The sequence below is a fragment of the Corynebacterium wankanglinii genome, from assembly GCF_013601005.1.
Classification (GTDB): Bacteria; Actinomycetota; Actinomycetes; order Mycobacteriales; family Mycobacteriaceae; genus Corynebacterium; species Corynebacterium wankanglinii.
In genome coordinates this window covers 113,282-169,254 of the sequence record NZ_JABFED010000006.1, presented here as the reverse complement: position 1 = coordinate 169,254, position 55,973 = coordinate 113,282, and the positions used below count along the sequence as shown (strand labels likewise).

Annotated in this window: 54 protein-coding genes (2 of these 54 running past the window's edge); 22 read left to right on the top strand and 32 right to left on the bottom strand. The window is 66.9% G+C overall.

Annotated elements, in window-relative coordinates; all coding sequences use genetic code 11:
• Positions 1-1,445 carry the 3' portion of a TPM domain-containing protein gene (locus tag HMA55_RS11455; protein WP_181192723.1) on the top strand. The gene continues 601 nt to the left of window position 1, outside the view, so only the last 1,445 of its 2,046 coding nucleotides appear in the window; the start codon falls outside the window, past its left edge; its stop codon occupies positions 1,443-1,445.
• Between the two features lie 8 nt (positions 1,446-1,453).
• Here the strand turns inward: HMA55_RS11455 and HMA55_RS09105 are convergent, their stop codons facing one another.
• The 3 genes from HMA55_RS09105 to HMA55_RS09095 are packed head-to-tail and all read right to left on the bottom strand — an operon-like array spanning position 1,454 to position 3,812.
• Positions 1,454-1,924 (bottom strand): hypothetical protein, encoded by a 471-nt coding sequence (locus HMA55_RS09105; protein ID WP_181192722.1) that lies wholly within the window; start codon positions 1,922-1,924, stop codon positions 1,454-1,456.
• On the bottom strand, positions 1,921-2,427 hold the full coding sequence (locus HMA55_RS09100) for a hypothetical protein (RefSeq protein WP_181192721.1): 507 nt from the start codon (positions 2,425-2,427) through the stop codon (positions 1,921-1,923). The genes HMA55_RS09105 and HMA55_RS09100 overlap by 4 nt, the downstream gene beginning before the upstream one ends.
• Positions 2,428-2,429: 2 nt before the next feature.
• A complete protein-coding gene (locus tag HMA55_RS09095) occupies positions 2,430-3,812 on the bottom strand; it encodes a glycine--tRNA ligase (RefSeq protein WP_181192720.1) in 1,383 nt (460 codons plus the stop codon).
• A 175-nt stretch (positions 3,813-3,987) separates the two neighbouring features.
• On the opposite strand from HMA55_RS09095, the gene HMA55_RS09090 reads away from it, so the two are divergent.
• Together HMA55_RS09090 and HMA55_RS09085 are read left to right on the top strand one after the other, a co-directional pair.
• On the top strand, positions 3,988-4,473 hold the full coding sequence (locus tag HMA55_RS09090) for an ArsR/SmtB family transcription factor (RefSeq protein WP_181192719.1): 486 nt from the start codon (positions 3,988-3,990) through the stop codon (positions 4,471-4,473).
• A 15-nt stretch (positions 4,474-4,488) separates the two neighbouring features.
• On the top strand, positions 4,489-4,929 hold the full coding sequence (locus tag HMA55_RS09085; protein WP_181192718.1) for a Fur family transcriptional regulator: 441 nt from the start codon (positions 4,489-4,491) through the stop codon (positions 4,927-4,929).
• On the opposite strand, the gene HMA55_RS09080 is transcribed toward HMA55_RS09085, so the two are convergent.
• Genes HMA55_RS09080 through era form a run of 3 tightly spaced genes read right to left on the bottom strand, consistent with a single transcriptional unit; the run spans position 4,930 to position 7,371 of the window.
• Complete coding sequence (locus HMA55_RS09080; protein ID WP_181192717.1) at positions 4,930-5,655, bottom strand: isoprenyl transferase; 726 nt, start codon at positions 5,653-5,655, stop codon at positions 4,930-4,932.
• Positions 5,656-5,663: 8 nt separating this feature from the next.
• Positions 5,664-6,389, bottom strand: coding sequence for a DNA repair protein RecO (gene recO, locus HMA55_RS09075; protein ID WP_181192716.1), 726 nt, complete (start codon positions 6,387-6,389; stop codon positions 5,664-5,666).
• Entirely contained in the window at positions 6,379-7,371 is a 993-nt protein-coding gene (gene era / locus HMA55_RS09070; protein ID WP_181192715.1) for a GTPase Era, read from the bottom strand. Before era ends, recO begins: the two co-directional genes overlap by 11 nt.
• Positions 7,372-7,479: 108 nt before the next feature.
• On the opposite strand from era, the gene HMA55_RS09065 reads away from it, so the two are divergent.
• Positions 7,480-8,517 (top strand): HNH endonuclease signature motif containing protein, encoded by a 1,038-nt coding sequence (locus tag HMA55_RS09065; RefSeq protein ID WP_181192714.1) that lies wholly within the window; start codon positions 7,480-7,482, stop codon positions 8,515-8,517.
• A 68-nt stretch (positions 8,518-8,585) separates the two neighbouring features.
• On the opposite strand, the gene pdxY is transcribed toward HMA55_RS09065, so the two are convergent.
• The 11 genes from pdxY to HMA55_RS09010 all read right to left on the bottom strand — a co-directional run bounded on the left by pdxY (position 8,586) and on the right by HMA55_RS09010 (position 20,126).
• The gene (gene pdxY, locus HMA55_RS09060; protein ID WP_181192713.1) at positions 8,586-9,485 is read right to left on the bottom strand and encodes a pyridoxal kinase PdxY; all 900 of its coding nucleotides are present in this window, start codon (positions 9,483-9,485) and stop codon (positions 8,586-8,588) included.
• Positions 9,486-9,494: 9 nt separating this feature from the next.
• Complete coding sequence (locus tag HMA55_RS09055; protein WP_181192712.1) at positions 9,495-10,559, bottom strand: 2,3-butanediol dehydrogenase; 1,065 nt, start codon at positions 10,557-10,559, stop codon at positions 9,495-9,497.
• Positions 10,560-10,617: 58 nt separating this feature from the next.
• A complete protein-coding gene (locus tag HMA55_RS09050; protein WP_181192711.1) occupies positions 10,618-11,934 on the bottom strand; it encodes a hemolysin family protein in 1,317 nt (438 codons plus the stop codon).
• A complete protein-coding gene (gene ybeY / locus HMA55_RS09045) occupies positions 11,931-12,497 on the bottom strand; it encodes an rRNA maturation RNase YbeY (protein ID WP_181192710.1) in 567 nt (188 codons plus the stop codon). Before ybeY ends, HMA55_RS09050 begins: the two co-directional genes overlap by 4 nt.
• Positions 12,494-13,516 (bottom strand): PhoH family protein, encoded by a 1,023-nt coding sequence (locus tag HMA55_RS09040; RefSeq protein WP_181192709.1) that lies wholly within the window; start codon positions 13,514-13,516, stop codon positions 12,494-12,496. Before HMA55_RS09040 ends, ybeY begins: the two co-directional genes overlap by 4 nt.
• Before the next feature lie 11 nt (positions 13,517-13,527).
• Positions 13,528-14,238, bottom strand: coding sequence for a 16S rRNA (uracil(1498)-N(3))-methyltransferase (locus HMA55_RS09035; RefSeq protein WP_181192708.1), 711 nt, complete (start codon positions 14,236-14,238; stop codon positions 13,528-13,530).
• Complete coding sequence (gene dnaJ / locus HMA55_RS09030; RefSeq protein WP_181192707.1) at positions 14,235-15,368, bottom strand: molecular chaperone DnaJ; 1,134 nt, start codon at positions 15,366-15,368, stop codon at positions 14,235-14,237. The genes HMA55_RS09035 and dnaJ overlap by 4 nt, the downstream gene beginning before the upstream one ends.
• 10 nt (positions 15,369-15,378) lie before the next feature.
• Positions 15,379-16,392: a heat-inducible transcriptional repressor HrcA gene (hrcA, locus tag HMA55_RS09025; RefSeq protein ID WP_181192706.1), complete on the bottom strand. Its 1,014-nt coding sequence runs from the start codon at positions 16,390-16,392 to the stop codon at positions 15,379-15,381.
• 10 nt (positions 16,393-16,402) lie between these two features.
• Complete coding sequence (hemW, locus tag HMA55_RS09020) at positions 16,403-17,521, bottom strand: radical SAM family heme chaperone HemW (RefSeq protein ID WP_181192705.1); 1,119 nt, start codon at positions 17,519-17,521, stop codon at positions 16,403-16,405.
• 9 nt (positions 17,522-17,530) lie between these two features.
• Positions 17,531-18,199, bottom strand: a complete 669-nt coding sequence (locus HMA55_RS09015; RefSeq protein ID WP_181192704.1) for a hypothetical protein — start codon at positions 18,197-18,199, stop codon at positions 17,531-17,533.
• An 88-nt stretch (positions 18,200-18,287) separates the two neighbouring features.
• Positions 18,288-20,126 carry an AMP-dependent synthetase/ligase gene (locus tag HMA55_RS09010; RefSeq protein WP_181192703.1) on the bottom strand — a complete coding sequence of 613 codons (1,839 nt, stop codon included), beginning with the start codon at positions 20,124-20,126 and terminating at the stop codon, positions 18,288-18,290.
• 53 nt (positions 20,127-20,179) lie between these two features.
• On the opposite strand from HMA55_RS09010, the gene malQ reads away from it, so the two are divergent.
• Complete coding sequence (malQ, locus tag HMA55_RS09005) at positions 20,180-22,315, top strand: 4-alpha-glucanotransferase (protein ID WP_181192702.1); 2,136 nt, start codon at positions 20,180-20,182, stop codon at positions 22,313-22,315.
• Between the two features lie 72 nt (positions 22,316-22,387).
• Here the strand turns inward: malQ and HMA55_RS09000 are convergent, their stop codons facing one another.
• The 4 genes from HMA55_RS09000 to HMA55_RS08985 all read right to left on the bottom strand — a co-directional run bounded on the left by HMA55_RS09000 (position 22,388) and on the right by HMA55_RS08985 (position 25,979).
• Positions 22,388-22,528, bottom strand: coding sequence for a hypothetical protein (locus tag HMA55_RS09000; protein ID WP_034998295.1), 141 nt, complete (start codon positions 22,526-22,528; stop codon positions 22,388-22,390).
• A 25-nt stretch (positions 22,529-22,553) separates the two neighbouring features.
• The gene (locus HMA55_RS08995) at positions 22,554-22,703 is read right to left on the bottom strand and encodes a hypothetical protein (RefSeq protein ID WP_181192754.1); all 150 of its coding nucleotides are present in this window, start codon (positions 22,701-22,703) and stop codon (positions 22,554-22,556) included.
• Positions 22,700-23,929: a hypothetical protein gene (locus HMA55_RS08990; protein ID WP_181192701.1), complete on the bottom strand. Its 1,230-nt coding sequence runs from the start codon at positions 23,927-23,929 to the stop codon at positions 22,700-22,702. Before HMA55_RS08990 ends, HMA55_RS08995 begins: the two co-directional genes overlap by 4 nt.
• Before the next feature lie 73 nt (positions 23,930-24,002).
• Positions 24,003-25,979, bottom strand: a complete 1,977-nt coding sequence (locus HMA55_RS08985; RefSeq protein ID WP_181192700.1) for a M3 family metallopeptidase — start codon at positions 25,977-25,979, stop codon at positions 24,003-24,005.
• Between the two features lie 33 nt (positions 25,980-26,012).
• Between HMA55_RS08985 and HMA55_RS08980 the strand changes: the two genes are divergently transcribed.
• Positions 26,013-26,804 carry a carboxylesterase family protein gene (locus HMA55_RS08980; RefSeq protein ID WP_181192699.1) on the top strand — a complete coding sequence of 264 codons (792 nt, stop codon included), beginning with the start codon at positions 26,013-26,015 and terminating at the stop codon, positions 26,802-26,804.
• On the opposite strand, the gene HMA55_RS08975 is transcribed toward HMA55_RS08980, so the two are convergent.
• Positions 26,801-27,400 carry a hypothetical protein gene (locus HMA55_RS08975; protein WP_181192698.1) on the bottom strand — a complete coding sequence of 200 codons (600 nt, stop codon included), beginning with the start codon at positions 27,398-27,400 and terminating at the stop codon, positions 26,801-26,803. The genes HMA55_RS08980 and HMA55_RS08975 overlap by 4 nt on opposite strands.
• An 83-nt stretch (positions 27,401-27,483) precedes the next feature.
• Here HMA55_RS08975 and HMA55_RS08970 point away from each other — a divergent pair, with 83 nt between their 5' ends.
• A complete protein-coding gene (locus HMA55_RS08970; protein ID WP_181192697.1) occupies positions 27,484-29,355 on the top strand; it encodes an ABC transporter ATP-binding protein in 1,872 nt (623 codons plus the stop codon).
• Here HMA55_RS08970 and HMA55_RS08965 read toward each other — a convergent pair.
• Together HMA55_RS08965 and HMA55_RS08960 are read right to left on the bottom strand one after the other, a co-directional pair.
• A complete protein-coding gene (locus tag HMA55_RS08965; protein WP_235961893.1) occupies positions 29,352-29,771 on the bottom strand; it encodes a PIN domain-containing protein in 420 nt (139 codons plus the stop codon). The genes HMA55_RS08970 and HMA55_RS08965 overlap by 4 nt on opposite strands.
• Positions 29,740-29,994 (bottom strand): type II toxin-antitoxin system Phd/YefM family antitoxin, encoded by a 255-nt coding sequence (locus HMA55_RS08960; RefSeq protein WP_171192917.1) that lies wholly within the window; start codon positions 29,992-29,994, stop codon positions 29,740-29,742. The genes HMA55_RS08965 and HMA55_RS08960 overlap by 32 nt, the downstream gene beginning before the upstream one ends.
• 74 nt (positions 29,995-30,068) lie before the next feature.
• On the opposite strand from HMA55_RS08960, the gene HMA55_RS08955 reads away from it, so the two are divergent.
• From HMA55_RS08955 to HMA55_RS08915, 9 genes are all read left to right on the top strand, one after another.
• Complete coding sequence (locus HMA55_RS08955) at positions 30,069-31,190, top strand: MalY/PatB family protein (protein ID WP_181192696.1); 1,122 nt, start codon at positions 30,069-30,071, stop codon at positions 31,188-31,190.
• An 87-nt stretch (positions 31,191-31,277) separates the two neighbouring features.
• Positions 31,278-32,723 (top strand): branched-chain amino acid transport system II carrier protein, encoded by a 1,446-nt coding sequence (gene brnQ, locus HMA55_RS08950; RefSeq protein ID WP_181192695.1) that lies wholly within the window; start codon positions 31,278-31,280, stop codon positions 32,721-32,723.
• Between the two features lie 48 nt (positions 32,724-32,771).
• The gene (locus tag HMA55_RS08945; protein WP_181192694.1) at positions 32,772-33,755 is read left to right on the top strand and encodes an LLM class flavin-dependent oxidoreductase; all 984 of its coding nucleotides are present in this window, start codon (positions 32,772-32,774) and stop codon (positions 33,753-33,755) included.
• Between the two features lie 106 nt (positions 33,756-33,861).
• On the top strand, positions 33,862-34,641 hold the full coding sequence (locus HMA55_RS08940; RefSeq protein WP_181192693.1) for a GntR family transcriptional regulator: 780 nt from the start codon (positions 33,862-33,864) through the stop codon (positions 34,639-34,641).
• A 9-nt stretch (positions 34,642-34,650) separates the two neighbouring features.
• The gene (locus HMA55_RS08935) at positions 34,651-36,078 is read left to right on the top strand and encodes an ABC transporter substrate-binding protein (protein WP_181192692.1); all 1,428 of its coding nucleotides are present in this window, start codon (positions 34,651-34,653) and stop codon (positions 36,076-36,078) included.
• Positions 36,075-36,998: an ABC transporter permease gene (locus HMA55_RS08930; RefSeq protein ID WP_181192691.1), complete on the top strand. Its 924-nt coding sequence runs from the start codon at positions 36,075-36,077 to the stop codon at positions 36,996-36,998. The genes HMA55_RS08935 and HMA55_RS08930 overlap by 4 nt, the downstream gene beginning before the upstream one ends.
• On the top strand, positions 36,995-37,774 hold the full coding sequence (locus HMA55_RS08925; RefSeq protein WP_181192690.1) for an ABC transporter permease: 780 nt from the start codon (positions 36,995-36,997) through the stop codon (positions 37,772-37,774). Before HMA55_RS08930 ends, HMA55_RS08925 begins: the two co-directional genes overlap by 4 nt.
• Positions 37,761-39,092, top strand: a complete 1,332-nt coding sequence (locus HMA55_RS08920) for an ATP-binding cassette domain-containing protein (protein ID WP_181192689.1) — start codon at positions 37,761-37,763, stop codon at positions 39,090-39,092. Before HMA55_RS08925 ends, HMA55_RS08920 begins: the two co-directional genes overlap by 14 nt.
• A gap of 23 nt (positions 39,093-39,115) precedes the next feature.
• A complete protein-coding gene (locus HMA55_RS08915) occupies positions 39,116-40,012 on the top strand; it encodes a ribokinase (RefSeq protein WP_181192688.1) in 897 nt (298 codons plus the stop codon).
• 10 nt (positions 40,013-40,022) lie between these two features.
• Here HMA55_RS08915 and HMA55_RS08910 read toward each other — a convergent pair whose 3' ends face one another.
• The 5 genes from HMA55_RS08910 to HMA55_RS08890 all read right to left on the bottom strand — a co-directional run bounded on the left by HMA55_RS08910 (position 40,023) and on the right by HMA55_RS08890 (position 45,941).
• Entirely contained in the window at positions 40,023-41,204 is a 1,182-nt protein-coding gene (locus HMA55_RS08910; protein ID WP_235961892.1) for an alpha/beta fold hydrolase, read from the bottom strand.
• Positions 41,201-42,445 (bottom strand): iron uptake transporter deferrochelatase/peroxidase subunit, encoded by a 1,245-nt coding sequence (gene efeB / locus HMA55_RS08905; protein WP_181192687.1) that lies wholly within the window; start codon positions 42,443-42,445, stop codon positions 41,201-41,203. The genes HMA55_RS08910 and efeB overlap by 4 nt, the downstream gene beginning before the upstream one ends.
• The gene (locus tag HMA55_RS08900; protein WP_181192686.1) at positions 42,445-43,587 is read right to left on the bottom strand and encodes an EfeM/EfeO family lipoprotein; all 1,143 of its coding nucleotides are present in this window, start codon (positions 43,585-43,587) and stop codon (positions 42,445-42,447) included. Before HMA55_RS08900 ends, efeB begins: the two co-directional genes overlap by 1 nt.
• 9 nt (positions 43,588-43,596) lie before the next feature.
• A complete protein-coding gene (locus HMA55_RS08895) occupies positions 43,597-45,537 on the bottom strand; it encodes an alkaline phosphatase family protein (protein WP_181192685.1) in 1,941 nt (646 codons plus the stop codon).
• Positions 45,538-45,749: 212 nt separating this feature from the next.
• Positions 45,750-45,941, bottom strand: coding sequence for a hypothetical protein (locus HMA55_RS08890; protein WP_181192684.1), 192 nt, complete (start codon positions 45,939-45,941; stop codon positions 45,750-45,752).
• On the opposite strand from HMA55_RS08890, the gene HMA55_RS08885 reads away from it, so the two are divergent.
• Complete coding sequence (locus HMA55_RS08885) at positions 45,934-46,425, top strand: hypothetical protein (protein ID WP_181192683.1); 492 nt, start codon at positions 45,934-45,936, stop codon at positions 46,423-46,425. The genes HMA55_RS08890 and HMA55_RS08885 overlap by 8 nt on opposite strands.
• A gap of 3 nt (positions 46,426-46,428) precedes the next feature.
• Here the strand turns inward: HMA55_RS08885 and lepA are convergent, their stop codons facing one another.
• The gene (gene lepA, locus HMA55_RS08880) at positions 46,429-48,306 is read right to left on the bottom strand and encodes a translation elongation factor 4 (protein ID WP_181192682.1); all 1,878 of its coding nucleotides are present in this window, start codon (positions 48,304-48,306) and stop codon (positions 46,429-46,431) included.
• Between the two features lie 45 nt (positions 48,307-48,351).
• On the opposite strand from lepA, the gene HMA55_RS08875 reads away from it, so the two are divergent.
• From HMA55_RS08875 to HMA55_RS08860, 4 genes are all read left to right on the top strand, one after another.
• Positions 48,352-49,239, top strand: a complete 888-nt coding sequence (locus tag HMA55_RS08875; protein WP_181192681.1) for a CPBP family intramembrane glutamic endopeptidase — start codon at positions 48,352-48,354, stop codon at positions 49,237-49,239.
• A 33-nt stretch (positions 49,240-49,272) separates the two neighbouring features.
• A complete protein-coding gene (locus HMA55_RS08870; RefSeq protein WP_257802530.1) occupies positions 49,273-49,779 on the top strand; it encodes a type II toxin-antitoxin system PemK/MazF family toxin in 507 nt (168 codons plus the stop codon).
• Positions 49,780-49,968: 189 nt separating this feature from the next.
• The gene (gene rpsT / locus HMA55_RS08865; protein ID WP_038612735.1) at positions 49,969-50,232 is read left to right on the top strand and encodes a 30S ribosomal protein S20; all 264 of its coding nucleotides are present in this window, start codon (positions 49,969-49,971) and stop codon (positions 50,230-50,232) included.
• 87 nt (positions 50,233-50,319) lie between these two features.
• Positions 50,320-51,309, top strand: coding sequence for an alpha/beta hydrolase family esterase (locus HMA55_RS08860; RefSeq protein ID WP_181192680.1), 990 nt, complete (start codon positions 50,320-50,322; stop codon positions 51,307-51,309).
• On the opposite strand, the gene HMA55_RS08855 is transcribed toward HMA55_RS08860, so the two are convergent.
• Entirely contained in the window at positions 51,306-51,953 is a 648-nt protein-coding gene (locus tag HMA55_RS08855; protein ID WP_181192679.1) for a LysE family translocator, read from the bottom strand. The genes HMA55_RS08860 and HMA55_RS08855 overlap by 4 nt on opposite strands.
• Positions 51,950-52,885 carry a DNA polymerase III subunit delta gene (gene holA, locus HMA55_RS08850; protein ID WP_181192750.1) on the bottom strand — a complete coding sequence of 312 codons (936 nt, stop codon included), beginning with the start codon at positions 52,883-52,885 and terminating at the stop codon, positions 51,950-51,952. The genes HMA55_RS08855 and holA overlap by 4 nt, the downstream gene beginning before the upstream one ends.
• A gap of 191 nt (positions 52,886-53,076) precedes the next feature.
• On the opposite strand from holA, the gene HMA55_RS08845 reads away from it, so the two are divergent.
• Positions 53,077-55,973 carry the start of a Rib/alpha-like domain-containing protein gene (locus HMA55_RS08845; RefSeq protein WP_181192678.1) on the top strand. 6,325 nt of this gene lie beyond the right edge of the window, so the window shows 2,897 of its 9,222 coding nt (coding positions 1-2,897); its start codon is at positions 53,077-53,079; its stop codon lies off the right edge, out of view.

Genomic DNA, 55,973 nt, shown 5'->3' with positions numbered 1-55,973 from the left:
CTACGCGCAAGGGCACGAAGAGGCAGCAGGCCAAGCAGATCGAGTCCGCGAAGGCGCTGGACCCGGCGGACACCGATTCGCTGGGCCGATTGCCCACGCCGACCCTGGAGGAGCTCGCGCGCGACGCACTCGTCTCCGCCGACGACTCCATCACCCAGGGCAAGCAGGAGCTCGAGCTGGCCACCGCCGAGTTCGGCGCGGACCGCGTGCGCCCGTTCACCTCCGCGATGAACGAGGCCACCGCCACCCTGCAGCGCGCGTTTTCCACGCACCAGAAGCTTTACGACGCGATCCCGGAAACCGAACCCGAAAAACGCGCCATGCTGGTGGACATCGTCTCCTCTTCCGGCCGCGCGGAGCAGGCGCTGCGCGACAAAACCACCGAGTTCAACGAGATGCGCGGCGTGCTCATGCGCGCGCCCGAAGAAGTGGACAAGGTGCTCGCCCGCACGGTGGACATCCGCGCGCGCCTGGAACCCGCGCGCGGCACGCTGGAGCAGCTGCGCGGCGAGTACCCGGCGGAGATGCTCGAATCCATCGCGGACAACGTGGACATCGCCGCTGCGTCCCTCGACGAGGCGGAGAAGGCGCTCGGCGAGGCCCGCCAGGTCGCGCAGCAGCCCGCCGGGCGCCAGGGCGCGCTGCTGGACACCCTCGCCGCCGCCACCCGCGCGGTGAACGTCTCCGACACCAACCTTGCCGCCATCGAGCACGCCGAGGACAACATCCGCGCCGCACGCGCCAACCTACCGGCACTGGTGGCTGAAATCCGCGGCGAGCTGCGCGACATCGAGCAGGTCAAGGGCGCGCGTTCGCAGGGCGCGCCTATCGACGTCGCTTCGCTCGACGCCGTCTCCGCCAAAGCCCAGCGCGCGCTGGCAGAGATGGGCGACCGCGCCGACACCGATCCGCTGGCCCTCTACCAGGAGCTGACCAGCATGGACGCTGAGATCGACGCGGCCCTCGACCGCGCCAAAGGCATCGCCGGGGACCAGTCCCGCGCCCTGCAGCTTTTCGACCAGCAGATGCAGGTCGCCGGCGCACAGATCCAGCGCGCCGAGGACCTCATCCTCTCCCGCGGGCGCATCATCGGCTCCCGGGCCCGCACCCTGCTCGCGGAGGCGAAGCGCCAATACGCGCAGGCCCACCAGCTGCGTGTGCGCGACACCCGCGCGGCCATCGACGCCTCCCGCGCCGCAACCGACACCGCTCGTCGCGCCGAGTCGGCCGCAAACGACGACATGCGCCGCTACCAGGCGGCGCGCAACCGCCAGACCGCCGACTCCCTCGCCAGCGCGGTGCTGTGGGGGTCGGTGCTCTCCGGCGGTTTCGGCGGGGGTGGTTTCGGCGGCGGATTCGGTGGAGGCGGCTACGGCGGCGGGTTTGGTGGGGGCGGCGGAGGCTTCTCCGGCGGGCGCCCCTCCAACCGCGGCGGCACCTTCTAGCGGGTGGGCTAGTACCGGGTGCGTCGGGCGGGCGCATCCACGAAGGTCAGCGCCCACGTCATGAAGGCGAGGTCCACCAGCTGGATCTCGTCGAACCCGTCGGCGCGAAGAGTGGGCTCTGCCACGTTCACGCCGAGCTCGCCTGACGGGAACCCGCGGGTGACGGCGATGAGCTCGCCGGAGGCGTCGCGGATCTCACGCTTCGGGGTTATGGCGCCGGCGAGGAAATCAAAACCTGTGCGGTTGCAGGTGTAGCGCCGCCCGGCGCAACTGGCGACGTAGCGCGAGACGGTGAGCCCCGCCTTGCGCAGCTCGTACTCGCCGCCGGTGCCCACGTCGAAGGCACGGAACCGCACCGGGTTGTCGGCCGTGATCCGCAAGACGGTCGCACCTGTATCGCCGGTCACCCTGATCGTGTCGGGGGTGGATTGGGCGATGGACCTGTGGTCGTCGTAAAGCGTGGGGCCCCGCCAGATCACAACACTGCCACCACGACGGTGAACAGCGACAAGAACACCAGCGTTGCTATCAGCGCGGTGGAGGTGACCATCTTGCGGGCCTCCAACACCGCGCGCGACAGCCACGCAAGACCTGCGACGTGGGTGGGCGGCAGGTTCGTCTCGCCCTCGAACTCGAGGATGGCCTTGCGCACGCCGTTGTGGTCCTGCGTGAACTGGGCGACCTTCTCGCCGTCCGGGCCCTCGACCACCCAGTTCTTGGTGGTCTCCGGGATGAACGCGTACGGGGTGTCCTCCACGACCACGTCGATGCGCTTGGCGCGCTTCAAGCTGTCGCCGGTGCGCACGATCTCGCGCCCGCCGCAGGTGGCCACCGCGCCCGTTTCCGGGTGGGAGGTCAGCTCCCAGTGTTGGCCGCACACGATGGCGCGGTCGTGCTCGAATACGCCCAAGACGTCCGGGCCGTCCTCGGCCAGCAGCTTCGGCGCGTCCCGGTTCGTGCGGTCCCAGCTGACGTAGTGCACGGTTAGCAGCCGATCAGGCGGGCGGCCAGGTAGGACTCGAGCTCCGCCAGCGGCACACGCTCCTGCTCCATCGTGTCGCGCTCGCGCACGGTGACGGCCTGGTCCTCCAGGGTGTCAAAGTCGTAGGTGACGCAGAACGGGGTGCCCGTCTCGTCCTGGCGGCGGTAGCGGCGGCCGATGGCGCCGGAGGTGTCGTAATCCACGTTCCAGTGCTGGCGCAGCTTCGCGGCCAGCTCCTCGGCGGGGCCGGCGAGCTCCGGCTTCTTCGACAGCGGCAGCACCGCCACCTTTATCGGGGCCAGGCGGCGGTCCAGGCGCAGCACGACGCGGGTGTCGGTGCCGCCCTTGGCGTTGGGGGCCTCCTCCTCGTCGTACGCGTCGATGAGGAAGGCCATCATCGCGCGGCCCAGGCCTGCGGCCGGCTCGATGCAGTACGGGATCCAGCGCTCGCCCGATTCCTGGTCGAAGTAGCTCAAGTCCTCGCCGGAGGCCTCGGCGTGGGTGCGCAGGTCGTAGTCCGTGCGGTTGGCCACGCCCTCGAGCTCGCCCCACTTGGAGCCGGTGAAGCCGAACGCGTACTCGATGTCGACGGTGCGCTTGGAGTAGTGGGACAGCTTCTCCTGCGGGTGCTCGTACAGGCGCAGGTTGTCCGGGTTGATGCCCAGGTCGACGTACCAGTTGTAGCGGTTGTCAATCCAGTACTCGTGCCACTTCTCGTCCTCGCCGGGCTTGACAAAGAACTCCATCTCCATCTGCTCGAACTCGCGGGTGCGGAAGATGAAGTTGCCCGGGGTGATCTCGTTGCGGAAGCTCTTGCCGGTATTCGCGATGCCGAACGGCGGCTTCAGACGCGCCGACGTCATGACGTTTTTGAAGTTGACGAAGATGCCCTGCGCGGTCTCCGGGCGCAGGTAGTGCAGGCCTTCTTTGTCGTCGACGGGGCCCAGGTAGGTCTTCATCAACCCGGAAAACGCCTTCGGTTCGGTCCAGTTGCCCGGCTGGCCGGTCTCCGGGTCGTTGATGTCCGCCAAACCGTTTACCGGCGGGTGGCCGTGCTTTTCCTCGTACGCCTCGATGAGGTGGTCGGCGCGGTAGCGCTTGTGGGTGTGGAGGGACTCCACCAGCGGGTCCGTGAACACCTCGACGTGGCCGGAGGCCTCCCACACGCGCGTGGGCAAGATGACAGAGGTGTCCACACCCACCGTGTCCGGGCGGGACTGCACCATGTGCTTCCACCACTGGCGCTTGAGGTTTTCTTTCAGCTCGACGCCTAGCGGGCCGTAATCCCACGCGGAGCGGGTGCCGCCGTAAATCTCGCCCGCGGGGTATACCAGTCCGCGGCGTTTGCAGAGGTTAACGACGGTTTCGATCTTTGATGCGGGCATCAACATCTCCTGGTGGGAACGTGCGTGCAAATTACCGTGAACAGCATAGCCCGCTTCACAGAGCCTCCGGCCACCCACCCAGCTTGGACACAGGTCCCAACGCGTGAGGGCGTCTTGTATCCTGGACCAACGTCAATACAATTTTGCCCAATGGCCCTGACGAAAGGGGACGCCGATGAGCGACCGCTGGCGTCTGGCTGACCATACGGATCTCACCGAGGAGGAACTGGACCGCGCCGCCGCACTGGTGAAGGTACTGGATTCCCAAACCCGGCTGGAGATCCTCCTGCTACTCAACGAAGGTGAGAAGGTGGTGCACCAGCTGGTCACCGAGCTGGACAAGTCCCAGCCGCTGATCTCCCAGCACCTGCGCGTACTGCGCTCGGCCGGCCTAGTCACCTCCTCCCGCAAGGGCCGCGAAGTGCTCTACGCGCTGTCCCAACCGGACGTCATCGGCATCATCCACGATCTCGCCTCGCTGGAGACCATCAAGCAGGCGGAAGACGAGCTGGCCGCGCGCCGCGAACGCCGGCAGCGCACCGCCACTACAAGCCGCGAGGACGGCTCCGCCGGCGCGGCCATCATCGACCCGCCCGCCCCGGTGCGCCCGGAGCTCGACCCGGGGCTGCTGCCTACCACGCCGAAGCCGATCCGGGACTAGCTACACTTGGCGGCCATGACGCAACCGAACCGCCGGGCGCATCACGCGCGCCCCGTACCCAAGCTGGGCCCGCGCATGACGCGCCAGCGCGCCGCCGTCGTGGAGACGCTGCGTGGGCTGGACAAGTTCGCGTCTGCGAAAACCATTCATGAGCAGCTGCTAAACGACGGCGCTTCCGTCGGCCTCACCACCGTCTACCGCACCCTCCAGTCCCTCGCCGAGGTCGAAGCCGTGGACGTGCTGCACTCCCCCGACGGGGAAACGCTCTACCGCGACTGTCTGACCGGCCACCACCATCACCACCTCGTGTGCACCGAGTGCGGGCGCAGCGAGGAGATCGAGGGCGGACCCGTGGAGAAGTGGGCCGAAATTATCGCCGCGCGCTACGGCTACGAGCTCGCCGGCCACGACGCCGAAGTCTACGGCGTGTGCCGCGCCTGCCAGGCGAGACGCTAGCTACTTGGCAAACTTGTCCACCGCACCGCCGAAGCGGCGGTCACGCTTGGCGTACTCCAACACCGCGTCCCAGAGGTCTTCCTTGGTGAAATCCGGGAACAGCACGTCCTGATACACCATCTCCGCGTACGCCGACTGCCAGAGCAGGAAGTTCGACGTGCGCTGCTCGCCCGAGGGGCGCAGGAACAGGTCCACGTCAGGCATGTCCGGGCGGTACAGGTAGCGGGCGATGGTCTTTTCGTCGGCGGCGGTCACACCGTCGTCGAGAAGCTTTTGCACCGCGTCCGCGAGCTCCGCGCGCCCGCCGTAGTTCACGCACATGGCCAGGGTCAGGCCGGTGTTGTGCTTGGTCAGCTCCTCGGCCACCTCGAGCTCTTCGATGACACTGCCCCACAGCTTCGGGCGGCGCCCGCACCACACCACACGCACGTTTTTGTCGTGCAGCTCGTCGCGCTGGCGGCGCAGCACGTCGCGCGTGAAGTTCATGAGGAAGTGCACCTCGGACGGCGAGCGCTTCCAGTTCTCGGTGGAAAACGCGTACGCGGAGAGCCACTCCACGCCCCCGAGCTCGATGCACGCGTCCACGGCGTCCATGAGCTTTTCCTCCCCCACCTTGTGGCCCTCGGTGCGCTTCAAGCCCCGTTGCTGCGCCCAGCGGCCGTTGCCGTCCATCACCAGCGCGATGTGCTTGGGGATGAACTTCTTGTCTATCTGTGGAGCGCCCATATCGACGATTATGCCTGCTCCATGATCTTCAAACTCTTCAGCCCGGCCTCCAGGTTGAACTGCAGGTGTGCGACCGTGGCGCGGTGAATCTGCGCCACGCGTATCGACGACGTCCCGTTCCCCCGCTGCATCAACCACATATCGTGCAGGGTCTCTTCATCCACGTCCATGGAGCCCGGCGGCCGGCAGTTGTTGCACACCGCACCCCCGACGGCGGCGTTGAACGCCTTGTGCGGGCCCGGGGTGCCGCAGTTCGCGCAGTTGAACAGGGAGAGCCCCCACCCGGCGTGCTCGGTGGCCTGCAGGATGAACGCGTCGAGCACCATGGTGGGGTGCTGGTCCCTCTGCAGGTTCTTCAACGCGTCCTGGACCAGCGCGAACAGGGTGGGGTCCGCCTCGTCGTAGCTGAGCCGCTCCGCAGTCTCCATCACCGCGCAGGCGGCGGTGTAACGGTCAAAGTCGTCGATGATGCGGGCACCGTAGTAGGTGACGGTGTCGGCGGAAGCGATCGTCGATAGGCCTCTGCCCGGGTAGATCAGCGCATCCACCTCCACGAACGGCTGCAAGCGGGAACCGAAACGACTCTTGGCTTTGCGCACCCCCTTCGCCACCCCACGAACGAGCCCGTGGTTCTGGGTGAGTAGCACCACCACGCGGTCTGCTTCGCCGAAGTCGTAGGTGCGCACCACGAACGCGCGGTCGCGCCAGTTCGGACGGGGTGCCCTAGAAACCAAGCCGGCCCAGCGCCTTCGGGTCCTGCTGCCAGTTCTTCAGCACCTTCACGCGCACGTCGAGGTAAACGTTGCTGCCGGTCAGCTCGATGATCTGCTTGCGTGCGCGATGCACGATGCTGCTCAGCCGACGCCCGTCGGGGCCCTCGATGATGCGCTTTTGGCCCGGGCGCTCCAGGAACAGCACCGCGTAGATCATCATCCGCTCCGGGTTGTCCGGGTCCGGGTGCATCTCGTCGATCTGGACGGCGACGGAGTGCGGCAGCTCGTCGCGAAGCCCCCGCAGCGCCTCCTCGCGGATCAGCTCCGCGATGCGGGTTTCCGTGTCCTCGTCGGTGGTGTGGCCCTCCGGGTAGAAACGCGGCCCCTCGGGGAGGTTGTCCACGATGACGTTGAGCAACACATCCGTCTGGACGCCGGCCGTGGCCGAGACTGGCACAAGATCCGCCTCCGGGCCGAGCAGCTCGTGCAGCTCCAACAGGCGCTCGCCGACGGTGTCCTTGCTGGCTTTATCCAGCTTGGTCACGATGCCCACGATCGGGGTGTTCGGCTTCGTCCCCCTAATCTGCTCCAGGATGTAGCGATCGCCAGGGCCGATCTTCTCGTCCGCCGGGACCGTGAAGCCAATGACGTCCACGTCCGCGAAGGTGTCCTTGACCACGTCGTTGAGGCGCTCGCCCAGCAACGTACGGGGGCGGTGGATACCGGGAGTGTCCACCACGATCACCTGCGCATCGTCGCGGTTGATCACGCCGCGGATGGGGTGGCGGGTGGTCTCCGGCTGGTCCGCCATGATCGCGATCTTCTCCCCCACCAGCGCGTTCGTCAGCGTGGACTTGCCGGTGTTCGGGCGGCCGACGAAGCTGACAAAGCCGGACTTGAACCCCTCCGGGGTGTCGGTGAAGGCGCCGGCGTCTGCGCGCTCGACGTCGTTCGCTGCAGCGTCCGCGGGCAAGTCATCCGGGAAATCGGGGAAGTCGCTCATGGCGAATCAGTTTACCTGACCTGCGGGTTGTGAGTTTCTCAGGTTGAGTTATCCACATTTCGCTTCTGGTCTGGTTTTGGGGGTTGCTTCAGGTTTAGCGTCTGGGGCATGAACTTCTCCGAATTTGTCTCCGCCGGCGTTTCGGTGCTCGCCGACTTCGACCGCTCCGCCGCGATGGCCGCGGGCCTGTCCACCGCCCGGGTGCGCGACCTGGCGCGTGTGCACCACACCTACTTCGGGCCGACCCAGTTCACTCGCAAGCAGCGCGAGGCGCTCGCCGCCGCCGACGGCATGCCGGTGGATCAAGTTGTGCTCATCGAGCGCAAACTCACCGCCGTCGGCGACGCCGCCGAACGCTGGCGCATCCGCCTCGACCTCGTGCGCCACCGCGGCTCCTACCGGGCGCTCACCAAACGCATCGCACGGCTCATCCACGTGCCGGTCTCACCACCCAAACCCTCCTGCCGGTTCTCCCGGTCGAAGGCAGGCATGCGCACCATGATCCTCACCTACAACGAGCGAGACCTCGCCGACCTCGAACACCTCCTGCGCCAGATGATCACCTCCGACAACCCGGCGGCAGCACAAATGGCCGAGGCACTGTTCACCCTCCTGCGCGACGGAGACAGCCTCCCACACGCGAGGCCGCGGCCCATTGTGCTGGTACCGGTTGACGACCATGTGCGCATCCACGCCGGCAACGGCGACGAGGTCACCTTGATCTTGACCGATGGCACCACCATGACCGGTGCCGAATACCTCCACCACGAATTCGGCGACACCTTGGAAGTCGCGGCGTTTCACCCGCAACACGGACCGGTGAACCTGTACCACACCAAGCGCCTCGCCAACACGAAACAGAAAACCATGTCGAAGCTTGTCTGCCCGGCGTGCGCGTTTCCAGACTGCAAAGCCACAGCCGAAACCACCCAGACGCACCACATCCACGCCTGGGCTCACGGGGGCATGACCAACATGGACAACCTCGCCGAACTCTGCCCGTTCCACAACGGAGTCAACGCCGATAACCGAAACGGCCCATTCGGCTACATCGACAACGCAGGCGCCCGCATCCACTGGATCGCACCCAACGGGGTGAAAGTGCCCATGACCACCCCCGGCGCCATGGAACTGCTCTTCGGCTAACCCCCACACCCACCAAAAACCCGCCCCACACAGGCGGGGAATTCGGTGTGCCTAAAAACAGGAAGGGGCTAGAGGGCCTCGACCTCGAATTGGAGCTGCGGGTTGGCGTAGTAGTCCTGCGCCTGGACGAGCTGCAGCTCCGGGGAGTCTGCTTCTTGGGTGACGCGCAGGAGGTCGTAGACAGAAGAGGCTGTCTTGGCCAGGGCGTCCTTCACAGCGTCCTCGGGGTTCGCGCCGGCTCGTCCCTGCAGTACGTGGCCGAGGAAGAGCGCGGCGGTGACGTCGCCGGAGCCGTTGCGCTTGAACGGCAGGCGCGGGGTGCGCACGAGCCACTTGCCGTGGTCGTCGACCGCGATCATCTCGACTACACCCGGCCCGCCGTCTGCGGCGGCAGCAGCAGACGGCGCGTCGGGGCGCTGCACGGAAGTGACCAGGACGGTCGACGGGCCCATCTCGCGGGCGGCGTCCACCGCCGCCAGGGTGGAATCCAGGTCGGTCACGTCGCGCTCGGTGAGGAAGCCGAGCTCGAACTGGTTCGGGGTGATGATGTCCGCAACCGGGACGATCGTCGAGCGGAACAGCGGCGGGATCTCGTCGGCCACGAAGCAACCGGAGGTCGCGGAGCCCATTACCGGGTCGCAGGCGTAGATCGCGTCCGGGTTTTCGGCCTTGATGTCGCGGACGGTGCTGACAATCACGTCGGCGATTTCGGGGGAGGCTTGGTAGCCCGTGAGGATGCCGTCGATAAGCGGGAATGCGCCGCGGTCCTTCACACCGGACAGCACGGCGGCGACGTCGGTAGCCGGGATGATCGGGCCCTCCCACGCGCCGTAGCCCGTGTGGTTGGAGTAGTTCACCGTGTAGACCGGCCACACTTCGTGCCCGATGCACTGCAAAGGAAAGACCGCTGCCGAGTTGCCGACATGGCCATACGCGACAGCGGACTGGATGGAGAGAATATTGCTCATACGAGCATTTTAGAGCTCCGGGGACACCAGGATCTTCACGGCGGTCTCGTTGCGGTTGATCAGGGTGTCAAAGCCCTCGTCGACCACGCCGTCGAAGCCGATCTTGCCGGTGATGAACGGCTTGAGGTCCACCTTGCCTTCCTCGACGAGCTTGATGGTCTGCTCGTGGTCGTGGGCGTAGCCGATGATGCCGCGGACGGTCAGCTCCTTCATCACCAGCGCGTGGATGTCGAACTCGGCCTTCTTGGACCAGATGGACTCCACGACGAGGGTGCCCTTGAGCTTCAGGCAGTCGATGAGCTGGTCGAGCACCACGTTCACGGAGGTGGCCTCGAAGGCGACGTCGACGCCCTTGCCGTCGGTGAGCTTCAGGATCTCTTCCTTCAGGTCCTGCTTGGACGGGTCGATAGCGTGGTCGGCGACGCCCGCGTCGATGGCCTTCTGGCGGCGCAGCTCCGAAAGTTCGGAGACGATCACGGTGAGCCCGTACGCCTTAGCGACGGCAGCGGTGAGCACACCAATCGGGCCCGCACCGCCGATCAGGGCCACGTCACCCTCCTTCGCCTCGGAGGCGACGAAGGCGTGGTGGGCGACGGACAGCGGCTCGATGAGCGCGGCTTCGTCCAGCGGCACGTCGTTGCTGATCGGGTGGACCCAGCGACGCTGCACCGCGATCTTCTCGGACAGGCCACCGCCGCCACCGGCGAGGCCGATGAAGTTCACGTCCGGGTGCAGGTTGTACGGGCCCGGCTCCTTCGGATCGACGTCGTCGGGCAGGACGTACGGCTCGACAACGACGTGCTGGCCGACCTCCAGGTCGTCCACGCCCTCGCCCAGTGCGGCGACGACGCCGGAGAACTCGTGGCCGAGGGTTACCGGCGGCTCCTCACCGGTGATCGGGTGCGGGTGGCCCGGCTTCGGGCAGAAGATCGGGCCCTCGAGGTACTCGTGCAGGTCGGTGCCGCAGATGCCACACCAGGCGATGTCGATGAGCACCTCGCCCTTGCCTGCCTCTGGGGCGTCGATCTCCTCGACGCGGATGTCCTTCTGGCCGTAGTAGCGTACAGCGCGCATGTGAAGCTCCTCTCGGTAGAAAACCTGCTTACGGGTAAAATTCTACCGAAAATTGCGATTATTCGCCTACGAGCGGCTCCACCGGTTCGGCTACCGAAACGAGCACCGTGCGCGTCTTCACGCGCCCGCGGCGGTCGCGCCCGCCCTCGGCGGTGTAGCGCACCCCGTCGCGCAAGATGGAGGCCCCCGGCAGGGGCACGCGGCCGAGTTCGTAGGACAGCAGGCCCGCCACGGTGTCCACGTTGTCCACCACGTCCTCGGCGTAGGTCAGCTCGTAGTCGAGGTTGTCGGCGAGGTAATCCACCAGGTCATCCAACGGCAGACGGGCCTGGACGCGGAACACGCGCGGCTCCACCTCGGCGATTGGCGCTTCCTCGTCCTCGTCGTACTCGTCGGTGATCTCGCCGACGATTTCCTCCAGCAGGTCTTCCATGGTCAAAAGGCCGGCGACGGTACCGTACTCGTCGATAAGCATGGCGATGTGGGTGTTCGACTGCTGCATCTCCCTGAGCATGACGTCCAGCGGCTTGGAGTCCGGGATGAACAGCGGCTCGCGCATGAACTCGGTGATCTTCGTGGCGGGGTCGAGCGGGCCGCCGCGGTCGTCGAGCATGTCCTTCAGGTAGACCACGCCGACGATCTCGTCGACGCTCTCCCCGATAACCGGCACGCGCGAGTGCCCGGAGCGCACCATCAGCGCGGTGGCCTGGCGGGCGGTCTTCTCCCCCTCGATCCACACCATCTCCGTGCGCGGCACCATGACTTGGCGGGCGTAGCTGGAGGCGAGGTCGAAGATGTTCTGGATCATGCGGCCCTCGGTGGTTTCCACCACGCCCTTTTCCTGCGCGACTTCGACCATCTCGCGCAGCTCCACCTCGGTGGCGTACGGGCCGTCGCGGAAATCCTCGCCCGGGTGGAAGAGGTTGCCTACCCAGATCAGCAGCTTTGCGACGGGCCCGAGCACCACCTGGAACACCCCCAAACCCTGCGCCGCCTTCAGCGAAATGGTGTACGGGTTGCGCTTGCCCGCGGTGCGCGCAAACACGCCGACGATGGAGAACTGCAAAAGCGTGACAACGATCACCGCGACAGCGATCGCCCACCCGTCGGAGGAAAGCAGGTTCATGGCCAGCATGGCGGCGGAGACAGACGCGGTGACGTCCAGGACCGTCTTCAACAGCACGAGGGTGTTGACGTGGTTCGCGCGGTGGTCCACCACCCGCAGCAGCGCCTCGGCGCCCGGGGTGTCGTCTTTGACCATGCCCTCCACGCGGGCGCGCGAGATCGGGGTAAGCGCGGACTCGATCGAGCCGAGCAGGCCGGACAGCAGCAGCGCGACGATCGTGACCGCCGCGTAGGTGAGGGTGAGCGTCACTCGGTGTCCTTCATCAGTTTGTCCAGCTCGTCGCGGTCCGCGGCGGACGGGAACGCGTGCGCGCCGGTCGGCTTGGGCTGGTACTCCACGCCGCGGCGGGCCAAGTCGTCGTACCAGTCCGCCAGGATCTCGTTTTGCAGGGCGAACATCTCGCGCTCGTCTTTCGGCTCGATGTGGTCGTAGCCGAGCAGGTGCAGCACACCGTGCACGGTCAGCAACGCCATTTCGTGGGCGAGGTCGTGGCCGGCCATCTCCGCCTGCTTCCGGTCGTAGGCCGGGCACAAGATGATGTCGCCGAGCATGGCGGGACCAGGCATATCCGCGTCGGGGCGGCCGCCGCCCGGGGTGAGCTCGTCCATGGGGAAGCTCATCACGTCCGTGGGGCCTTCGAGGTCCATCCAGCGCACGTGCAGGTCCGCCATCGTCGGCTCGTCCACGAGCGTGATGGTGGCCTCGGCGTCGGGGTGAACGTCCATCGAGCGCATGGCAAAGGAGGCGACGTCGATAAGCATTTGCTCGTTGACTTCGGCCTCGCCCGATTCGTTTAGCACTTCGATACTCACCGCGACGCCTCCGCTTCCCGCTCGGCCTCGATGGCCTGCTGGCGCTTCTCGTAGCGCAGGGAGTTCTGCGCGTCGTGGCGGTCGTAGGCGGCGACGATGCGCGAGATCAGGTGGTGGCGCACCACGTCGGTGGCCGAAAGCTCCTGGAAGGCGATGTCATCGATGTCGCCGAGGATGCGCCGCGCCACGCGCAAGCCCGAGACGGTGCCGCGCGGCAGATCCACCTGCGAGGTATCGCCGGTGACCACCATCTTCGAGCCGAACCCTAGGCGGGTGAGGAACATCTTCATCTGCGCGCCGGTGGTGTTCTGCGCCTCGTCCAAGATGACGAACGCGTCCGAGAGGGTCCGCCCGCGCATGTAGGCGAGCGGGGCGACTTCGATGATGCCGGCCTCAATGAGTTTCGGGATGGCCTCCGGGTCCATCATGTCGCGCAGCGAGTCGTACAACGGGCGCAGGTACGGGTCGATCTTGTCGCTGAGCGTGCCGGGCAGGAAACCCAGCTTCTCGCCGGCCTCCACCGCGGGGCGGGTGAGGATGATGCGCTTGACCTCTTTGTTCTGCAGCGCCTGCACCGCCTTCGCCACCGCCAGGTACGTCTTGCCGGAGCCGGCCGGGCCGATGCCGAAGGTGATGGTGTGCTCGTCGATCGCGTCCACGTATTCGCGCTGCCCCGCCGTCTTCGGGCGGATGACCTTGCCGCGGCGCGAGATGATCTCCTCGCCCAAGATGTCGGCCACGGAGCCCGGCGCCTCCGCCTCCATGATCCGCACGGCCTGGACCACGGTGTCCGGACCCAGCGGCACGCCGCGCCGCGCCATGGACTCGAGCTCTTCCACCACGCGCAGCGCATGCGCCGCCTGCTCAGCGTGGCCCTTGACGGTCAGCTGCGTTCCGCGGGCGTGAAAGCCGACGCCGAGCTGGTCTTCCAGCACACGGAGGTTGTCGTCGTTGATTCCCAGAACGGACTGCGCGTACGCCGAGTCGAGCTCGACCTTGCGCGTCACCATCTCTTCCATGGGGGCCTACCCTACCAGCGGGCTGTCAGCGCCCCGATCGCGCAAAGACCGGCGAACGCCGCCGACGCGGTGCGCAGCACCTCCGGCCCGAGCTTCACCGGGCGGGCCTGCAACAGCTCGAGTTCGTCCTCCCCGATGCCGCCCTCCGGCCCGACGATGAGCCACACCTCGTCGCCGAACTCCACCTCGCGGATGGACTCGGTGGCGTCCTCGTGCAACACCAGCGCGTGACCCTCGTTCCTCCGGTCACGGAGAAGATCCGACAACTGGTTCGTGGTCACCGGCTCGCGCACCTCTGGCACCCACGCCCGGCGGGCCTGCTTCGCGCTCGCCAGCGCCTGGGTGCGCCACTTTGCCACCTGCTTGGCCTGCTTGTTCGCTGGCCACCGGGCGATGGTGCGGTGCGAGATCCACGGCACGATCGCGTCCGCCCCGCCCTGCACGGCCAGGTCTACGGCCAGCTCCGCGCGCTCGCCCTTGGGCACCGCCTGCACCACCGTCACGCGCGGGGTGGGTTGTTCGAAGCGCTCCTGCCTGACGACGTCACATTCCACGCGCTGGCCATCCACTCGTGTGACGGTGGCTTCGGCGGCGGACCCTTGGCCGTCGATAAGCATGATGTGCTCACCGGGCTGAATCCTCTTGACGTGGGCGTGCTTGGCCTCGGCGCCAGTGAGGACGCCGGCGGCCGGGTCGTCGGTGAGGAAGTACGGCAGGCTCATCGGCGGAATTTGCCGCGCATGCGGGAGAAGAACCCGTCGTGCTCCTCGTCGGACTCGACGTGGACGGCCGGGTTGTCCGGGTGGCCGTCGCGCAGGTCTTCCAGCGTCGCGCGCTCCTCGTTGGTGAGCGCGGTGGGTACGGTGACCTGAACGTGGGCGACCATGTCCCCGGCGCCCTCGGCACGCAGCCGCGGCATGCCTTCGCCCGGCAGGTGGATCGTGTCGCCGGGCTGGGTGCCGCCGGGAACCTCGATGGTGGTGCGCTCGCCGGCGAGGTTGTCCACCGTGAGCTGGGTGCCCAGGGCCGCGTCGTACATGGGCACGGTCAAGCGCAGGTGCAGGTCGTTGTTCTCGCGCACGAAGACCGGGTGCGGCTCAACCTGGACCTCCACGTAGAGGTCGCCGGCCGGTCCCCCGCCATGGCCGACCTCGCCCTGCGAGGCCATGCGGATGCGCATGCCGGAGTTGATGCCGGCCGGGATGTTCACCGTGAGGTCGCGGGTGGCGCGCACGCGGCCGTCGCCGGCGCACTGCGGGCAGGGGTCCTGGATGACCTCGCCGTAGCCGTGGCAGGTAGGGCACTCACGAGTGGTCATGACGTTGCCCAGGAAGGACTGCTGCATCTCCTGGACCTGGCCGGCGCCGCCGCACGTGCCGCAGGTGACCGGCTTGGACTCGGTCTTGGAGCCAGTGCCGTGGCACTTGTCGCACAGCACCGCTGTATCTACCGTGACGTCCTTCTTCGCGCCGGCGAAGGCCTCCTCGAGGGTGACAGTGGTGCGCAGCAGCGCGTCGTTGCCCGGCTGCACGCGCGAACGCGGCTGGCGCGTGCCACCGCCGCCGCCGAAGAACGCCTCGAAAATATCGCCCAAGCCGCCGCCGAAACCGGCGCCGCCACCCATGCCGCCGCCGGCTTCCATCGGGTCCCCGCCGCGGTCCACGATCGCGCGCTTCTGCGGGTCCAGCAGCACCTCCTGGGCGGCCGCGATCTCCGCGAACTTCTCCGCCGCCTCCTCGGACGGGTTCACGTCCGGGTGGTACTTGCGCGCCAGCTTGCGGTACGCCTTCTTAATCTCCTGCTCGGTGGCCTCCTGGTCAACGCCGAGGATGCCGTAGTAATCGCGAGCCATAACTTCCCTTCTATTCGCCCCGCAGGATGCGGCTAATGTAGCGGGCCACGGTGGCAACCTTTTGCATCGTACCGGGGTAGTCCATGTGCGTCGGGCCGACTACCCCGAGGCCGCCGAGTGCCTCATCGCCCGAGCCGTACGCAGTTGTAACAATCGACGCGCGCGAAAATTCCTCATCCTCGTTCTCGCGCCCGATGCGCACGGAGACCTGCTCCAGCTCCTGCGCGCCGGCGAGCAGCTTCAGCACCACCACCTGCTGCTCCAGCGCGTCGATGACGCCCTGCAAGCCGCCGGAGGGCACCACCAGGTTCGACGAGCCAGCGATGATCAGCCGGTCCGGGGTGGCGTCCACGAGCGTGGTGATCAGCACCTCCGCGGCTCGGGCGGCGGGGTCGGCGAGGTGGGGCGGCGCGTTCGCGGACAAACGCGCAAGCGCCGCCGACGCGTCGCGCATGGTCTTGCCCACCAGCGCCTCGTTGAGCAGGTCGCGCAGAAGCCGCACCCCGTCCGCGCCGATGGGGCCAGCGAGCTCCACGTTGCGCTGGTCCACGCGGCCGGCGTCCGTGATTAGCACGAGCAGCAGCCTCGTCGGGGTGAGCTCCACCACCTCGCAGTGCTTCACCCGCGCAACGCTCAACGTGGGCAGCTGCACCACCGCCGCCTGGTTGGTCAGCTGCGCGAGCAGCTGCACGGAGCGGCGCAGCACGTCCTCCAAGTCCACCCCGTTTTCCAAAAAGTCCAAGATGGCGCGGCGCTCTGCGGCGGACAGCGGCTTGACGTCGTGCAGCGCGTCCACGAACGCGCGGTAGCCGGCCTCGGTGGGGATGCGACCGGACGACGCGTGCGTCTGGGAGATGTAGCCCTGCTGCTCCAGCACCGCCATGTCGTTGCGGATGGTCGCCGAGGACACCCCCATGTTGTGCCGCTCCACCAGCGATTTCGACCCGACGGGTTCCTGGCTGGCGATGTAGTCGGCCACAATCGCGCGCAACACCGCCTGCCGCCGTTCGTCTGCTGCGCTCATGCATGCCTCCTTACTCGGCTGCCAGGATATCGGTGATGATGCCGTCTGCAAGCAGCCGGCCCTTATCCGTCAGGCGCAGCCTCTCGCCGCGCTCCAGCAGCCCCGCGCGCACATGCCTATCGACGACGTCCCGTGCCCCCGCCCCGATCCACCCCGCCGGGATGCCCTCTCTCAGGCGCAGCCCGAGCATGACCGCCTCGGTGTGGGCTTCCGCTTCCGTGATGGATTCGGAGTCGTGGACGGGCAAGGTGGCGTCGGCAAGCAGCTGCGCGTATCGCTCGGGGCGTTTGACGTTGAAGAAGCGCTCCGACCCGATGAAGCTGTGCGCGCCGGGGCCTGCGCCCCACCACTGTTGGTTGCGCCAGTAGATGAGGTTGTGGCGGCACTGCCCGCCCGGTTTCGCCCAGTTGGACACCTCGTACCAGGCGTAGCCGTGGTCCTCGAGGGTGGAAGCGATGAGTTCGTAGCGGTCGGCGTAGACGTCTTCCTGCGGCGCGGGCAGCTCGCCGCGGCGGATCTTGCGGGCCATGGCGGTGCCGTCTTCCACGATGAGCGAGTAGGCGGAGACGTGGTCGACGTCGGTACCCAAGATGGCGTCTAAGGTGCGGCGCACGTCGTCGTCGGTTTCGGTGGGCGTGCCGTAGATCATGTCCAGGTTCACGTGCGCGAACCCGGCGGCGCGGGCCTCGCGGGCGGCGGCCACGGCGCGGCCCGGCGTGTGCTGGCGGTTCAGAACGCGCAGCACGGGCGTGGAGGCGGACTGCATCCCCAGCGACACGCGGGTGAATCCGGCGCCCAGCAGGCCGTCGAAGTACTCCGGGCTGGTGGATTCCGGGTTGGACTCGGTGGTCACCTCCGCGCCGGGTGCGAGCCCGAACGTGTGACGCACCGCGGAGAGGATGCGCCCGAGGCCGTCTGCGCCCAGCAGGCTGGGCGTGCCGCCGCCGATAAACACGGTGTCGGCCTGCGGCAGCCCGCGGGCGGCGGCGAGCTCGAGTTCGCGCTCTAACGCGTCCAAGTACTGGGCGTGGGAGGAGTCCACCTCGGTAGGCGTGTAGGTGTTGAAGTCGCAGTACCCGCAGCGCGTGGCGCAGAAAGGCACGTGGATGTAGACGCCGAACGAATCCATGGCGCCAGGTTAGGCCCCGCGGCGGGAACGCTTCGCGGCGACCTTGGCCACGATCCGGTCGATGCGGGCGCGCTCCTCCAAAAACTCCGGCGGGTTGGACCCGCGCATGGTGCGCACGAACGCGGGGTGGTCGACGCAGACGGTTTCCACCCAGCCTGTGACGGCCTCCTCCACGATCTCGCCGACACGGGCGTAGAGGTGCGGCAAGCTCACCACGCCGAGCTCGCGCGCGACCATGTCGGTCTGCTCCAGGCAGTAGGACACCACCTCGCCCAAGTGTTGCACCACCAAATCGGTGCGGCCAGTCAGCGCGTCCTGCATGGTCTGCACCGAAAACGGGGCCTTTAAGGGGAACAGGTCGTGGAGACCGGAGGCGTCGAGAAGCTCGGGCTCCGGGATGCGCTCCTCGGGCTTCGCCCCCGCAGACAAGTGGCCGGCGGCGCGGCCGGAGGTGAGCGCCTGGCGCAGGCCGATCAACTCGGCTACCACGCGGCGGGCGTCCTGGCGCGCGTCATCGACGATTTCGACGAACTCGGCGAGGCAGTCCTCGGTGAGCTCGCCGTCGTAATCCGCGATGGCCTCGGCAAGGTGCTCGGTGTACTCCGCCACCTCGTCGCCGATGTTGTAAATCTCCTGGGTGAGCTCGCGGTGACGCAGCACAGCGGCAGTTTTGTGCATCCCGGGCCCTCCTTGGAAACGCCTGTGCGTAAGTGACAAATTGGCATGCTATGCCACCACCGCAGCGGAGGAAGGAAGGCGCGCCGGACTACCGCTGGTACAGCTTGTCGATGTCCTCCTGGAAGCGCTGGAACACCACGTTGCGCTTCACCTTCATCGTCGGGGTCATCTCGTCGTGCTGCTCAGACAAGTCGCGGTCCAGGATGCGGAACTTCTTAATCGCCTCGGTGCGCGAGACGGTTGCGTTGGCCATGTTCACCGCGTCCTGCACCTCGGCGCGCAGGGCGGGGTCCTGGGCGAGCTCGGAGATCTTCTTGTTCTGCGGGATGTTGTGGTTGGCCTTCCAGCGCTTGAGCTCTTCCTCATCGAGGGTGACCAGCACGCCCACGAACGGCTTGCCGTCGCCGACCACCAACGCGTTGGAGATCAGCGGGTCCTGTCTGATGATCTCCTCCATCGGCCCCGGCGAGATGTTCTTGCCGCCGGCCGTGACAATGAGGTCTTTTTTGCGCCCGGTGATGGAAACGAAGCCGTCCTCGTCTACCTCCCCCAGGTCGCCGGTGTTGAACCAGCCGTCCGTGAGCGCCTCGTCGGTCGCGGCCGCGTTCTGCCAGTACTTGTTAAACACGCCGGGGCCTTTGAACTCGATCTCGCCGTCGTCGTTGATGCGCACGGAGTAGCCGTTGACGGGCTGGCCCACGGTGCCAATCTTGTTGGCGTTGGCGTTGTTCACGCACGCCGCGGCGCACGTTTCGGTGAGCCCGTAGCCCTCGTAGATGGGCACGCCCATGCCACGGAAGAAGTGCGACAGGTCCGAACTCATCGCGGACCCGCCGGTGATGCCGTACCAGACCGAGCCGCCCATGGCGTCTTTGATCTTGCCGTAGACCAGCTTTTCAAACACCGCGCGCTTAGCCTTCTGCACCCGCGACGGCCCCTCCGGGGTGTCCAGCGCCTTCGAGTAATCGATCGCCGCCTTTTCCGCCTCTAAGAACATGCGCTTGCCCACCGCAGAGCCGTCCGCCGCCTTGTTGTAGGCGCCCTCGCGCACCTTCTCAAACACGCGCGGAACGCCCACGACCAGGTTGGGGCGCACGCGCTGCAGCTCCACCATCAGCGTCGAGGTGTCGGACCAGTGCGACTGAGTCGCCCCCGAGATGGTCCACGCCAGCGACACCGCGCGGGCGAGCACGTGCGCCAGCGGCAAAAACGTGACCATGCGCTGCCCCGGGTAGGACACCCGGCCGATCTCGTTTTCCAGCAGCGCCCAGCACTGGTACGCCCAGTTGCCGTGGGTGATCTCCACGCCCTTCGGCCGGCCGGTGGTGCCGGAGGTGTAGACGATGGAGCCCAGGTTGGCGTGGCGGGTGGCGCGGACCCGTTCGTCGATACGCGATTGCTCCACGTCGCGCCCCTCGAACTTGATCGTCTCCACGCCCGCGGAGTTCAGCTCGTAGATGCGCTCGAGCTTCGACGGCGAGTCCGCGAACTTGGGCCTACCCGTCTCATCCAGCAAAAACGGGCTCATGAGCTGGGTGTGGTCACGCGTTTCTGTAAACGCGATCTTCGCGCCGGAATCCTCCAGGATCCACTGGATCTGGTGCATGGACGACGACGGGTAGATCGGCACGGATGCGGCGCCAGCGGCCCAGATAGCGAAGTCCAACAGCGACCACTCGTAGCGCGTGGACGACAAGATGGCCACGCGGTCCCCCGGCTCCACGCCCGCGGCCACCAGGCCCTTCGCCACCTCGTAAACCTCCTGCAAAAACTCAGCGGCGGTGACGGACACCCACTCGTAGTTGCGCGGGCGGTAGTACAGCACCAGGTGGGGGCGCTCCTCGCACGTGTGGATCAGCCCGCTGAGGCACGTGTCCGTGTCGTTGAGGGTGAATCCGAGTTCCGTCGTGTACGCGTTGGAAGGCATGGTGCTCAAGCGTACCCCAGCAGCTACGGCCCGGCTTTGGCACAATGCGTGACGTGACAAACGTGGAACTGCTGCACGCCCTCGCCGAGTCTTACGGCTTCGGTACCTCCTACCGCGCCTCGAACGGGCTGGTCACGGAGCCGCCCGCCGAGTCGTTTCTGAAGCTGCTCCGAGCGCTGGGGCTTTCGCTTAGCGACGACCCTTCGGACGAAGAACTCCAATTCCACCTCGACGCCCGCCGGGAATTCTGGGCCACCCGGCCCATGCCGCCGTGCGTGGTTGCCACCGAGGGGGCGGAGCGGCACTTCAACGTGCACGTGCACGACGGGCACTGGGCGCACTGCTGGATCCGGCTGGAAGACGGCACATCGCGCGACGCCTACCAGGACGAAAACTGGGCCCCGCCGTTTACCGCCTCCGACGGCGTGACGTGGGGCGAGGCCACCTTCCACGTGCCGGGCGACCTGCCCGCGGGCTACCACGAGCTGCACCTGGAATCGGACAACTTGGACGAGGTCTGCCCGCTCATCGTGGTCCCGGCGGCGCTGTCCACCAACGCCGACGTGGTGCGGGAGCCGGTGTGGGGTGTGATGGCGCAGCTGTACTCGGTGCGCTCGCTGGATTCCTGGGGCATCGGGGACTTCCACGACCTGGGTTCGATCGCCGAGGCGGTCGCCGAGCAGGGCGCGGACTACCTGCTGATCAACCCCGTCCACGCCGCCGAGCCGGTCCCGCCGATCGAGGACTCGCCGTACCTGCCCACCTCCCGCCGGTTTGTCAACCCCATCTACATCGCCGTCGAACAGGTCCCGGAGTTCGCGATGCTGGATGAGGGGGACCGGGAGGACGTCGTCAAGCTTGCCGCCGAGTTCAAGGCCATGAACCACACCAACGAACCGCTGGAGCGCGACCGCATTTTCGCCGCGAAGCTTGCGGCGCTCAAGGCGCTGTTCTACGTCTCGGCCGCGGACGAGGCCCGCACGCACGACTTCGAGCTGTTCTGCCTGGACGAGGGCGAAGGCCTACGCCAATTCGCCGAGTGGTGCGCGGCGCAGGCCTCCGAGTCAGAGCACCACGGCGCGCCGAAGCACGCCGGAGAGGACCCGCAGGAGCTGGTCCAGTTCTACATGTGGCTGCAGTTCATCGCCGACGAGCAGCGCCGCGTGGCGCAAGAGCGCGCACTCGCGGCGGGCATGCGGCTGGGTATTATGACGGACCTTGCCGTGGGCATCCACCCCGGCGGCGCAGACGCCGCCACACTGCACGAGGTGCTTGTTCCCGACGCGTCCGTGGGCGCGCCGCCGGACCAGTACTCCCAGCAAGGCCAGGACTGGTCCCAGCCGCCGTGGAACCCGCAGCAGCTGGCGGAGGCCGGTTACGGGCCGTGGCGGGACCTGCTGCGCACCGTGCTGCGCCACTCCGGCGGCATCCGCGTGGACCACATCCTCGGCCTGTTTCGCCTGTTCTGGCTGCCGCGCATGGATACACCCATGCACGGCGCGTACATGAACTACGACTTCGAGGCCATGGTCGGCGTGCTCGTGCTGGAGGCGCAGCGCGCAGGCGCCGTGGTGGTGGGCGAAGACCTGGGCACGTTCGAACCGTGGGTGCAAGACGTGCTGCGCGACAAGGGCATTCTGGGCACGTCCGTGCTGTGGTTCGAGTCCGTGCCGCCGGAGGTCCCGCGCCCGTCGCAGCAGTACCGCAACCTGGCGCTCACAGCCGTGGGCACGCACGACCTGCCCCCGACCGCCGGGTACCTCGAGGGCGCGCACAACGCGCTGCGCCACAAGCTGGGCCTGGTTGTGGAGAGCCTGGAGGAGCTCAACGCCGCCGACGCGGTGTGGATCTCCCAGGTGCTCGCCGCCGCGCAGGCGGAGGGCGCGTTCGAGGGCACCACGCTTGCGGACGTGGACTTCCTGGACCAGGACTTGGGCGAGTACGACGACGTGGACACGCTCGTGGAGGGCCTGACGCGGTTTGTCGCCTCCACCCCGTCCGCGATGACCTGCACGAACCTGGTGGACATGGTGGGCGACACGCGCATTCAAAACCAGCCGGGCACCAACCGCGAGATGTACTCCAACTGGTGCATCCCGCTTTGCGACACCTCCGGCACCCCCGTCCTCATCGAAGACCTCCCCGACGTGCCGCTGTTCACCCGGATCGCCTCCGCAAGCACTCGCTAGCGCTCACTAGCACCCGCCAACGCTCGTGCTAGGGCACGGGCGTTGGCGGGGTTAGCGGGAGCGTGGTCGGCGCTACAGCGCGCCGGCGAGCGCGGCGACGACAACGAGGGCGATGAGCACCCACATCACCTGGGTCACCCGCGATTGCGGGTACTTCCGCTGCTGCTTCGGCAGCTTTTGGTCCTGCTTGCGCAGCTCCTCCGGGTTGGCCATGGGGCCTAAGCCTAGCCCGATGGCCTCAGCGGCGGGAAAACAGCCGCGCGGCGGCGCGGGAGAAGGCGTCCACCGCACGCAGCAGCACGTAGCTGGCCGCACCGCACACCGGCGCTGCAACCGCCAGGATCACCGGCACCTGCAACCAGGGGCTCAACCCCATCACCCAGCTCATCGGATTATGCCCAACACGTAGCCGATGGCGGGCACCAGCACAGCCGCTGCGGCGACGACCCCGAGCGTGATCACCAGCGCGTCGGCAATGCGGCGGTCGCGCTGCTCCTTGACTTCTACCGGATCTGCGGGGGCCTCGCTGGGCACGCTGGACGGGGTTGCCGCGCCGGTGGGCACCGGAGCTGCAGTGCGGGTCCTTGTCGCAGGGGGCGCGGACGCACGCGTCGCCGAGGGGCGCGCCGACGTCGGTGTCGCGGACTGTCCCGCGGTGCCGCGCGTCGTCGGTGCCGGTTTCACCTTCGGTGCCGGTGCCGACGCCCGGGTGGCCGATGAGGTCGCCGTCGGCCGCGCGGCGTTGGTTGGCGTCGTCCCCCTCGACGCCGACGAAGGCTCGACCGCGGGGGGAGCCGGGGTCGCTTCGGAGGCCGGGAACTGCCGGGCGTAGTACTCGCGGAGGAAGGCGTCGATGCGGGCGTCGTCGTACGTAGGGCCGCTCTGCAGCGAACTTGCCCGCTCAAGGCCCACCACTTCGGTGTCGTCCTCGTCCACGAGCGCGTTCGCACCCGACATCACGCCGACGAACCCGCGGCCCGGCGAGTACACCGGCCCGCCGGAATCGCCGAAGTGGGGTGTGCCGGGGGCATCGAAGTAGATCGTTTTCTCGATCATTCCCACAAACGGCCCGCAGGCGGCCTCCCGGCTGCGCCCGTGGGAGGCGAAGCCGTGGTAGCACAGGGTCTCCCCGGGCGAAATCTCGCTGATAGGAATGTACGCCCCGCCGTAGGTGTTCTGGCCGAGCGTGACGTTGTTGAACCAGTAGATCACGGCCCAGTCGTTGGCGTTGGCGGGCCCGTAGAAGGCGGCGGCCGGGTAGATCAACCCGGCGGGCGTGGGGAGTTGCCGCCCGTACTCGTCGGCCACGTAGACCGTCGATCCTCCCGGCCGCGGGGCGGCGGAGTCCACCGCGCAGTGGCCGGCGGTGTAGCTGCGGTGCAGCGCGACGTCGTTGTAGCCGATGGTGCAGGAGGTCAGGTTGTAGCCGCCGATGTTGTCCACGAACAGCCGCTCACCTTGCCTAGCGACGAGCGGTTCCGCCGCCCCCGCTCCCGGCAGCGCAACCGGCACCGCAGCCGAAGACACGGCGATCGCCACGGCCGCGGCCAGCGCGCCGGCTCGGGGGCGCCCCGGATTTCGGCGCAGATGTCGGCGCAGAAGTCGGCGCGGCATAGGCGTGTCCTTGTCTTGTTTTTTGAAGCGGTGAAACCCTCTCGACTCTACCGCAGGTGCCCAAAAAACTCCCTCAGCGCGAGTTTTTCTGTGCGTCTGTTCGCGCCCCCGCGAGGCCGCGGCGCTTCAGCAGCGGCTGGGTGTCTTTGTCCCGCCCGCGGAAGGCACGGTACGCCTCGTCGTAGTCTCGGGAAGCGCCCCGGGACAAGATGGCGTCGCGGAACTTTGCGCCGGTAGCGCGGTTGATCCCCTCTTCCGCCACCAGCGCGTAGCCGTCGGCGTCGAGCGCTTCTGCCCAGAGGTAGGAGTAGTAGCCCGCGGAGTAGCCGCCCGCGAAGATGTGGTTAAACCAGGTGGAGCGGTAGCGCGGCTCCAAGCCGTCCACGTCGAGGCCGTAGTCGCGCAGGACTTGCGCCTCGAAGGCGTCGACGTCCGAAGGTAGCTCGCCGTCGAGCGAGTGCCACGCAAGATCGATCGCACTGGCCGCGAGGTACTCCGCGGTGGAGAATCCCTGGCCGAACTGGCGCGACGCCTCCATCGCCTCGAGCAAGGGGGCCGGGATCGGTTCGTCGGTGTCCACGTGGCGCGCGTAATTGCGGGCGATCTCGGGGGCGAAGGCGTAGTTCTCGTTGATCTGGGACGGGAACTCCACCCAGTCGCGCGGGACGTTGGTGCCGGAGTGCGAGGGGTAGCGTACGTCGGAAAGCAGGCCGTGCAGTGCGTGGCCGAACTCGTGGAAGAGCGTTGTCACCTCGTCGATGGTGAGCAGGTTCGAGTTGATGGACATCACGTTGACCACCACCGGTTTCGTGCCCGCGAGGTGGGACTGGTCCACGAACGAGCTCATCCACGCGCCTCCGCGCTTAGACGGGCGGGCGGCGTAATCCGTCAGCAGCAGGCCGATACCCGTGCCGTCCTCCTCCTTGACCTCCCAGACGTCTACGTCGTCGCGGTAGCCTGCGAGGTCTGCGCGCTTGTCCACCGTGATGCCGTAGAGGAGGTTGGCGGCGTAGAAGACGCCGTCGGTGAGTACCTGCTCGAGCGGGAAGTACTTGCGCAGCTCCGCCTCGTCGAGACCGAGCTCCTCCGCGCGGCGCTTGGCCTGCCAGTACGGCCAGTCCGCGCCGTCAAGGTCCTCGCCCGCGAGCTCGCCAGCGAGTTTGCGCTCCGCTTCGGCGTTGGCGGCGGCAGCCGGGGCCAGGTCCGCGATGAGCTGGCGGGCGGCTGCCGCGGTGCCCGCGGTCTCCTCCGCGATGACGTAGTCGGCGTGGCTGTCAAAACCCAGCAGCTTCGCGCGCTCCTGGCGCAGCGCCACCGATTCGAGGACGATATCGCGGTTGGAGTCCTGGCCGCGCTTGCGCGAGGCGTCGAAGAGCTTGTGGCGCGCAGCAGCGTCCTGAAGTTCAGATTGCAGCGACTGGGTGGTGGGCAGCTCGATCGGTACGACGTAGCGGCCGTCCTTCTCGTAGGAGGCCAGCTGGTCTTCAGACAGGCCGGCCAGCTCGTCCCGGGTGAACTCCACTGCCAGCCTTGTGGTGTCCGCGAGCAGGTTGCGGCCGAAGCGCTCGGACAGCTCGCTCAAACGCTGGTTGATTTCCTGCAGGCGGGACTTTCCGGCGGCATCCAGGTTGGCGCCGCGGCGGGTGAAGCGGCGCATCAGCTCTGCGTGAAGACGCTGCGACTCCCCGTCTTCCGGCACCTCGACGCCCTTGATGCGCTGATAAAGCTCGTCGTTCTGGTAGATCGAGTCCACGTGCGCGGACAACCGGGGCACGATCCGGTCCGCAACCGCGTCGAAATCGTCGGTGGCATCCGTGCCCTGCAGGTTGAAAAACCACGCCATCACGCGGTCCAGGTCCGCGCCCGCAAGCTCGAAGGCCTCCACGGTATTTTCCCACGTAGGTTCCGCGGCGGTGGTGATCTCCGCGATCTCCGCCGCGTGGTGCCTCAGCGCCTCCTCAAACGCGGGCTCCACGTGCTCGAGCCGGATGTTGGCGAAATCCGGCAGGTTGTACGGCAGTGTCGAGGGCGTGAGAAGCGGGTTCGTCATGGCGGACAGTGTAGGCGGTTAGGCTTCTGGCCTATGGGCGATACGGAAATCACATGCGCGGCCGGCACGATCCTCGGGCGCACGCGCGGCGGGGTGCGGGAGTTCGAATCCGTCCCGTATCTCGCGCCCGCGGGAGCGTTCGATGACCCCGTGCCGCTCGAGCAGGGGCTGCTTATCGACGCCACAGTGCCGCACCCCCGCGCCCTGTCCATCATCACCCCGACAGGCGCCCGCCCCGGCACGGACTGCCCGGTGGTGGTGTGGCTGTGCGACCCCGTCGGCGCCACCGGCGTCGCCGACGCGCAGCACGCCTTCGTTCAGGTGCGCGTCCCCCACCGCAGCGGGTTCGAGGGCTTCATGCCGTTCGCCGCGGACCCGATCGCGCACTTCCGCGGCGTGGCGGACGTGGCCGAAGCCCTGCACTGGATCCAGCGCAACATCGAGGCGTTCGGCGGGGACCCCACCAACGTCACCGTTGTCGGCGCGGGCGAAGACGCGGCGGTGGCGCTGTGGCTGTGCCGGCGCGACCACTACGCCGGGGAGTTCCGCCGCGTGTGGGCCGCGAACCCCGTGTTCCCGCGTGCGCCGTACGAGAAGCGGAAGTGGGCGGCGCGCTTCCTCCTGTCCGCTCCCCTGACGCGCGACAAGCTCAACGAGTTGGCTCGAGACAGGCCGGGTCGGGTGGCGCGAAGCTACCGTCGATACGCAAAGGCGTTCGGGCCGATGGGCCCGCAACCCTACGACGAAGCCGAGCTCGCCGACCTGGCGCACGTGCGCGTCGCGCCAACGCTCGACGCCGGGGAGATCGCCCGGTTCGCCCGCTAGTTGTTCAGGTTGCCCTTGAACGTGACGTTGCCGATGGTGAACTCCGCGTCCCACAGGTTGCCGGTAGTCACGTCGAAGGGGTACTTCGCGTTCACCGTCGCGCCGGGGCCGAGCGGGCGGTCCAGGCCCACGATGTCAACGCCGGCCTCCTCCGCGACGGGCTGGAACTTCGCGTCCTTCATGTCCGGGTTGGACGTGCTGTTGGCGTTGTAGCGCAGCTTCGGCGTCAGCGTGTCCTCGGGCAGGGGCGCATCCGACTCGTTGGTGATGGCCACCACGACCACCGAGCCGCCGGCGGGCGCATACGAGGTGCCCTGCCACTTGTAGGACAGCTCCATGGCGGGATCCTCCACGCGCTCACCGTCCGTCTTGTCGCTGACCACCGGGTCGGTCTCGTTGACCTCGAAGGTCTTGCGCTGCACACCGATACGGTCGTCCGCCTGGCCCTGCGGCGCGTCTTCCGCCGCGGTGACCTGGGTGGAGCTTGCGGTGTCCTCCGCCATCTCGCCGTCCGCGCACGCGGTGAGCGCCAACGTGGAGGCCAGGGCTGCGGCGGTGAGCGTTGCGGCCTGCGGGCGGCGGGTGCGGTGGAACATGGGCGCCTCGTTTTCTCGCGGTAGTAGCTGGGGCTTTTGCGGTTTGCTGCACCACTTTACAGCCCGGGTAGTGTGTCGAAATTATGCAGTCTTTGATGCGCGTCGCGCGCAGCGCCTCCGCCCTGTGGCCGTACTACATCGCCGTGGTAGTGGTGTCCTCCCTGGTGGCGGGCCTGGGGTTGGTCTCGCCGTTTCTGATCCGGGAGGCGACGGACACGATCGTGGCAAAGCTAGGAGACGCCTCCCTGCCCGACCCGACGCGCACCGTCATCTGGCTCGCCATCGCCCTCTTCGCCGCCGAAGCCTCCGCGTCGCTGCTGCGCAACGTAGCGGGCTACCTGGGCGACGTGATGGTCGCCCGCATCCGCCAGATCCTGTCCACGCGCTACTTTGCCAAGCTGCTCGCGCTGCCGCAGCGCTACTACGACAACCAGGTCACCGGCACCATCATCGCGCGCCTGGACCGCTCCATTGCGAACGTCACGCAATTCATCCAGTCCTTCACCAACAACTTCTTGCCCATGCTGATCCAGGTTGTGGCGATTTTGGGCATCACCGCTTACTACTACTGGCCGCTGACCGTGCTGCTCGCGCTGCTGTTTCCCCTCTACACGTGGCTCACCGCGCTGACGTCGAAACGCTGGCAGGTTTTTGAGAAGGAGAAAAACGCCAACATCGACGAAGGCAACGGCCGCTTCGCCGAAGTGGTGGGCCAGGTCAAGGTGACCAAGTCCTACGGCGCGGAGGTGCGCGAGCTGGAGAAGTTCGGCCGCCACTACACCAACACTGTGGAGATCACCCGACCGCAGTCGCGCTGGTGGCATGCCATGGACACCGCGCGCGGCGTGGCCATGAACCTCATCTTTTTGGGCATCTACCTGATCCTGTTCACCCGCACCCTGCACGGGCATTTCTCCGTGGGCGAGATGGTCATGCTCATCCAGATGGTCACCATGGCCCGCCAGCCCGTGACCATGATGAGCTGGATCGTGGACTCCGCCCAGCGCGCCGTGGCCGGCTCGCGCGACTACTTCAAGGTCATGGACGAGCCGGTGGAGCCCACCGCGAACCGCCAGCTCGTGGCGGCGACGGAGGCGTCGGGGATGCCGGAGGTCGTCGCGAAGCAGCAGGCCCCGCTGACGGTGCGGGAGCCAGTTGTCGCGTTCGAGGACGTCACCTTCGAGTACACGACAGGCGAGCCCGTGCTTCACGACGTCAGCTTCGCCGCCCACGAAGGCGAAAAGATCGCCCTCGTGGGCGAATCCGGCGGCGGCAAGTCCACCATCGTCAATCTGCTGCTGGGCCTGTACCCGATCACCCGCGGGCAGCTGCGCGTGTGCGGCGAGGAAATCGGCGAGCTCGACGTGGAGAAGCTGCGCGCGACCACCGGCGTGGTGTTCCAGGAGGCGGCGCTGTTTTCCGGCTCCGTGTTTGAAAACATCGCCTACGGCAAGCCCGACGCGACGCTGGAGGAGGTCGTGGAGGTGGCCAAGCGCGCCAACGCCCACGACTTCATCATGAAATTCACCGACGGCTACGACACCGTCATCGGCGAGCGCGGCCTGCGCCTGTCCGGCGGGCAGCGCCAGCGTGTCGCCGTGGCCCGCGCGATGCTGAAGGACGCCCCGCTGCTCATCTTGGACGAGGCCACCTCCGCGCTGGACACCAAGGCCGAGCGCGCCGTGCAGGCCGGCTTGGACGAGCTGATGGTCGGGCGCACCACCATCATGATCGCGCACCGGCTGTCCACGATCGCGGGGGTGGACACCATCATCACGCTGCGCGACGGCCGCGTCGACGAGATCGGCTCCCCGGAAAAACTGGCAGTCTCCGGCGGCATTTACTCGGAGTTGCTGCGCCTGACCGCGTCATCGTCCGCCGCGGACCGCGAGCGGCTCAAGGCGTTCGGCTTCCACGTCGACGGCGCCGAGGAGGAAGAGGACGAGGACCGTTAAATATGAATGACGCGGATTAACTCCTCAAGCCCGCGAAAATCTCCCGGATTGCGGGTGTACAGGTCGAGCCCTTCAGCGAGTGCGCAACTTGCGATCAAGAGGTCGAACGCCCGGCGTTTTGGTTTTCGGCCTGCTTTCATCACCGCACCGTAGACGAGCGCATACGCGCGGGCCGCGCGGTCGTCGAAGGAAATACATTCAACCAACTCTGAGACCGCGTGTGCTTGGTTCGCCCGTCTCGCCCGTTCGACCGGATCGTTCGCCGCCGCCGGCCCAGCGGACAGCTCCGCCAGCGTGACCGCCGAAATCGCCCAATAGTCTGGTAGTCGGTCCAAGTCAATGTCGTCCAGGTCAAACAGCACCGAAGTATCTAACAAACCCCGTTCAGCCACGCGGATCAATTCCTTGATCGACAAACTCGTCAATATCCGCACGGAACTGCGCAAAGTCGACACTCGCAACACCCCGCAGGGCGGCGATGAGATCCTCCTTGCGCCCGAATTTCGGCTTTCTCAGCGGACGAAGTTCCCCGACAGGTTGCGAGTTACTTGTAATCACGAATGTTTCCCCCTCATCGAGCGCACGCATGATTCGTCCGCTCTCATTACGCAGTTCACGTTGACTGATTGTCTCCGTCATGAATCGACCGTAGCACCGTGCGCTACACCCTGGGAAGGGGTGACAAGCAAGAACTTCTCGCTACCGTGGGCGGCATGCAATTCCCCGACCTCGAAACACTGCAAGCCCGCGGCACGCGGAAGTGGACGCAGTTCGACGCTGACGTCCTGCCGCTGTTCATCGCGGAAAGTGACTTCCCCACCGCCCCGGCCGTGAAACAGGCGATCGTAGACGCGACCGAGCGGGAGATGTTCGGCTACACCCCCGCCCCGCACGCGCACCGCCTGGGCGAATCCGTCTCAGATTTCTACGCGGACCGTTACGCCTGGCGCCCCGACCCGGCGAAAATCTTCCCGGTTGCGGACGTCGTGCGCGGCGTACTCCTTGCCATCCAACACTTCACCGAGGGCGACGTTGTCGTTCCGGTCCCCGCCTATTTCCCGTTCTTGGACGTGGCGCAGGTAGCGGGGCGCGAGCGTATCGACGTCAGCTCCGCCGGCGGCCTCGACCTAGAAGAAGTGGAGGCCGCGTTCCACAACGGCGCGGGCAGCATCATCGTGACGAACCCGTTCAACCCCGGCGGGTACGTGTTCACCGAGGAACAGTTGGACGAGGTCTGCGCGCTGGCCCGGAAGTATGGTGCCCGGGTGATCGTGGACGAGATCCACGCGCCACTGGTCTACGAGGGCACCCACACCTGCGCCGCGGCGAACAACCCGGACGTGTGTATTACGGTCACCGCGACGTCCAAGGCGTGGAATGTCGCGGGCCTGAAGTGCGCGCAGATGATCTTCTCCAACGACGAGGACGTGAAAACCTGGAACGGGATGTCGGGCGTGACCAAAGACGGGGTGGGCACCCTCGGCATCGTCGCGGCCGAGGCGTGCTACGACCACGGCCGCGAGTTCCTGGACGAGGAGGTGGCCCAGCTCAAGGCCAACCGCGACTGGTTGGTGGAGCACCTGCCCCAGGCGGTTCCGGGCATTGAGATTGAGGTGCCGGCGGCGACCTACCTCATGTTCTTGAACTTCAGGAACACAAAGCTTGACGACGTCAAGCCGGCCGCGTGGCTGCGCCGCCACGCGAAGGTGGCGATGAATGAGGGCGTGGACTTCGGCCCCGGCGGCGAGCACCGTGCCCGCATGAATTTCGCTACCTCCCCGGAGATTCTGCAGGAGGCAGTGAGGAGGATTGGCGAAGCCGTCGCAACGCTGTAGCGTCCCACTTTATGGAACCCAGTTCCCATCAAGCGGTCGGGTGTTCTATGCTTTAGGCCACTCCAACCTGTCTAGAGAGGTCTACCAATGGGTTCCACAGCGGTCTCACAGCCGGCAGCACCGGTTAAAGGCGAGGGGGCGAAGCGCTCCAACAGCGCGATCATCGTCACCGCGCTCGCCCTGTTTTCAATGTTCTTCGGCGCGGGCAACCTCATCTTCCCGCCCATGCTGGCCGTCGAGGCGGGCGACAACTTCTGGCCGGGCCTGATCGGCTTCCTGCTCACCGCCTCCCTCCTGCCGGTGCTGGCTGTTATCGCCATCGCGCTGTCCGGCTCCAACCTGCGCGACCTGGCGCAGCGCGCGGGCACCGCTTTCGGCGTGATTTTCCCGGTGATGGCGTACCTGTCCATCGGCGCGTTCTACGCGCTGCCGCGTACCGGCGCGGTGTCCTTTGAAACTGCGGTAACCCCGCTGTTCGGCGTCGACTCGTTGGCCGCGTCCGGCATCTTCAACGTGGTGTTCTTCGGCATCGCGCTGGCGCTGAGCTGGAACCCCACCACGATCATGGAGACGCTGGGAAAGTTCCTCACCCCGGCGCTGCTGGTGCTGCTGGTGATCATGATCTCCGTGGCCGTCTTCCGCTGGACCGCTGAGCCCGTGACGCCGAACGCGCCGTACGACGAGGGCCCGCTCACCGCGGGCCTGCTCGAGGGCTACCTCACCATGGACTCCATCGCCGCGCTGGCGTTTTCCATCGTGGTCATCTCCACCCTGCGCAGCCGCGGATTCAACGAGGGCAAGGAACTCGTCGGCGGCACCATCACCGCAGGCGTTGGCGCCGGTGTCATGCTCGCCCTGGTCTACGTGGGGCTCGGCCTGATCGGCCGCGTCATGCCGGGTGCCGAGAACTTCGACAACGGAGCCGGTCTGTTGGCTGAGGCCGCGAACCTGACCATGGGCGGCGCGGGCCAGACCGTGTTCTCCCTGATCGTGCTGCTGGCCTGCCTGACCACCGCCGTGGGCCTGATCACCGCCACCGCCGAGTACTTCTCCGAGCAGTTCCCCGGCGCCTACCACGTGTGGGCCGTGGTCTTCGCGGTGGCGTCCATGATCATGGCAACCCAGGGTCTGGAGTTCGTCATGGCGATCGCCGCCCCGGTCATCGGGTTCCTCTACCCGCCAGCGATCACCCTGATCGCGCTGACGCTGATCGAGCCGGCCTTCCGCGCCCGCACCCGCTTCAGCTGGGCGTTCTTCCTGCCGCTGTGGGTTGCCGTGATCTGGTCCGCCATCGAGACCTTCATCTCCCTGGAGTGGGCCGCGGGCGCGCTCACCCCGATCGTCTCCTGGGCGCCGCTGTTCGACGCGGGCCTGGGCTGGATCGTTCCGGTCGTGGTCGCCTTCGTCATCGGCCTGATCATCGACTTCGTGCGCCCCAAGCCGGCCATGATCCCGGGCACGATGGAATCCGTCGACGGCGAAGACCTCTCCGCCGAGGGCGACGCCGTCCCCGTGCTGCAGGCGAAGGACTAGGGCTGGCGAAGCGGTCGTCGATAGGCAAAACGCGTACGGTGGGGCGTTATGAACGCCCCACTTTCGCTTATTGATTTCTGCACCCGCTACCCCGACGAAACCGTCGGCGAGGCGATGCAGCGCTCCGTGGCCTTCGCCCAGCAAGCGGAGGCCTTGGGTTATGAGCGCATCTGGTACTCCGAACACCACAACATGCCCAGCATCGTCTCTTCCGCCCCCGCGGTACTGATCGCGCACATCGGCGCGAAAACCAGCCGCATCCGCCTGGGCTCGGGCGGGGTAATGCTGCCCAACCACGCGCCGTACGTTATCGCCGAGCAGTTCGGCATGCTGGAGGAGCTCTACCCCGGCCGCATCGACCTCGGCCTCGGCCGCGCCCCCGGCACCGACCAGCAGACCCTCGGCCGGGCGCTGCGACGCGACCCGCGCGCCGCGGAGAACTTCCCGCAAGACGTCCAGGAGCTGCAGGCGTGGCTGTCCAACGAGTCCCCCCTGCCGGGCGTGACCGCGATGCCGGGGTACGACACCAACGTGCCGCTGATCATCCTGGGCTCGTCGATGTTCGGCGCGTCGCTGGCCGCGCAGCTGGGCCTGCCCTACGCTTTCGCATCCCACTTCGCGCCGCAGCACCTGGAGCAGGCAACCGCGTACTACCGGGAGAACTACCAGCCGTCCGAGCGCCACCCGGAGCCGTACTGCATCGCCGCGGTCAACGTCACCGCCGCCGACACAGAGGAAGACGCGAAGCGCCAGACGACGGTCGTGCACCGCAACCGCGTCCGCGCATTCATGGGCCGCCAGGGCAAGCAGCTCAGCGACGACCAGCTGGATACCGTGGTCAACTCCTACCAGGGCCGCCAGATTACGGATATGCTGCGCTACACCGCAGAAGGTACTGGGGAGCAGGTGGCTGAATACCTGGAAAACTTCCGCACCACCGCCCAGGCGGATGAGCTGATGATCTCGCTGCAGGCCGGTAGCCACGAGGAAGTGGGCCGCTCCATGGAGATTCTCGCCGAGGCGTGGAATTAAAACGGGCTATGTAGGACAGGTCTCCAAGTAATAGGCGCTGAAGAAGCCGTGGATTAGTATCTGGTGGTCAATACCCCGGGGATGTAGATGAAGGACGTGACCCACCATGGCGCCATTGCCCACCGGCCCGCTTCGCCGCCCGCAGCAGCACGAGGAAATCGCCGATTACCTGCGCGATGAGATCTTCGCCGGCCACATCCCAGCCGGCGAGTCGCTGCCCAGCGAGGTAGAGCTGTGCGAGCAGTTCAACACCTCCCGCGGGCCGGTGCGCCAGGCCGTGGCGACGCTGCGTGCGGAGGGGCTGCTCTCCTCGGGCCGCGGCCGCCGTTCCCTGGTTTTGTCCAACACCCGGACCGAAACGTTCGAGGAAATCCTGTCCAATACCTCCTGGATCTTCCGCATGGGCAAAGACCCGAGCGAGCAGATGGAGCGTTTCGGCCTCGGCGCCGCGGATGAGACGCTGGCGGAGTGCATGCGCATCGCCCCGGGCAGCGACGTGTTCTTCGTGCACCGCGTCCGCAGCGCCGACGGCACGCCGCTGGTGATTGAGAAGATGGCGTTTCTGCCCCACCTCGCGGAGGTGATTGAGGGGGTGGACACCGCGGAGCAGTCCATCCACCGCGAGCTCGTCCGCGCGGGCGCGGACTTCAACAACATCTCGCGGTCTTTCACCATCGAGCAGGCGGACGCGGACACGGCAGCTAAGTTGGACATCCCCGAGGACGCGCCGGTGCTGCGGGTGCAGATCAGGGCGCTGACGCATAACGGCGACGTGCTCGAGTGCGCCGTGCACACATTCCGCGTAGACAAGCTCTCCTTCGGCCTAAACAACGTCCGCGGCCACTCCTCCCCCCTCTGGTTCCAGGTGGAGTCTGCCATCCAGTAACCTCATGGCATGCATGTCAGGACTCTGGCGGTCGCTGCCGCCTTGGCCCTTCCTTTGGCCGCATGTAGTACCGCCGATCCGCGTGATTCCGTCGTAGTGGCGGCCTCTGCTGCCCCCGCCGGGTTGGACTTCACCACCACCGGCGGCGCGGCGGCCCCCCAGGCGCTGGTGGGCAACGTGTACGAGACGCTCGTGCGTATCGACGCCTCGGGTACCCCAGTGCCGCACCTCGCCGACAGCTGGGACCGCGACGGCGGCACGTTCACGTTCCACCTGCGCGACGGCGTGACGTTCGCCAACGGCAAGCCGTTCACGGCGGACGACGCCGCCTTTTCCATCCGCTACGTTCAAGACGAGTGGACAAACGGCCTGAAATCGCAGATGGAGCCGGTGACGGAGGTGGAGGCGCTGGATGAGCGCACTCTCCGGGTGCACGTCGACGGCGGTGCGGCTGCGGAGGACGCGTGGCTGTGGTCCATGGGCACGTTGACAGGGGCGATGATGACGCCGGAGGGCGTGGACACGCTTGCAACCGCACCGCTGGGCACCGGGCCGTACACCGTGGAGCGCTTCGACGTGGGCGAGGCAATCGAGTTCCGCGCCCGCGGCGACTACTGGGGTGGGCCCGTCGCACACGACGCGGCGATCCGCTACTTCGACGACCCGGTCTCCGCCGTCAACGCACTTCGCGTGGGTGATGCGGACGTGGTGTGGGGGATGCAGGCGCCGCAGCTCATCAACACGCTGCCGGAAGACATCCGCGTGGAGGTGGGCACGACGAACAGCGAAGTCCTGCTTTCCATGAACAACCAGCGCTCCCCGTTCGATGACCCGGACGTGCGCCGCGCCGTCGCCTACGCCGTGGACCGCAAGGCCATCAACGAGGTGGTCTACAACGGCCTGGCTACCGACACCGGCGGCGCGCCCGTGCCGCCGACGGACCCGTGGTTTACCGGCCGCGACTACTACCCCTTCGACCCCGACAAGGCCCGTGAGCTTCTGCGTGGGCGCACCCCGGACATCACCATCACGGTGCCGAACCGGCCGTACGCGCAGGAGGCCAGTGAGCTTTTGTACTCGCAGCTTCGCGACGTCGGCTTCCGCGTTCGCCTGGACACGGTGGAGTTCCCGGCCGTGTGGCTCAACCAGGTGCTCAAGGGGCATGACTACCAGTCCTCCATCGTCGCCCACGTGGAACCCCGGGACGTGCCCATGCTGTTTGGGAACCCGGAGTATTACCTGGGCTACGACAACGCCGTTGTGCGCGAGCAGATCGCCGCGGGCGACATGGCAGGCGCCATCGACCACATCATGGGCGACGCCGCCGCACTGACCCTGGTCAACGCGCCCAACATCGTGCTCTTCGCCCCTGGCGTGGGCGGGCTGGACCCCAACGTCGTGACCGACTCCCTCCGGCTCAGCGAGGTGGAGAAATGATCCGCACCGTGTGCGCGCACCTGCTGCGCTTCGTCCTGCTGCTCGCCGGAGCCAGCCTGATCATCTTCATCCTCCTGCGCGCCGTGTCGGGCGACCCGGCGCGCGTGGCGCTGGGCGTTTCCGCCACCGACGAGGCCGTCGCCGAACTCACTTCCCGCCTGGGCCTGGACAAGCCCCTGCCGGTGCAGTACTTCGACTGGGTCGGCGGCCTTTTCCACGGCGACTTCGGCATCTCCATGGCGAGCGGCAAGGAAATCACGGAGACGGTCCTGGAGCGCGCCGGGGTGTCGCTGGCCCTCACGCTGACCGCCATGGCGGTCTCGCTCGCCGTGGCGGTGCCGCTCGGCGTCTACCTCGCGCAGCGCTCCCACTCCCCCGGCGGCGTCATCGTCGGCGGGCTCGCGCAGGTGGGCATCATCGTGCCGTCGTTTTTGGTGGGTATCGCGCTGGTGGCGCTGTTTTCTGTGCGCCTGGGGTGGCTGCCGGCCAACGGCTGGGGCTCGCCCGCGCACGCGGTGTTGCCGGTGGCGTCGCTGGCGCTGGTGCAGGCGTCCATCCTCACGCGCTACGTCGCCGCCGCGGTGCGCGAGGAGATGGGCAAGGACTACATCCGCACGGGCAGGGCCCAGGGGGCGTCGATAGGCAATGTGCTGTTCACCTCGGCACTGCGAAACGCGGCGCTGCCGGTGATCACCGTGGTTGGCGTGCAGCTCGCGTCGCTGGTGGTCGGCGCGGTGGTGATTGAGCGCGTGTTCACCATCCCGGGCTTGGGCACCATGCTTCTCGACGCAGTGGGTAACCGCGACCTGGCCACCGTCCAAACCGTGATGATGCTGATTGTCGCGTTCACCCTGGTGGTGAACCTGGTGGTGGACCTCGCCTACACGGTGGTGGATCCGCGGATTCGGAGGCGCGCATGAGCTGGCAGCGAAAATTCGGCGCGGTGATTGTCGGGCTCGTCGCGCTTGCGGCGCTGGTGACCTTGGTGTGGACGCCGTACGACCCGCTGCAGGCGGACGTCGCCTCGCGGCTTGAAGGCCCGTCGCGCGCGCACTGGATGGGCACCGACCAGTACGGCCGCGACATCGCCTCGCGCGTCATGGACGGCGCGCGCCTGACGTTGACCGTGGCCGTCGGCGCTGTGGGGTTGTCCGCGCTGGCGGGCGTGCCGCTGGGGATCTGGGCCGGCATGCGCCGGGGCGCCTCGCGCGTGGTCATGGCGGGCGCGGACCTGTTGCTCGCTTTCCCCGCGCTCCTGCTGGCGATCGTGTTCACGGCAGTGTTCGGCGCGTCTATCTGGATCGTGGTGCTGGCCATCGGCATCGCCGGCATCCCCGGGTTCGTGCGCGTCGCCCGCGCCGGCACCATGCAGGTGATGCAGCACGACTACATCTTGGCCGCGCGCGTGGCTAAAGTGTCCGGCCCGCGCATCGCGTGGCGCCACGTCCTGCCGAACATCTGGCCGATCGTGCTCACGCAAGTCTCCGTCGCCGTCGCGCTGGCGATACTTGCGGAAGCCGGCCTGTCGTTTTTGGGCCTCGGCGCACCGGCACCGTACGCCTCGTGGGGGCGGATGCTGCAGGCCTCCCAGCCGTATTTGGCCACCTCCCCGCACCTCGCGCTCTGGCCGGGGGCGGCAATCGCCCTGACCGTGCTGGGCTTCAACCTGATGGGAAGCGCCGATGATCGACGTTAAGCACCTGACCATCCCCGGCATCCTGGAGGACATCACCTTTGCCGTCGCGCCGGGCGAGCGCGTGAGCATCATCGGCGAGTCCGGCTCCGGCAAGTCTCTCACCGCGCTGAGCATCATGGGGCTCACCGACCTCCCCGCGCAAGGCTCCGTCACGGTCGACGGCACCGAGATGGTGGGCACCCCGGACCGGGTGCGGCGCCGCGTACGCGGGCGAAAGGTGGCCATGGTGTTCCAGGAGCCGATGACGGCGCTGGACCCGCTGAAGCGAATTGGCAAACTCGTCTCCCACGAGCTGCTCGCGGAGGTCGGGGTGGACCGCCCCGGCGCCTACCCGCACGAGCTGTCCGGCGGGCAGCGTCAGCGCGTGCTTATCGCGTTGGCCCTGTCCCAGAACCCGGACGTGCTCATCTGCGACGAGCCCACCACCGCCCTCGACGCCATCGTGCAGGCGGAGATCCTGGACCTGTTGGACCGCCTCGTGCGCGAGCGCGGCATGGGCCTGCTATTCATCTCCCACGACCTCGCCGTGGTGCGCCGCATGACCGACCGGGTGCTGGTGTTCAAAGGCGGGCGCATCGTCGCACCGGACTCGGACTACGCGAAAGCCCTGGCTGCCGCCGCCGAACCCGGCCCGCCCGCACAACCGGTCCCCCTCGGCGAGCCGGTGGTGACGCTTTCCAATGTCTCTCTGCGGCGCGGCCGCACCCTCGCCGTGGACGACGTCTCCCTTTCCGTCCGCGCCGGGGAGCGCCTGGCCATCGTCGGCGGGTCCGGCTCCGGCAAGACCTCGCTGCTGCACCTCGTCGCAGGGCTGCGCGAACCGACAACCGGCACCGTCCGCGTTGCAGGCGACGTGCAGATGGTCTTCCAGGACCCGTACTCCTCGCTGGATCCGCGGATGGCCGTGAGGACGTCGATACGCGAGACCGGCGTGGACGGCACCCGCGCCGACGAGATGCTCGCGCGCGTGGGGCTTGCGGGCACCGGCGACCGCACCCCGCGGCAGTTCTCCGGCGGGCAACGCCAGCGCATCTCCATCGCGCGCGCCGCGGCCCCGCGACCGCGCATCCTGCTTGCCGACGAGCCCGTCTCCGCCCTCGACGCCACCATCCAAGACCAGGTGCTGGACCTGCTGCGCGACACCGTGGGGGACAACACCTTGGTATTTGTCACCCACGACCTGCGGGTGGCGCGCGAGCTGTGTCCGACGGTGGCGGTGATGCAGGCCGGGCGCATCGTTGAGCAGGGTGCCACCGAGCGGATCTGGGCGGCGCCCGAGCACCCGTACACGCGGCAATTGCTCGCGGCTGTGCTGTAGGGGCGTACGGTAGATTGACGGCCATGAGTATGTGCGTCGTCGGATCCATCAACGCCGACCTCACCGTCAACGTCGAGCGCCACCCCACCCCGGGCGAGACCTTGCTGGGCACCGGCGGCGGCATCACCGCCGGCGGCAAGGGCGCCAACCAGGCCGTCGCCGCCGCGAAGCTGGGCACAGACGTGGTGCTGGTGGGCGCGACCGGCTCCGACGCCAACGCCGCCCCCGCCACCGCGCTGCTGCGCGAGGCCGGGGTGGATCTGACCCACGTGGAGGAAGTTGCAGACGTCACGGGCCTCGCGGTGATCACGGTAGCCGCAAACGGCGAGAACACCGTGCTAGTGGTCCCGGGTGCGAACGCGCGGGTGGACGCGGAGTGTGTCGGCCGCCACGCCGGCGCCGTGGCCCCCGCCGACCTGGTCCTGCTGCAGGGCGAGATCCCCGCCGACGGCTTCGCCCGCGCCGTGGAGCTGACCCGCGGGCGCGTGGTGGTCAACCTCGCGCCGGTTGTGGACGTGCCGCGCGAGGCGCTGCTCAAGGCGGACCCGCTGATGGCCAACGAGCACGAAGCCGGGCTCATCCTGCAGCAACTCGGCCTCGACGGCACGGGCACGCCGGAGGATCTCACGCGGCGGCTGCTCGAGGCCGGTTTTTCCTCCGTGGTGCTCACGCTCGGCTCCGCCGGGGCGCTGGTGGCCGCCGAGGGCGAACTGACCCACATCGACTCCCCCAAGGTGGAGGCCGTGGACACCGTCGGCGCCGGCGACTCCTTCGCGGGCGCGTTCTGCCACCGGCTGCTGGAAGGCGATTCCATGGTGGACGCTGCCCGCTTCGCCTGCCGCGTCGGCGCGTTCTCGGTCACCCGGCCCGGCGCGCAGCCGTCCTACCCCGGCGAGGCGGACGCACTGCCGGAGGCCTAGACCCCGCGCGTTAGACCCCCGCCATGTCCAGCAGGCGGCCAAGCACCGCCTCGCCGTGGCGGCGCAGCCCGTCGTGCTGGAACTGGTCCGTCTCAAACACCTGCGCACCGATGACCTCCGCCGTTTCCAGCGACAGCTCGCGCGGGACGAAGATGTCGTCGGTGTAGACCGCCGCGTACGCGTCGTGGCCGCCGGCCAGGCCCGCGTAGAGGTTGGACCAGTCGTCCTTGGCCGCCAGCTCGTGCGCTGAGCGTGTTAACGGCCGCAGCGCCGGGTCCTCCTCGAATTGGAACGGGAAGATGTGCTCCCCGGTGAGGTAGAACTCCGCATCATCCGGGCTGGCATCAGGCGCGAACCCGTCCAGCTCGCGCGAGACCCGCTCGGCCGCCCACGCGGTCGCCCCCGGCACGGTGCCGCCGTAGATGGATTCGTGCACGGCGGCGTACAGCGGCCCCTTGGCAAAGCTGACGCGCTCGCCCACCTCCGCCAGAAAGTCGGTGCGGAGCCTGCCGTTGGGGTGAAACGGTGCCTCGAACAGTCGCGCCAGCGATGCGAATCCGCCCTCGCGCCCCAGCTCGATGCCTACCGTGCGCAGCCGGCGGGCGCTGAGCCGCTCGCCCGTGGGCAGAGTCTCTTCCTCCACCTCCAGGTGGCGACACACCTCGCGCAGCATTTTCTCGGCCGCCGGGTACTTCGCGTTGAACTGCTGGTGGCGGCGCTTCAGCTTGGCAAACGTCGCGCGGTACACCCCGTCTGCGCCCTCGCCTATCGACGGCACACCTCCGGTAAACAACGCCCTCCCCACACGCTCCGGGTGCGCGGCCAGGTAGTGCGCGAGGCAGAACCCGCCGAAGGACTGGCCCAGCACATCCCAGCGGGCCAGGCCCATCTCCTCGCGTAGCGCTTCGGCGTCGGCCACGATGTGGTCGGCGCGCAGGCTGGCGAGCACTTTAGCGTCGATAAGCTCGGGCGTTGCGGCGTCGATCCTGGTGGAACGGCCGGTGCCACGCTGGTCCAACAGCACTACCTGATAGCCGCGCTTGAGAGCGTGGGTGATCCACGCAAACCGCTGGCGCGGCGCCGGGAAACCCGGCCCGCCCTGCAGATACAGCAGCGCCGGCGCCTTCGGCTCGCCCAGCACGCGGGCGAAGACAGTGAAGCCGCCGCGGGAAAATTCGATCTCGCGCATCATGCAAGTAGGGTACGACCGAGGAAATCGTCCTCGTCGCGCACACCCGGCAACGCGAAGAAATAGCCGCCGCCGTAAGGGCGGATATAGTCCGCGAGAGGCTCGCCCTCGAGCCGTTGTTGCACGGTGACAAACTGGCGCTGCAGGTCCTGCTGGAAGCACACAAACAGCAGGCCGATATCGAGGGTGCCATTGTCGCGCACACCGTTGTCGTAGTTGTACGCCCGGCGCAGCATGAGTTGGTCCGCAGTCTCCGCAGTGCGCGGGTTGGCCAGACGAATGTGCGCGTCAGTTGGGATGACGTCGCCGTTCGCGTCGTCCAAATAGTCCGGCTCGGCGTACTCGTCGCCTCCGGACAGCGGCCCGCCGGTGGCGCGGTCGCGGCCGAAGATCTGCTCCTGCTCCGCAATGGAGATCCGATCCCAGAACTCCGAATACATGGTAATCAGGCGGACCACCATGTAACTGCCTCCCGCAGTCCAGGCTGGCTCGTCGGCACCGGCCCACACGAGGTGGTCGAACTCGTCGGGGCTGGGGTTGACTATCCCGTCCTTGAACCCGAAGTGGTTGCGCTGCGTGCCGGTCGGGCGCGGCTCGTTCATATACCCGTTCTGGCGCCACTTCACCGCGACGTCTCCCCGAGTGTGGCGCAATATGTCGCGGAGCGCGTGGGTGACCGTGTCGTGCTGGTCCGCGCACAGCTGCAGCACCAGATCGCCGTGGCACTTCTCTGCAACGAGCGTGTCGTCGGCGAAGGCTTCCATCTCCCGCAGGCGCGCCGGCTTCTTGTTCGACAGCCCGAACCGGCCGTCGAACAACGAATCACCCACCGCCACCGTGACGGAGAGGTTGTCCGTGGGCAGCTCCGGACCAAGCTCCCCGGAGTCCCCGGCGGGAAACGCGATGCCGTCCGGCGGAGTTGCGCCGCCGGCGGTCAGGGCACGGGCGCGGTCGGTGATGGTACGCAGCAGCTGCTCCAAGCGCTGCTTTCCGGTGCATTGGAGATCGAGGGCCACCACCTCCGCGTACTTTTGCGGCTGGTTGACTATTCCCTGCTGGTGGTCGCCTTGGAACTCAAGCCGCGCGGCGGGGTCGTTGGTGTGGGAATGGTCTGAGCGCGGTGTGCCGTCGTCGCGCGAACGCGCAGAAAGCCCCTGCGCCGTCGCCTGTGCCCCCAACGCGGCGCTCGCGGCGGCCGCACCGGTCAAAAACGTGCGGCGGGAAAACGTAAACGGGCAGGGCACTAGTCCATCCTCCGGATCACGGTCATTGTGGCCACGGGTGCGAGCAGTTCATTGGCTTTTGCCACTTCGGCTTGCAAGCGCAGACGATCTTCTTGCGGCCACTGGTCAAACGCGGTGTCGTACTTGCCGTCCAAGTCGTCAGCGAGGCTGTTCAACACATTCAGCTGGTCGTATATTGGCGCGGTATCGAGACCGCGGCTTTCCACTAGCTCGCGCAACGGATCGAGCGTTTCGCGGGTAGCGCGCACACTTCCCCGCAGCGCGGCGCTAAGCGCGTGGGCTCCGTAGTCGCGCTCGCCGCGGAGGTCGAAGCGTTCGAATTCCTCCATCACCTCGTGCGTGCGCAAACCGTAATCCGGTGCGGGGATGGCAAAGTGCCCTGTCTCCAGCGCGTGCGCCGTGTGATCCACCGCAGCTGCGAGCGCGTCGGCGGGCTCGGCGGATAACGCACGATCAGAAAACAGCATCCGTTCCACCTCCGCGTATCCGTCGAGGCCCTCCCCCGGCCACATCGCGCTTGCATCGTCGAAGGAGCGGTACGTTTCCATATAGGTCAGGTAGGCGCGCTGGGCCGCGGAGCGGTCGCCGGACCGGATGGCGTCGGCAAGCGCCTGCGCCTGCGCCTGCAGCTCAGGCAGGCGCTTCTTCTGCGCTGCAGCATGGGTGATCGATACGGCGGAGACTTCCCGGTCCGTAATCGGCACCATCTTCGGCGCACCGGTAAACGGCGACTCAGCGACAGTGAAGGTCTCCGATTTCACCGCCGAGTCGCTGTGGAACACGCACGTCAGGTGGTAGGAACCGTCTTCGAGCTTGGGGGTCCAGGCACGCTCCGCGGGAGAGCCGATGCGCTCGAGGACTTGGTAGGCGTTTCCCTCCTCGTCGGAGATGTAGAGGGTCAAAGGCAACCCGGATGTGTTGTACACCTGCCAGTGCGCGGTTGCGTCCACGTCCCCGGGAGTCGGGCAGTTGTAGACATCGCGGACGTGAAGCCGCGTGTCCGCCTGCTCCACTTCCGGCTGGGGCTGCATGTCCCCTCCGGAGCTGGATCCGCTTGATCCCGTCTGCGGTGCGTGGATGACGGCGGCCACGATCGCAAGGACCGCGGCCAGCGCCGCCATAGCGTACTGGTAGGTGTCCATACTTCGGGTTTAGAACGGCAGCTTGAAGTTCTCAACCATCTTCGGGTCGACACCAGGCATGCCGTTCATGTACCAGCTGCCGATGCCCACCGCGATGGCCAGAGCCAGCACCACAGCGGCGATGATGCCGCCCGTGGAGGAACCCTCGGCGTCGCTGGACTCGGAGGAGTTGCTCTGCTGCTCGGCCGGGGAGGCGTCCTTCTTGGCCAGCGTGGTAAACGCCGGCACCCCCTTTTCCGTCACCAGCGGGTTGTTCATGCCCTCGACAACCGGCTTGAGGTTGATGGTCTCGCGGGAGGTGTTGTCCACGCGCTCGACAGAGGCGTAGTCCTTGGCCACGGTGCCGTCGGTTTCGTTGAGGAACACCTTCGGCGCCTTTGCGCCGCTGAAGTCAAACATGGAATTCAGCTCACCGGCGCGCTCGTCGAAGGCGATGCCGCCGAGACGGCCCAGACCCCAGTTGTCCTGGATGAACTTGGTGATGGAGGTTTGCTCCGTGTAGGTCGAGTCGATGTGGTTGACCTTGGAGTACGGCGAAACCACCAGCAACGGCTGACGGGTGCCCGGTCCGCACTGGCCGTGCTTGTCGCCGGCGACGCCGACCTTCTTCGCCGCGGCGGTGCAGATCTCCTTGTCCTGGTGCGGATCGTTGGAGCCGTTGAGGATCTCGGGCGCCTTGTGGTCGTACCAGCCGTCGGAGTCGTCGTACGCGATGACCACGGCGGTGGAGTCCCACTGCGGGGAGTTCTGCAGCTCGTTGATGTAGTGGGTGATAAACGCCTGCTCATCCAGCGGGTTGGAGTAGCCGGCGTGGCCGTCCTGGTAGTTCGCGGCCTTGAGGAAGGACACGGCCGGCAGGTTGCCCTGCTCCAACGCGGTGTCGAAATCTTTCAGGTCGTACTGGTGGTTCGCGCGGTCCGTCTTGCCGATCATCTCGTCCGACGACGGGGCGAGGTGATGCGGGTTCGCGGTGGAGGCGTAGTACTGGAACGGCTGGTGGTGCGGGTTGTAGTCCGTTTGATCCTGGCCGCTCAACGTCTTGTGCGCCGCGCCGCAGCGAGCACGGCTGTTGTCGGTGGCTTCCTCGGTCGGGCGGAAGCCGCCCTGGAACCAGCCCCAGGTCACATCCTTTTCATTGAGCTGATCGCCGATGTTCTTCGAGTGCATCGCCGTGACCTGGTTGGTGCCTGCCGAGGACTTGTTGGAGCAGTCATCGAACAGCGGGTCCGGGTCGCCCACCACGGTGGCTGTCATGCCGTCTTCAGACACCCCCGCGAGTGCGTGGTTCTCCCCGTCCTTGATCTTCTGCTGCTCGCCGGTGGCGGGATCGTGCATGGTGGCGTCGGCCACGGTGCCCGCAATCAGGTTCAGCGCACCCGGAGTGGACGGGCCGAAGATGGTGGAGAAGCTGTTGTCGTTCATCGCGAAGTTCTGCGCGTAGTTCCACAGACCCGTCACAGTGTTGCCGTCGTAGTAGCCCATGGTCATGCCAGGGGTGGCAAACGCGTCCTGTCCGTACTTGTCGATGTCGGTGGACACCGTCTCCGGGAACATATCCATCTTGCCGCCGTTGTAGGCAGCCTGCTCATCACCGTAGTGGTGGTTCTGGTCGGTGGTCACCGCATTGCCCGGGCCGATGCGGAACGGCTTGATCGAGTTCGGGTTCTTCTCGCCCAAAAGGTCCGCGTTTTCCAAGTTGTCGGCCTTCGGGGTGTTCGGCTTCGCCTGAAACTTCGGCGCAGCCTTGCCGCTGCCTTGCAGCGTCTCGCCGTCCTTGTTCAGCGCGTTGGGGTAGGTGGCGAAGTAGTGGTCAAAGGAGATGTTCTCCGAATAGATCACCACAACGTGTTCGATCGGTGTCTTGGTTGCGGCGTCTGCGATGCCGGGGAAAAACGGGGCTGTTGCGGCAGCTGCAGCGCAAGCTGCGATGGCGCGGGTGCGGAGCTTCATGGTGTCCAACTTTCAGTCAGGCGAGGATGAAAACGACGAAAGCTGCGGGGGCCTCCAGCAAGAGGTCCGGGCCCTTTCAGCAACGATTAAATGCCCGCTGCACTTACTGTGCAAGACCTGAGATCCCCGCCGCCGAACAGGGTTTTCGCCCAAAACCCCAGCACCTGGGCATGGCGCGCACAGCATCGCCCCATCGACCGTTTCCCTAGAATTTACCTGTGGTTCAACTTTCGGGGTTGCGCCGGGGCGCTCGCGCATATTTCGTCCAGCATCTCGAACAGGCCGCGGGCAACCTCAGCGCCGTGCACCCAGATGCGGTCGTGGAGCCACTCCGGGTGCGTCTTCACCTTCAGGCCCGGGGTCTTGCCCGCCGAGCGCGCGGTGAGCTCGTATGGGATGAACACGTTCTTTTCGTACAGAATCGGCACGACGAAGCTGGAGAAAAAGGCGCTGCAGGCGGATTTAGAGCGCCCGGAGAAGCTGCGGTTGGACCACATTGAGATCTGCGACAAGCTGTGGTTCCGCCGAGTTCACGGCCGTGACATCGACACCCGCGTGCTCAAAGGCCTGCAGCGCGCCACCGGCTTCGACCAGCTTGGCGACAACTTCGACACCAAGGGCATATCCCGTCAACGTGTGATCCGCACCCAGTTCGAGCAGGTCTCCGGCCAAATTGCCGAGAATCGCTCCGAGGCGATGAACCTGATCTTGGGCTCCGTGGCCGCGGCCATCGGTGCCCAGGACTGGGCCGAGGCGTCCGGGTGGAGCGGGCTGTGGGGCAACCTCGCCATTGCCGCCATCATCTTCGTGCTCATGTTCGCCCTGGTGCGGGTCCTGCAAACGGTATTCAACCAGGGCAAGCGGTTCACCTTCGGCGAGGCGGACTAGCGCCTACTCCTCGCCGTCGGTGGACAGCGCAGCCACGAACGCCTCCTGCGGCACGGTGACCGAGCCGATGTTCTTCATGCGCTTCTTACCGGCCTTCTGCTTCTCCAGCAGCTTGCGCTTACGCGAGATGTCGCCGCCGTAGCACTTGGACAGCACATCCTTGCGAAGCGCCCGGATGTTTTCGCGGGCGATGATCTTCGAGCCGATGGCCGCCTGGACGGGCACCTCGAACTGCTGGCGCGGGATGAGCTCCTTGAGCTTTTTGGTCATCTTGTTGCCGTACCACTGTGCGGAGTCCCTGTGCACGATGGCGGAGAACGCGTCCACCGGCTCGCCCTGCAGGAGGATATCCACCTTCACCAGGTCCGCGAGCTGCTCGCCGGCCTCCTCGTAGTTTAAGGAGGCGTAGCCCTTCGTGCGGGATTTGAGCATGTCGAAGAAGTCGAAGATGATCTCGCCGAGCGGCATGATGTAGCGCAGCTCCACGCGGTCCTCGGAGAGGTACTCCATGTTCTTCATCTGCCCGCGCTTGGACTGGCACAGCTCCATCGTGGAACCGACGAATTCCTGCGGCACGATGATGGTCATGTTCACAATCGGCTCGTAGACCTCGGGGATCTTCCCGCTGGGCCAGTCCGACGGGTTGTGCACGATCTGCTCCGTGCCGTCTTCCGCCACCACGCGGTAGGTCACACTCGGCGCGGTGGAGATCAGATCCAGGTCGAACTCGCGCTCCAGGCGGGTGCGGGTGATTTCCATGTGCAGCAGGCCCAAGAAACCGCAGCGGAAGCCGAAGCCGAGTGCGACGGATGTCTCCGGTTCCCAGGTCAGGGAAGCGTCGTTAAGCTGCAGCTTCTCTAAGCTCTCGCGCAGGGCCGGGAAGTCCTCCTGCGAGACCGGGAACAGGCCCGAGTAGACCATGGGTTTGACGTCCTCAAAACCTTCCAAGGGTTGCGAAGCACCCTTGGAAGCCCACGTCACCGTGTCACCGACGCGGGTGTCGCGAACATCTTTCACGCCGGTGATGAGGTAGCCCACCTCGCCGGGGCCCAACCCTTTCGTCTTTTTCATGGTGGGCGAGACCACGCCGATTTCGAGGATCTCCAGCGTCTTGCCCGTATTCATCATGAGCACCTTCTGGTTCGGCTCGAGCTTGCCGTCCATCATGCGCACGTAGGTGACCACGCCGCGGTAGGTGTCGTACACCGAGTCGAAGATCAGGGCGCGGGCGGGCGCGTCGGCGTGGTTTTCTTTCCCGTCCGAGCGCAGCGAGGACGGGGCCGGGATGAGGTCCACGACCTTATCCAGCAGCTCCGGCACGCCCTCGCCTGTCTTGCCGGAGACGCGCAGCACGTCCTCCGGCTCGCAGCCGATGATGTTGGCGATCTCCAGCGCGTACTTCTCCGGGTCCGCCGCCGGCAGGTCGATCTTGTTCAGCACCGGGATGATCTCGAGGTCGTTGTCGATGGCCATGTAGAGGTTGGCCAGGGTTTGCGCCTCGATGCCCTGGGCTGCGTCGACAAGCAAAATTGCGCCCTCGCAGGCGTCCAGGCTGCGGGCGACCTCGTAGGAGAAGTCCACGTGGCCCGGGGTGTCGATCATCTGCAGCACCATCTGCTCGCCGACGTGGTCGCCGGTCTTTGGCACCCACGGCAGGCGCACGTTCTGCGCCTTGATGGTGATGCCGCGCTCGCGCTCGATGTCCATGTTGTCCAGGTACTGGTCGCGCATCTCGCGCTCGTCCACCACGTTGGACAGCTGCAGGATGCGGTCTGCCAGCGTGGACTTGCCGTGGTCGATGTGGGCGATGATGCAGAAGTTGCGGATCCGGGCGGGGTCCGTGAACGTTTCTTCTGCAAAGTTTGTCGGTTTGGCGGCCATAATTGCCACATCCTACTTTGCGCACCCCGCGCTACGGTATGCACCATGGCCTACCACCGTCTCGGACTTGTCGCCCGTTTTCGGCCCGCTGCATGGTGGCGCGCGGTCATCGAGCTTGTGATGCTGGCCGCGTTCGCCGCGCTGTTTGGCGTCGCCTGCGTTGTCGTCCTCGGTGTGGCCGCGCAGCAGCACGGACGGGACTTTTCAGTTCTTCTGGAGGGGAGCGTGGACCCGCTGACCCCGCTTGTGCAGGTGTTAGTCATCGCCTCAATCCTGCCGGCACCGTTTCTCGCCGCGCGGATCGCCGGGCGCAACCCGCGGGCGCTGTGCAGCACCGCGCTGCGCCTGCGCTGGGGTGTGCTCGGCCGCGCACTCGCGGTGGTCGGTGCGCTGTATGCGGCGCAAGTGCTTATCGACGTCCTCCGGGCCCCCACCGACCCCACCGTCACCCCGTTCCGGTTGGAGTTGATCGCGGCGTTTGCGTTGGCCGTGCCGTTACAGGCCGCCGCGGAGGAGTTCGTGTTCCGCGGCGCGCTGCCGCAGATCCTCGGGCAGTGGGGTTCTCCCGCGTGGCTGGCGTACGCGCTGCCGGCCGCGCTGTTTGTGGCAGGCCACGCCTATAACTGGGTCGGGCTGGTAGACATCGCAGTGTTCGCGGTGTGCACCGCTGTGCTGACATGGCGCACCGGCGGGTTGGAGGCCGGCATCGCGCTGCACGCCATCGGCAACACCGTGTTTTTCTCCTACGGGGCACTCGGTTTGGTTGATCCGAACGCGACCGAGATCGGTGCAGTGCAGATGCTCGGCGCGACCTTCATGACCGTCGCCTGCACCACGCTCCTGCTGTGGGCGCTCCGCGGCACCGGTCCGGGCAGCCGAGAAATTTCAAGTGGCGGGCAGAAACCCCTTGTCCCAGCTGACGCAACGGCTTAAGGTTGCGGATAACTGTTACCCGGAGGTGCACACGTGGCGTTCGAGCGATTCAAGCGCAAAGGTGCGCGGCCACGCACGGCCTCGCTCGATCAGGGGCTGGCGCAGCTGCACGAACGGGTGAACAACCAGATCGAACACCGACGCAACCGGGCCTCCCGCGTGTACGTGCGTCCCACCGACTCCGTGCCGCGCAACGTGTACTACGCGGCAGACATGGACAGCGGCGCCGAGGCCGGCGAGGTTGTGTGGGTCACGGTGCCCTCCCGCCCACCTAAGGAGCGCTCCATGCTGGTGGTGGGCCGAGACCACACCGATGTCTTGGGCCTGCTGATCTCCCCCGAGCAGGAACATGCGCACGACGACCGCTGGTTTGAGATCGGCCCCGGCGACTGGGAAGCCTCCGGCAGCCCGTGCTGGGTGCGCCTGGACAAGACGCTCGTGGTGCCGGAGGCGGACGTGCACCGTCGCGGCACGACGGTGCCGCAGCGCCGCTTCGAGCGGGTTGCAAACACCCTCCGCGAACGCTTCCAATGGTCGTAGGCGGTTTGGTGGGGTAAGTCGGGCCTGGTATTCTGCCTGAGTTGCCCGTCACCGGCCACCTTTGCGGGTGCGTTCTGCTACGCGGACAGGACCTTGGGTTCGCGTTCATACCCAAAAGCAGTGCGCGTGATGCCCGGGCCGGGGCGACGACATCCAAGTTCGATTGAGAAACCAAGAGGTATTTCACTAATGGCTAACATCAAGCAGCAGAAGAAGCGCGTCCTCACCAACGAGAAGCGTCGCATGCGCAACAAGTCCGTCCGCTCCGCCACCCGCACCGAGATCCGCAAGTTCCGCGAGGCTGTGGAGTCCGGCGACAAGGCTGCCGCCGAGGCACAGCTGCGCGTGGCATCCCGCAAGCTGGACAAGGCCGTGACCAAGGGCGTGTTCCACCGCAACTCCGCGGCGAACAAGAAGTCCAACATGGCTCGCGCCCTGAACAAGATGGACTAGGTCCGGGTACCGTACGTCCCGTTTGCTCATCAGCAAGCGGGGCGTTTCGCGTGTAATGCCCCTACCCACAGAATCGATGTATCCGCTGTGAAACTCTCCCGCCGCGCGATTGCAGTCGCGCTTGCCGCCGCCCTTCCGCTATCTAGCCTTTCTGCCCCACCCGCACAGGCGCAGACGTTGAGCTCCTCCCCCGAGTTCGAGGCGCTGCTCAAGCGCTACGCCCCGGGTGTGGATCCGGCCCTTGTGCAGGCGCTCGGCGTGCTCGCGGCACTCGCCGCCAGTTTGGCAATTGCGATTCCGATTGTGAGGTCGGGCGAAGCGGTGTCGATAGCCAGGGAGCACACCCACAGCCTCCAGGTGGGCGGGCGCAGCCGCACCTACGACGTGGTGCTGCCGCACGGGTTCAGCCCGGAACGGTCCTACCCCGTGGTTCTCGGCTTCGGCGGCTGGCAGCACACCTCGCGCCAGACGCGCGACTACGAGAACTTGGAGAGCCAGTTCCCCGGCGCGATCGTCGTCTACGGCCAGGGCGTAAACAACGCGTGGGGCGGCGCGCCGTACGCCGCCACCAGCGTCAACGACGACGTCTCCTACACGCGCGCTGTGCTTGACGACGTCGCTTCGCGCTACCACGCCGACACCACCCGCACCGTCGCCGTGGGCCTGTCCAACGGCGGCGGGATGGCCGCCGCGCTGGCCTGCCACGCGCCGGAGATGGTGGACGCTGTGGCCACGGTGGCGGGCGCGTTCTACTCCCCCACCGTCACCGGCTGCGCGGGCGGTCAGGTGCCGACGCTGATCATGCACGGCACCAACGACGCCGTGGTGAGCTACAACGGGGGCGTCCGCCACGGCGCACCGTACGAATCCGTCGACGCCGTCGCGCGCACCTTCGCACGCAAAAACGGCTGCTCGCTGGTCGCCGCCGAGTCCCGCTCGGGCAGCGTGACCGCGTTCGACTTCGAGCGTTGCTCCGCGCCCACGCGGATCGAGCGGGTGGAAGGCGGCGGCCACACCTGGTTCACCGACCCCGACGCCACACGGGCGACGGCGCAGTTTTTGCGGCGCTTCCTTTAAACCACGCCGATAAACCCGCGCCCAACGAGCGCGGCCCCGACGATGATGAAGAATGCGCCGGCAGCAATGTCGATGTAGGGGCCGGCGAATAAGAATGTCCGGCGCAGTCTCTCGGCGGACGTGACCTGCGCGATCAGCCCGAACAACGCAAACGAACTGAGCCACAGCGCCGCGAGCACAACCAGCGCGGTGGCCAACGACGGGCTGGCCGGCAACATCGGGGCGATCATGGCGGCTAATGCCACCACGATCTTCGGGTTGGACAGATTGGTCAGCAGCCCGCGGAGGTAGGAGGACCGCACAGACCCGAGGCGCTGCACCGCCTCGTCGAGGTCTGCCGGCGGTTCGTCCCGGTCGCGCAGCCCGCCTCGCAGATTGACCGCCCCCATCCAGACCAGGACCGCGCCGCCGACGACCTGCACCGCACTGACGGTCTGGGGCACCGCGTTGAGGAGCGCCGCCGCGCCGAAGACGGTCAGCGCAAACCACAGCGCCGCGCCGGTGTGGATGCCCAGGTTCGCGGCCCACGCGTGCCGGCGCGACCGCGTGGCGGTGCGCATCAGCAGCACGAGATCCGGCCCCGGTGCCGCGGCACCGACCAGGTTGAGCCCGACGATGGCCGCGAGATCCCCCAGCGCGATCATGCCAGTTCAGCGATTCGGCGCACCGCGTTTTCGAGCGCGAATTCCGGGTCGCCGCCCTGCCCCTTGACCTCCGCGTCCAGGTCGGAGACGATGATCACGGCTTGGGAAACCGCGTCGCCGCTCCACTGGCGTGCGACCTGCATCGTTTTCTTCGCCACGTACGGGTGCATGCCTACGGTGCGGGCGATCTGGTCCGGGTTGGCGCGTACACCGTGCAGTTTGGCAATGTCGCCGACCTTGCGGGCCAAAGCGGCGGAGATACTGACTGGGCTGGTGCCCAGCTGCAGCGCCCGGCGAGTGGACGCCAGCGCGCGGTCGGTGCGTCCGGCCACCGCCTGGTCCGCGATGTCGAAGCCGGCCACCTCGGCCACACCCACGTAGTACGCGCGTACGGACTCGACGGTGAGTTCTCCCTCAGTGTCGCTGACCAGCTGGCTTACGGCGGAGGCGAGCTCGCGCAGGTCGGAGCCGACGGATTCCAGCACCGCCGCCGCCACGTCTGGGGTGGGGCGTACACCATGGCGACGGAATTCCTCCATGAGCCAAGTGCGGCGCTCGTTGTCCTTCAGCGGGTCGGCCTTGTGCACCTCGGCGGCTTTAGCAAATTTTTTCACCATGGCCTTTTGCCGCCCGCCTCCGGTGTGCTCAATGACCAGCGTGATCCCCGGGGCCGGGTCCACGCACGCTGTGAGCAAAATCTCGGTGGGTTCTTTGCCCGCCAGTTCAGCGTGCTTGACCACTACCACCCGGTCCTCCGCAAACAGCGAGGGGCTGGTTGCCATGGCTATCTCGCCCTCGGAGACGTCGCCGGCGCGCAGCGTGGTGACCTCCACGCCCTCGCCGGCCGCTGCGACGATGGCTTTGGTCGCGCGCTCCGCCAGGAAGTCGTCCTCGCCGAGAACGAGGTGCACGGGGTTGAGCATGCGCGCCATCTTACGGCCCACGCACCTCCAGCACCGCGTTGCGCTGTAAGCCCGGGGGATTATCCGCGGCCAGATTTGGGGAAACCTGGCAAATTCATCGCCAGACGTTCATATTTGTATTGGAACCCGCACAGCCCGCAACGCTGCGCGGTACCACCTGGTTGGTTTCAAACTGACAATGCTTACCGGAAGGATCTTTCATGAGCACGCCTTTAACCACCCGCCGCCGCGGCACCTCGATTGCGGCCGCCGCACTGGCCCTCGCCACCGTTTCCCCACTCACGCACGCGGTTGTCGCCCCCGACACCGCCCCCGCCGCCGAAGCTGTGACCAATAGCAGCCCGGCCGACTCGAAGTGGTCTGCCCCGGCCGGAACCATCGACGCAGACGCCATCAAAAACGGCTACGTCAACAGCGCCATCGACCTGACCAACGCCGCGCACCTGCTGTCCGGCCGCGTTGGCGTGATGGAATCAACCGCTCCGTCGAGCATCTCCGACTCGATGGGGCTCAACGGTGTCACCGTGTTGATGCAGTTCCGCGACTCCGACGGCACGCTTTCCCCCGTCTACGCAGCCCAGTCCCAGCCCCTTGCGAGGCAGGCCGCCGGCGCCTACGCCTTCGACCTGCGCATGCGCGACGCAAACGGCAACCTGGTCAAGGATAAAAAGGGCAACTACGTCTCCTTCTACGATGCCAACGGTAAACCGCACCTATTCGACGCCTCCGGCGTGGGCAACGGCCAGCAGGCGTACCGCCTGTGGGTGGCGGAAAAAGACCTGGTCAACCCGGAAACGGGCAACCAGTACGTCTACACCCGCCAATCCGGCGGCATCGTGCCCAACTCCTGGGTCGGCGTGGCGCCGGGCTCGGGCCAGTACCCCGCGGACGCGTCCGGCATGTTCCAGCTTGTCGGCACCAACATCCAGCGCACCGGCATCTTCCTCACGGAGGTCGTGGATCCGGCAAACAGCTACATGTCCGCGCCCAACGTCAAGGTTGACCCGCTGGGGCCGCTGAACAATCCGGCGACCACCCTGCAGGTGACCGACACCATCTCCGGCTTTGTGTGGATGGACACGCTCAAAGGCGACCGCACGGTCGGCCCGCCAACCCGCAACATGGACGACGGCGACACCAACCTCGAGGGCTACAACGTCTTCGCTTCGGTGCTGACCCCCGACGCCCAAAAGCGCGTCGAGGCCATTGAAAAAGATTCCAAGATCACGCTGGCGCAGCGGGCGGGCGCTATCAAGGCCATGCTCGAGGAAATGCGGGCTGCCGGCAAGGAACCGATCGCGGTGACCGTTACCGGAAAGACCGACAAAAACGGCCAGTACACCCTGCGCACCGGCTACAAGGAGCTCTCCGGCAACTCGCGCATGTACATGTGGGTCACCGACCAGAACGGCCAGCAGGTCAACGCGTACTCACCATTTCCCACCCCGGTGTTCCAGGAGTACAACGACAACGCCGGCGAGTCTCCCCACCCCGCCGCGACCTTCGTGCCGGGCATGAACCCCTTCGCGGACAACTTCTACAACTTCGGCTTCGCGGTCGTGCCCTACGGGCCGGTGAAGTTGGACATTCCCAACTACGACCAGCTGCTGAACCCGTCGCCGCTGGACGGCACGGCGCAGCTCAACGTCACTGGCACGCTGCCGCCGGTGCCGGGCAACCGAATCGTCTGGCGCAACGAAACCACCGGCAAGGTGGTCAAGGAGTGCCCGGTTTCCTCGCTCGCGGAGGCGAACGCCTGCACCTTCCCGGTCGCGTCCGACCCCACCGCCGCAGCCGGCACGGTCTACTCCGCAACACTTTACGGCGGCACCGGGGACCTCCTCGCCTCCGACTCCTTCCAGGTGGCCAATGGCCAAAACGCGGTGAGCCAGCCGGCCTACCCTGACAAGGAAACCTTCCCAGGCAAGGCCGTCACACTGAACCAGACGGACACGTCCGTTCCGGCGGGCACGGAGTTCACCTTCGGCACGCCTGTCGACGCCTCCGGTTCCCCCGTTTCCGACTGGACCACGCAAGCAGCTTCGGATGCGGGCACCGGCGGGTTCACCGCCGCCCCGCCCGCCGGCACCGCGCCCGGCGAGTACACGATCCCCGTGCAGGTGGTTTACCCGGACCGCTCGCAGGAGACGGTCTTTGCCAAAGTCACCGTCACGCCGCCCCAGCAGGCGGAGGAGTTCACCCCGCAGGGCCAAACCACCGAGGCCGCCGTGGGCACCTCTGTGCCGGAGGCGCGCTCGGCCATCGCCAACGTGGTGGACCTGCCGGCGGACGCGACCTACAGCTGGGAAACGCCGCCGTCCACCGACAAGGAGGGCGACTTCCCCGCGGTGGTGCTGGTGACCTACCCCGACGGCTCGGTGGACCGGGTGCCAGTGACGGTGCGCATCACCCCGGCACCGGCGAAGCCGCTGAACCAGACCAACGAGCCCGCCGGGCGAGATCAGACGGTCAACCTGGGTGATACGCCGATCGCGCGCGCCTCCATCGCCAACGCCGACGACATGCCTGCTGGCACCCATTTCACCTACGAAACTCCGGTGGACACCTCCACGTCCGGCGCGAAGCAAGCCGTTGTTCTGGTCACCTACCCCGACGACTCCGTGGACCGGGTAGAGGTGAAGGTGCACGTGCGCACGCAGGCGGAGCAGTTCGACCCGTCCGGGCAGCCGCAGACGGTGGACAATGGTGCTGAGGTGGACCCGAAGGCGTCGATAAGCAACGCAAGCGAACTGCCGGAGGGCACCACCTTCGAGTTCGAGAACGCCCCGAATACCTCCACGCCGGGGACGAAGGACGCCGTTGTCGTTGTCACCTACCCTGACGGCACTCAGGATCGCGTCCAGGTGCAGGTCACGGTGACCCCGCAAAACGAGCAGTACGCGCCGCAACCGGCGGTGCAGGTGGTGGATCAGGGCACGACGCTCAACCCGGAGCTGTCCTTGGTTCCGAACCAGCAGCTTCCCGAAGGCACCCGCTTCGAGTGGGCCGCCACCCCGGACACCTCCTCGCCGGGGATGAAGGACGGCGTGGTGCGCGTGACGTACCCGGACGGCACCACCGAGGACATCAAGGTGCA

Bases quoted from the DNA above. Each gene is read 5' to 3' on its own strand.
- HMA55_RS09095 (WP_181192720.1), bottom strand. From the start codon at position 3,812: ATGCCCGCATCAAAGATCGAAACCGTCGTTAACCTCTGCAAACGCCGC.
- HMA55_RS09090 (WP_181192719.1), top strand. From the start codon at position 3,988: ATGAGCGACCGCTGGCGTCTGGCTGACCATACGGATCTCACCGAGGAG.
- HMA55_RS09085 (WP_181192718.1), top strand. From the start codon at position 4,489: ATGACGCAACCGAACCGCCGGGCGCATCACGCGCGCCCCGTACCCAAG.
- HMA55_RS09080 (WP_181192717.1), bottom strand. From the start codon at position 5,655: ATGGGCGCTCCACAGATAGACAAGAAGTTCATCCCCAAGCACATCGCG.
- era (WP_181192715.1), bottom strand. From the start codon at position 7,371: ATGAGCGACTTCCCCGATTTCCCGGATGACTTGCCCGCGGACGCTGCA.
- HMA55_RS09065 (WP_181192714.1), top strand. From the start codon at position 7,480: ATGAACTTCTCCGAATTTGTCTCCGCCGGCGTTTCGGTGCTCGCCGAC.
- pdxY (WP_181192713.1), bottom strand. From the start codon at position 9,485: ATGAGCAATATTCTCTCCATCCAGTCCGCTGTCGCGTATGGCCATGTC.
- HMA55_RS09055 (WP_181192712.1), bottom strand. From the start codon at position 10,559: ATGCGCGCTGTACGCTACTACGGCCAGAAGGACATCCGCGTCGAGGAG.
- HMA55_RS09040 (WP_181192709.1), bottom strand. From the start codon at position 13,516: ATGGAAGAGATGGTGACGCGCAAGGTCGAGCTCGACTCGGCGTACGCG.
- HMA55_RS09035 (WP_181192708.1), bottom strand. From the start codon at position 14,238: ATGAGCCTGCCGTACTTCCTCACCGACGACCCGGCCGCCGGCGTCCTC.
- dnaJ (WP_181192707.1), bottom strand. From the start codon at position 15,368: ATGGCTCGCGATTACTACGGCATCCTCGGCGTTGACCAGGAGGCCACC.
- hrcA (WP_181192706.1), bottom strand. From the start codon at position 16,392: ATGAGCGCAGCAGACGAACGGCGGCAGGCGGTGTTGCGCGCGATTGTG.
- hemW (WP_181192705.1), bottom strand. From the start codon at position 17,521: ATGGATTCGTTCGGCGTCTACATCCACGTGCCTTTCTGCGCCACGCGC.
- HMA55_RS09015 (WP_181192704.1), bottom strand. From the start codon at position 18,199: ATGCACAAAACTGCCGCTGTGCTGCGTCACCGCGAGCTCACCCAGGAG.
- HMA55_RS09010 (WP_181192703.1), bottom strand. From the start codon at position 20,126: ATGCCTTCCAACGCGTACACGACGGAACTCGGATTCACCCTCAACGAC.
- HMA55_RS09000 (WP_034998295.1), bottom strand. From the start codon at position 22,528: ATGGCCAACCCGGAGGAGCTGCGCAAGCAGGACCAAAAGCTGCCGAAG.
- HMA55_RS08995 (WP_181192754.1), bottom strand. From the start codon at position 22,703: ATGAGCTGGGTGATGGGGTTGAGCCCCTGGTTGCAGGTGCCGGTGATC.
- HMA55_RS08990 (WP_181192701.1), bottom strand. From the start codon at position 23,929: ATGCCGCGCCGACTTCTGCGCCGACATCTGCGCCGAAATCCGGGGCGC.
- HMA55_RS08985 (WP_181192700.1), bottom strand. From the start codon at position 25,979: ATGACGAACCCGCTTCTCACGCCCTCGACACTGCCGTACAACCTGCCG.
- HMA55_RS08980 (WP_181192699.1), top strand. From the start codon at position 26,013: ATGGGCGATACGGAAATCACATGCGCGGCCGGCACGATCCTCGGGCGC.
- HMA55_RS08975 (WP_181192698.1), bottom strand. From the start codon at position 27,400: ATGTTCCACCGCACCCGCCGCCCGCAGGCCGCAACGCTCACCGCCGCA.
- HMA55_RS08970 (WP_181192697.1), top strand. From the start codon at position 27,484: ATGCAGTCTTTGATGCGCGTCGCGCGCAGCGCCTCCGCCCTGTGGCCG.
- HMA55_RS08960 (WP_171192917.1), bottom strand. From the start codon at position 29,994: ATGACGGAGACAATCAGTCAACGTGAACTGCGTAATGAGAGCGGACGA.
- HMA55_RS08955 (WP_181192696.1), top strand. From the start codon at position 30,069: ATGCAATTCCCCGACCTCGAAACACTGCAAGCCCGCGGCACGCGGAAG.
- brnQ (WP_181192695.1), top strand. From the start codon at position 31,278: ATGGGTTCCACAGCGGTCTCACAGCCGGCAGCACCGGTTAAAGGCGAG.
- HMA55_RS08945 (WP_181192694.1), top strand. From the start codon at position 32,772: ATGAACGCCCCACTTTCGCTTATTGATTTCTGCACCCGCTACCCCGAC.
- HMA55_RS08940 (WP_181192693.1), top strand. From the start codon at position 33,862: ATGGCGCCATTGCCCACCGGCCCGCTTCGCCGCCCGCAGCAGCACGAG.
- HMA55_RS08935 (WP_181192692.1), top strand. From the start codon at position 34,651: ATGCATGTCAGGACTCTGGCGGTCGCTGCCGCCTTGGCCCTTCCTTTG.
- HMA55_RS08930 (WP_181192691.1), top strand. From the start codon at position 36,075: ATGATCCGCACCGTGTGCGCGCACCTGCTGCGCTTCGTCCTGCTGCTC.
- HMA55_RS08925 (WP_181192690.1), top strand. From the start codon at position 36,995: ATGAGCTGGCAGCGAAAATTCGGCGCGGTGATTGTCGGGCTCGTCGCG.
- HMA55_RS08920 (WP_181192689.1), top strand. From the start codon at position 37,761: ATGATCGACGTTAAGCACCTGACCATCCCCGGCATCCTGGAGGACATC.
- HMA55_RS08915 (WP_181192688.1), top strand. From the start codon at position 39,116: ATGAGTATGTGCGTCGTCGGATCCATCAACGCCGACCTCACCGTCAAC.
- HMA55_RS08910 (WP_235961892.1), bottom strand. From the start codon at position 41,204: ATGATGCGCGAGATCGAATTTTCCCGCGGCGGCTTCACTGTCTTCGCC.
- HMA55_RS08900 (WP_181192686.1), bottom strand. From the start codon at position 43,587: ATGGACACCTACCAGTACGCTATGGCGGCGCTGGCCGCGGTCCTTGCG.
- HMA55_RS08895 (WP_181192685.1), bottom strand. From the start codon at position 45,537: ATGAAGCTCCGCACCCGCGCCATCGCAGCTTGCGCTGCAGCTGCCGCA.
- HMA55_RS08885 (WP_181192683.1), top strand. From the start codon at position 45,934: ATGAACACGTTCTTTTCGTACAGAATCGGCACGACGAAGCTGGAGAAA.
- lepA (WP_181192682.1), bottom strand. From the start codon at position 48,306: ATGGCCGCCAAACCGACAAACTTTGCAGAAGAAACGTTCACGGACCCC.
- HMA55_RS08875 (WP_181192681.1), top strand. From the start codon at position 48,352: ATGGCCTACCACCGTCTCGGACTTGTCGCCCGTTTTCGGCCCGCTGCA.
- rpsT (WP_038612735.1), top strand. From the start codon at position 49,969: ATGGCTAACATCAAGCAGCAGAAGAAGCGCGTCCTCACCAACGAGAAG.
- HMA55_RS08855 (WP_181192679.1), bottom strand. From the start codon at position 51,953: ATGATCGCGCTGGGGGATCTCGCGGCCATCGTCGGGCTCAACCTGGTC.
- holA (WP_181192750.1), bottom strand. From the start codon at position 52,885: ATGGCGCGCATGCTCAACCCCGTGCACCTCGTTCTCGGCGAGGACGAC.